At 60.7% G+C, this 57,671-nt stretch carries 42 protein-coding genes, 1 other RNA gene and 1 pseudogene (1 of these 44 only partly in view); 19 read left to right on the forward strand and 25 right to left on the reverse strand.

All coding sequences use genetic code 11. The annotated features are described in order from the left end of the window. The 7 genes from ffs to ACP7BN_RS15650 all read left to right on the forward strand — a co-directional run bounded on the left by ffs (position 1) and on the right by ACP7BN_RS15650 (position 8,259). Positions 1–97: signal recognition particle sRNA small type (ffs, locus tag ACP7BN_RS15620), an RNA gene on the forward strand. A gap of 139 nt (positions 98–236) precedes the next feature. Continuing rightward, on the forward strand, positions 237–2,204 hold the full coding sequence (locus ACP7BN_RS15625; RefSeq protein WP_426205134.1) for a hypothetical protein: 1,968 nt from the start codon (positions 237–239) through the stop codon (positions 2,202–2,204). Positions 2,205–2,390: 186 nt separating this feature from the next. Further along, positions 2,391–4,475, forward strand: coding sequence for a DNA polymerase III subunit gamma/tau (gene dnaX, locus ACP7BN_RS15630; protein WP_426205135.1), 2,085 nt, complete (start codon positions 2,391–2,393; stop codon positions 4,473–4,475). Positions 4,476–4,542: 67 nt separating this feature from the next. After that, positions 4,543–4,881: a YbaB/EbfC family nucleoid-associated protein gene (locus tag ACP7BN_RS15635; protein ID WP_426205136.1), complete on the forward strand. Its 339-nt coding sequence runs from the start codon at positions 4,543–4,545 to the stop codon at positions 4,879–4,881. Between the two features lie 302 nt (positions 4,882–5,183). Then, on the forward strand, positions 5,184–6,218 hold the full coding sequence (locus ACP7BN_RS15640) for an NADP-dependent oxidoreductase (RefSeq protein ID WP_426205137.1): 1,035 nt from the start codon (positions 5,184–5,186) through the stop codon (positions 6,216–6,218). Between the two features lie 66 nt (positions 6,219–6,284). Beyond that, on the forward strand, positions 6,285–6,887 hold the full coding sequence (gene recR / locus ACP7BN_RS15645; RefSeq protein ID WP_420648782.1) for a recombination mediator RecR: 603 nt from the start codon (positions 6,285–6,287) through the stop codon (positions 6,885–6,887). Positions 6,888–7,110: 223 nt separating this feature from the next. Further along, on the forward strand, positions 7,111–8,259 hold the full coding sequence (locus ACP7BN_RS15650; protein ID WP_426205138.1) for an acyl-CoA dehydrogenase family protein: 1,149 nt from the start codon (positions 7,111–7,113) through the stop codon (positions 8,257–8,259). 148 nt (positions 8,260–8,407) lie between these two features. Here ACP7BN_RS15650 and ACP7BN_RS15655 read toward each other — a convergent pair whose 3' ends face one another. The 8 genes from ACP7BN_RS15655 to ccoG form a co-directional block, all read right to left on the reverse strand. After that, complete coding sequence (locus tag ACP7BN_RS15655; RefSeq protein WP_426205139.1) at positions 8,408–8,956, reverse strand: adenine phosphoribosyltransferase; 549 nt, start codon at positions 8,954–8,956, stop codon at positions 8,408–8,410. Between the two features lie 78 nt (positions 8,957–9,034). Then, positions 9,035–9,769, reverse strand: a complete 735-nt coding sequence (gene fnr, locus ACP7BN_RS15660; protein WP_426205140.1) for a fumarate/nitrate reduction transcriptional regulator Fnr — start codon at positions 9,767–9,769, stop codon at positions 9,035–9,037. Between the two features lie 118 nt (positions 9,770–9,887). Next, positions 9,888–11,270 (reverse strand): oxygen-independent coproporphyrinogen III oxidase, encoded by a 1,383-nt coding sequence (hemN, locus tag ACP7BN_RS15665; protein ID WP_426205141.1) that lies wholly within the window; start codon positions 11,268–11,270, stop codon positions 9,888–9,890. An 86-nt stretch (positions 11,271–11,356) separates the two neighbouring features. After that, complete coding sequence (locus ACP7BN_RS15670) at positions 11,357–12,040, reverse strand: sulfite exporter TauE/SafE family protein (protein ID WP_039770036.1); 684 nt, start codon at positions 12,038–12,040, stop codon at positions 11,357–11,359. Next, entirely contained in the window at positions 12,033–12,245 is a 213-nt protein-coding gene (gene ccoS, locus ACP7BN_RS15675; RefSeq protein WP_426205142.1) for a cbb3-type cytochrome oxidase assembly protein CcoS, read from the reverse strand. Before ccoS ends, ACP7BN_RS15670 begins: the two co-directional genes overlap by 8 nt. A gap of 23 nt (positions 12,246–12,268) precedes the next feature. Then, the gene (locus tag ACP7BN_RS15680) at positions 12,269–14,719 is read right to left on the reverse strand and encodes a heavy metal translocating P-type ATPase (protein WP_426205143.1); all 2,451 of its coding nucleotides are present in this window, start codon (positions 14,717–14,719) and stop codon (positions 12,269–12,271) included. Between the two features lie 213 nt (positions 14,720–14,932). Beyond that, positions 14,933–15,472 carry a FixH family protein gene (locus ACP7BN_RS15685; protein ID WP_426205144.1) on the reverse strand — a complete coding sequence of 180 codons (540 nt, stop codon included), beginning with the start codon at positions 15,470–15,472 and terminating at the stop codon, positions 14,933–14,935. A gap of 11 nt (positions 15,473–15,483) precedes the next feature. After that, a complete protein-coding gene (ccoG, locus tag ACP7BN_RS15690; protein ID WP_426205145.1) occupies positions 15,484–16,899 on the reverse strand; it encodes a cytochrome c oxidase accessory protein CcoG in 1,416 nt (471 codons plus the stop codon). A 473-nt stretch (positions 16,900–17,372) separates the two neighbouring features. On the opposite strand from ccoG, the gene ACP7BN_RS15695 reads away from it, so the two are divergent. Together ACP7BN_RS15695 and ACP7BN_RS15700 are read left to right on the forward strand one after the other, a co-directional pair. Continuing rightward, complete coding sequence (locus ACP7BN_RS15695; protein ID WP_426205146.1) at positions 17,373–18,377, forward strand: metallophosphoesterase family protein; 1,005 nt, start codon at positions 17,373–17,375, stop codon at positions 18,375–18,377. A 68-nt stretch (positions 18,378–18,445) separates the two neighbouring features. Further along, positions 18,446–18,703 (forward strand): hypothetical protein, encoded by a 258-nt coding sequence (locus ACP7BN_RS15700; protein ID WP_426205147.1) that lies wholly within the window; start codon positions 18,446–18,448, stop codon positions 18,701–18,703. 76 nt (positions 18,704–18,779) lie between these two features. Here ACP7BN_RS15700 and ccoP (ACP7BN_RS15705) read toward each other — a convergent pair whose 3' ends face one another. The 8 genes from ccoP (ACP7BN_RS15705) to ccoN (ACP7BN_RS15740) all read right to left on the reverse strand — a co-directional run bounded on the left by ccoP (ACP7BN_RS15705) (position 18,780) and on the right by ccoN (ACP7BN_RS15740) (position 25,681). Continuing rightward, positions 18,780–19,763 carry a cytochrome-c oxidase, cbb3-type subunit III gene (gene ccoP, locus ACP7BN_RS15705; RefSeq protein ID WP_420648772.1) on the reverse strand — a complete coding sequence of 328 codons (984 nt, stop codon included), beginning with the start codon at positions 19,761–19,763 and terminating at the stop codon, positions 18,780–18,782. Then, a complete protein-coding gene (locus ACP7BN_RS15710) occupies positions 19,760–19,945 on the reverse strand; it encodes a CcoQ/FixQ family Cbb3-type cytochrome c oxidase assembly chaperone (protein ID WP_003175465.1) in 186 nt (61 codons plus the stop codon). Before ACP7BN_RS15710 ends, ccoP (ACP7BN_RS15705) begins: the two co-directional genes overlap by 4 nt. A 5-nt stretch (positions 19,946–19,950) precedes the next feature. Beyond that, complete coding sequence (ccoO, locus tag ACP7BN_RS15715; protein ID WP_150594629.1) at positions 19,951–20,559, reverse strand: cytochrome-c oxidase, cbb3-type subunit II; 609 nt, start codon at positions 20,557–20,559, stop codon at positions 19,951–19,953. Beyond that, positions 20,559–22,001, reverse strand: coding sequence for a cytochrome-c oxidase, cbb3-type subunit I (gene ccoN / locus ACP7BN_RS15720; protein WP_420648771.1), 1,443 nt, complete (start codon positions 21,999–22,001; stop codon positions 20,559–20,561). Before ccoN (ACP7BN_RS15720) ends, ccoO (ACP7BN_RS15715) begins: the two co-directional genes overlap by 1 nt. A 480-nt stretch (positions 22,002–22,481) precedes the next feature. After that, positions 22,482–23,435 carry a cytochrome-c oxidase, cbb3-type subunit III gene (gene ccoP / locus ACP7BN_RS15725; RefSeq protein WP_426205148.1) on the reverse strand — a complete coding sequence of 318 codons (954 nt, stop codon included), beginning with the start codon at positions 23,433–23,435 and terminating at the stop codon, positions 22,482–22,484. Next, positions 23,432–23,632: a cbb3-type cytochrome oxidase subunit 3 gene (locus ACP7BN_RS15730; RefSeq protein ID WP_420648833.1), complete on the reverse strand. Its 201-nt coding sequence runs from the start codon at positions 23,630–23,632 to the stop codon at positions 23,432–23,434. The genes ccoP (ACP7BN_RS15725) and ACP7BN_RS15730 overlap by 4 nt, the downstream gene beginning before the upstream one ends. 5 nt (positions 23,633–23,637) lie before the next feature. Further along, a complete protein-coding gene (gene ccoO, locus ACP7BN_RS15735; protein WP_426205149.1) occupies positions 23,638–24,246 on the reverse strand; it encodes a cytochrome-c oxidase, cbb3-type subunit II in 609 nt (202 codons plus the stop codon). A 10-nt stretch (positions 24,247–24,256) separates the two neighbouring features. Continuing rightward, a complete protein-coding gene (gene ccoN, locus ACP7BN_RS15740; RefSeq protein WP_426205150.1) occupies positions 24,257–25,681 on the reverse strand; it encodes a cytochrome-c oxidase, cbb3-type subunit I in 1,425 nt (474 codons plus the stop codon). 94 nt (positions 25,682–25,775) lie between these two features. On the opposite strand from ccoN (ACP7BN_RS15740), the gene ACP7BN_RS15745 reads away from it, so the two are divergent. The 3 genes and pseudogenes from ACP7BN_RS15745 to ACP7BN_RS15755 all read left to right on the forward strand — a co-directional run. Then, positions 25,776–26,468 (forward strand): alpha/beta family hydrolase, encoded by a 693-nt coding sequence (locus ACP7BN_RS15745; RefSeq protein ID WP_426205151.1) that lies wholly within the window; start codon positions 25,776–25,778, stop codon positions 26,466–26,468. A 1,245-nt stretch (positions 26,469–27,713) separates the two neighbouring features. Next, positions 27,714–28,094: a DUF6124 family protein gene (locus tag ACP7BN_RS15750; protein WP_426205152.1), complete on the forward strand. Its 381-nt coding sequence runs from the start codon at positions 27,714–27,716 to the stop codon at positions 28,092–28,094. Positions 28,095–28,114: 20 nt separating this feature from the next. Beyond that, positions 28,115–28,357: pseudogene (locus ACP7BN_RS15755) on the forward strand (DUF6124 family protein); the annotation flags it as partial. A gap of 51 nt (positions 28,358–28,408) precedes the next feature. On the opposite strand, the gene ACP7BN_RS15760 reads toward ACP7BN_RS15755, so the two are convergent. The 5 genes from ACP7BN_RS15760 to inhA form a co-directional block, all read right to left on the reverse strand. Then, positions 28,409–28,828 carry a type II toxin-antitoxin system YafO family toxin gene (locus tag ACP7BN_RS15760; protein ID WP_426205153.1) on the reverse strand — a complete coding sequence of 140 codons (420 nt, stop codon included), beginning with the start codon at positions 28,826–28,828 and terminating at the stop codon, positions 28,409–28,411. A gap of 6 nt (positions 28,829–28,834) precedes the next feature. Then, positions 28,835–29,179 carry a hypothetical protein gene (locus ACP7BN_RS15765; protein WP_426205154.1) on the reverse strand — a complete coding sequence of 115 codons (345 nt, stop codon included), beginning with the start codon at positions 29,177–29,179 and terminating at the stop codon, positions 28,835–28,837. Positions 29,180–29,193: 14 nt separating this feature from the next. Continuing rightward, positions 29,194–30,759 (reverse strand): methyl-accepting chemotaxis protein, encoded by a 1,566-nt coding sequence (locus tag ACP7BN_RS15770; RefSeq protein WP_420648765.1) that lies wholly within the window; start codon positions 30,757–30,759, stop codon positions 29,194–29,196. 102 nt (positions 30,760–30,861) lie between these two features. After that, positions 30,862–31,653 carry a CPBP family glutamic-type intramembrane protease gene (locus ACP7BN_RS15775; protein ID WP_426205155.1) on the reverse strand — a complete coding sequence of 264 codons (792 nt, stop codon included), beginning with the start codon at positions 31,651–31,653 and terminating at the stop codon, positions 30,862–30,864. Between the two features lie 263 nt (positions 31,654–31,916). Next, positions 31,917–32,603, reverse strand: a complete 687-nt coding sequence (inhA, locus tag ACP7BN_RS15780; protein WP_426205156.1) for an isonitrile hydratase — start codon at positions 32,601–32,603, stop codon at positions 31,917–31,919. A gap of 88 nt (positions 32,604–32,691) precedes the next feature. Between inhA and ACP7BN_RS15785 the strand changes: the two genes are divergently transcribed. Then, a complete protein-coding gene (locus ACP7BN_RS15785) occupies positions 32,692–33,675 on the forward strand; it encodes a GlxA family transcriptional regulator (RefSeq protein ID WP_426205157.1) in 984 nt (327 codons plus the stop codon). A gap of 33 nt (positions 33,676–33,708) precedes the next feature. On the opposite strand, the gene ACP7BN_RS15790 is transcribed toward ACP7BN_RS15785, so the two are convergent. The 4 genes from ACP7BN_RS15790 to ACP7BN_RS15805 form a co-directional block, all read right to left on the reverse strand. Continuing rightward, positions 33,709–34,521 (reverse strand): hypothetical protein, encoded by an 813-nt coding sequence (locus ACP7BN_RS15790; RefSeq protein WP_426205158.1) that lies wholly within the window; start codon positions 34,519–34,521, stop codon positions 33,709–33,711. Between the two features lie 45 nt (positions 34,522–34,566). Beyond that, on the reverse strand, positions 34,567–34,956 hold the full coding sequence (locus ACP7BN_RS15795; RefSeq protein WP_426205159.1) for a hypothetical protein: 390 nt from the start codon (positions 34,954–34,956) through the stop codon (positions 34,567–34,569). Between the two features lie 391 nt (positions 34,957–35,347). After that, positions 35,348–37,174, reverse strand: coding sequence for a glycoside hydrolase family 15 protein (locus tag ACP7BN_RS15800; RefSeq protein WP_426205160.1), 1,827 nt, complete (start codon positions 37,172–37,174; stop codon positions 35,348–35,350). Continuing rightward, positions 37,167–37,967, reverse strand: a complete 801-nt coding sequence (locus ACP7BN_RS15805) for a glucose 1-dehydrogenase (protein WP_426205161.1) — start codon at positions 37,965–37,967, stop codon at positions 37,167–37,169. The genes ACP7BN_RS15800 and ACP7BN_RS15805 overlap by 8 nt, the downstream gene beginning before the upstream one ends. Before the next feature lie 160 nt (positions 37,968–38,127). On the opposite strand from ACP7BN_RS15805, the gene ACP7BN_RS15810 reads away from it, so the two are divergent. From ACP7BN_RS15810 to ACP7BN_RS15835, 6 genes are all read left to right on the forward strand, one after another. Then, on the forward strand, positions 38,128–39,300 hold the full coding sequence (locus ACP7BN_RS15810) for an MFS transporter (protein WP_426205162.1): 1,173 nt from the start codon (positions 38,128–38,130) through the stop codon (positions 39,298–39,300). A 72-nt stretch (positions 39,301–39,372) separates the two neighbouring features. After that, the gene (locus ACP7BN_RS15815) at positions 39,373–40,113 is read left to right on the forward strand and encodes a thioesterase II family protein (RefSeq protein ID WP_426205163.1); all 741 of its coding nucleotides are present in this window, start codon (positions 39,373–39,375) and stop codon (positions 40,111–40,113) included. A 39-nt stretch (positions 40,114–40,152) separates the two neighbouring features. Further along, complete coding sequence (locus ACP7BN_RS15820) at positions 40,153–41,136, forward strand: TauD/TfdA family dioxygenase (RefSeq protein ID WP_426205164.1); 984 nt, start codon at positions 40,153–40,155, stop codon at positions 41,134–41,136. 189 nt (positions 41,137–41,325) lie between these two features. Further along, positions 41,326–44,727 carry an amino acid adenylation domain-containing protein gene (locus ACP7BN_RS15825; RefSeq protein ID WP_426205165.1) on the forward strand — a complete coding sequence of 1,134 codons (3,402 nt, stop codon included), beginning with the start codon at positions 41,326–41,328 and terminating at the stop codon, positions 44,725–44,727. Further along, positions 44,724–52,562 (forward strand): amino acid adenylation domain-containing protein, encoded by a 7,839-nt coding sequence (locus ACP7BN_RS15830; RefSeq protein ID WP_426205166.1) that lies wholly within the window; start codon positions 44,724–44,726, stop codon positions 52,560–52,562. The genes ACP7BN_RS15825 and ACP7BN_RS15830 overlap by 4 nt, the downstream gene beginning before the upstream one ends. A 13-nt stretch (positions 52,563–52,575) precedes the next feature. Next, positions 52,576–57,671, forward strand: partial view of a non-ribosomal peptide synthase/polyketide synthase gene (locus ACP7BN_RS15835; protein ID WP_426205167.1) — the beginning only. The gene runs 7,231 nt beyond the window's last position; only the first 5,096 of its 12,327 coding nucleotides appear in the window; its start codon is at positions 52,576–52,578; its stop codon lies beyond the right edge, outside the window.

Here is a 57,671-nt window from a genome sequence, read left to right on the forward strand (position 1 = left end):
CATCGGTCCCCCCGCAACGATTACCCGTGAACCTGGTCAGATCCGGAAGGAAGCAGCCACAGCGGGAACATTGTGTGCCGGGGTGTGGCTGGTGGGGTCGCCACCTTAACGAAAAATCGCACCAAACCTGAACTGCATGGGTTTCGCCCACTGCGGTTTTTTTGTGTCTGCGATTTCTCACTCGATACGAAATGCCCTATGGTAGCCGGCCTGTCCTCCCGCGGCTGCGAGGTTGTATGCACCCGGAACATCTCGAATTATCCAATCCCGTTTTTTTGCCCGTCACCGACGAAGTCTGCGCGAGCCTGCTGCTGCCCGATGGCGCAGCTGCGCTCGACGCCCTGACAGACCCGGAGCTGGCGGCGGTGTTGGTCATTCAGAATCTGGAGCAAGCGACGGAGGCCGACCAGAACGCCGCTGCGGCTGAAAAGGTTCTGGCGAAGCTTATTGGTTGGGCGGTCGATACCCGGCGTTCAACCGGTGCAGGATTGTTGGCCGAGGCGCGTCGGCTGTTCGATCAGCGCAAACTGTACTTCGGCCTGCAGGCGATCAAAGGTTTGAACCTGCGTTTTCTGCTGGCCGATGAGGTGGCGGCGCGCGATTATCTGTTGCCCGATGGCAAGTGGGATGTCGGGTACAAGTTTCGCCATCATATCGGCAACAATCCATTCAGCCAGCAGATGGTCACGCCCAAACATCGCGAGCGCTGGTTGAGCGCTGCGCAAGACAAACTGGTCAGAACCTTTCGCGCCAATCTCGATGAAGACCTGCACGTTCAGGGTTACGCGGGCATCGGCAAGAGTCATCTGCTGGTCGCGTTGCTCGAGCACTTGCGCCCCGAGCGCACGTTGTTGCTGGCGCACACCGATGCAAAACTGGACAACCTGCGCAAACGCATGAAGGGCGTGATCGAGAAGAAGGCCGGCCGGACTTTTCAGCAATTTGCTCATTCGCTATTGCTTGGCCGCCGCCCGCAGTTCGCCAATACCCCGGCGCGGGTTGCGAGCAAGCAAGCTGTGGCACAGGAACTGAACATCTTCGGGTTTCGTCACCACGACGGGCAGGCAACTCTGGATGTCTGTCTGCAAGTGATCGAGCGCTATTGCCGCTCGCGCGAACACAGTTTCTCGACCAACCATCTGCCGTATTTCACTCAGGCATTGTCCCGTTCGGACGCCAGCGTGCTGCTCGAATATTCCAGTCGCCTGTGGGGTTACCTTGAGCTGAATCCGGCATGGGGCAGCCAGACTGGATTCGACGCGTTGTTGCTGTTGAAACGCGCAAACCTGGCCGATTGTCTGGTGCCGCCGCGCTACACGCATGTGCTGATCGACGAAAGCCAGGACATTCCCGCGCCGCTGCTGCAGATCATCGAGCGCGGCCGTCAGGTGCTGATCACCCTCGGCGATGAATACCAGCAGGCCAGCGGCGTGGCGGTCAAACGCAAGCGTGAAGTTCGCCAGAGCGATATCAGCTTCTCCGTACGTTCCGGCCGCGCTGTCGAGCGCCTGGTCAATCCGCTGATCTCGCGCCATTCGCAGAAGAGCAAGATTCCCTTCGAAGGCGCGCGTGATGCCGACGTCGCTATCGAGGAATACCCGACGGGTTTCGTTCCGCCCGAGGGCTGTGTGGTGCTGACGGCGTCGCGCTGGGACACGATGAAGTGGGTTATCGAGCTACACAAAACCAACTGTGCGTTCAGTTTTCCGGACAAAACGGCGCAGGAAGATTTCAAGCAGTTCATGGGTTCGGCCATCGCCATGTTCAAGCCGGACTTCTATAGCACTGAATACAGCGAAAAAGGCTTGCACCCGTATTTCAGCGACATGCCCGACTGGCAAGCCGTATGCGACGCCAATCATTTTGATGAGTCGTTTCACTGGGTCAGGGAGGAGCTGGAAAAAGGCTTCAAAGTTGCCGATCTGACGCTGCTTAACCGGATGCTCGGCAACCCGGCTAATCCCTGCGTACTGATGCTGGCTGAGGACGCGGGCGGAATGGAGTTCGATCAGGCGCTGCTGACTCCCGAGTTGCTCACCACTGTGATGTTCAAGGACGCCTACGAGTTCGATCAGCGTATCTGCGCGGTGTACATCGCCATCTCCCGCGCCAAGCGCAAGCTGTACGTTCCGATCGATGTGGTGGAGTGGGTTGACTATCACCAAAGCCGAGAACCGAAATTCCGCGAATCGCATGGGCACTGACTGGCCGCTTTCGCGCTCATGCCTCCACAGCCCCACTGCATAAACGCTTCGGTCATTCACGCTCCCGAGCCGATAACAGCCCCCGCTGAAGCAGCTTAGCCAGATTAGACGACTACACCGGATGCAATTTTGCCCTTGCTCCGCTAGCATTAGCCGCTTCTGCTTCCCTTGCCGCGACGGTTTTCGATGAGTTATCAGGTTCTTGCACGTAAATGGCGTCCGCGCTCGTTCCGCGAAATGGTCGGCCAGACCCATGTGCTCAAGGCTCTGATCAATGCCTTGGACAGCCAGCGCCTGCACCACGCCTACCTTTTCACCGGTACGCGCGGAGTCGGCAAGACTACGATTGCGCGGATCATCGCCAAATGTCTGAACTGTGAGACGGGTATCACTTCCACTCCGTGTGGCGAGTGTTCGGTGTGCCGCGAGATCGATGAAGGGCGCTTCGTCGACCTGATCGAGATCGACGCCGCCAGCCGCACCAAGGTCGAAGACACCCGCGAGCTGCTCGACAACGTGCAGTACGCGCCGAGCCGTGGGCGCTTCAAGGTCTACCTGATCGACGAAGTGCACATGCTCTCCAGCCATTCCTTCAATGCGCTGCTGAAAACCCTCGAAGAGCCGCCGCCGTACGTCAAGTTCATCCTCGCGACCACCGACCCGCAGAAACTTCCGGCAACGATTCTTTCGCGCTGCCTGCAGTTCTCCCTGAAGAACATGACCCCGGAGCGCGTGGTCGAGCATTTGACCCACGTACTAGGCGCGGAAAACGTGCCGTTCGAAGACGACGCGCTGTGGTTGCTCGGTCGCGCGGCTGACGGTTCGATGCGTGACGCCATGAGCCTGACCGATCAGGCCATTGCCTTCGGTGAAGGCAAGGTGTTGGCGGCGGATGTGCGGGCGATGCTTGGCACGCTTGATCACGGACAGGTCTTCGACGTCCTGCATCGGCTGATCGAAGGCGACGCCAAAGGTTTGCTCGAAGCCGTGCGCCATCTGGCTGAGCAGGGTCCGGACTGGAATGGCGTGCTCTCGGAAATTCTCAACGTGTTGCACCGTGTGGCCATCGCTCAAGCGCTGCCGGACGGTGTCGACAATGGCCATGGCGACCGCGACCGAGTGCTGGCACTGGCTCAGGCGCTGCCGGCCGAAGACGTGCAGTTCTATTACCAGATGGGCCTGATCGGTCGCCGCGACTTGCCGCTGGCGCCAGACCCGCGCGGCGGTTTCGAAATGGTCCTGCTGCGCATGCTGGCGTTCCGGCCGGCAGACACGGCGGACGCCCCGAGGCAACCGCTAAAGCCAGTGGGGATCAGCCAGGCCACAGTTGATTCCGCAAACTCAGTGGCTGCCGCGCCGAAACCTGCGCCGGTGGTCGCTGCTGTTGTGGAGCCGACGCCTGCGCCGGTAGTTGCTCCAGCGCCGGCCCCTGAGCCAGTATCGGCGGTCATCGCCAAACCAGAGCCGGAACCGACGCCCGAGCCAGAACCCGAGCCAGTCGCCGTCGAAGCCGCTGTCGACCTGCCATGGAACGACCCGATCGAGCCTGCGCCGATGCAGCAGCCGGCCGTCGAGCCCGTGCTGGAAACCGCCGCCGAGCAGCCAGAACTGCCGCCGATGCCGCTGCCGATCCCTGACAGCGTGGTGCCGGACGCACCGGAGTGGGCCGCCGCGCCGATTCCCGAGCCGTCCGTGGCCGACGTCGATGCCGCGACTCCGGGCAGCGACGACGATGAGCCGCCGCTGGACGAGGATTACATCGAGCCGGACATGGATTCGGCCTACAGCTATCTCGACGAACTGGCCAGCGAACACGCTGCGGACCCTGAGCCGGAACCCGAGCCTGAACCGGCGGCGATGCCGGCCACCGGTCTGGCCCTGCAATGGCTGGAGCTGTTCCCGAAATTGCCGATCTCCGGCATGACCGGCAGCATCGCCGCCAACTGCACGCTGATCGCGGTCGATGGCGACCACTGGTTGCTGCACCTCGATCCGGCGCACAGCGCACTGTTCAACAGCACCCAGCAGCGCCGTCTCAACGATGCGCTGAACCAGTTCCACGGGCGTACGCTGACCCTGACCATGGAGCTGATCAAGCCCGAGCAGGAAACCCCGGCCCAGGCCGCATCGCGCCGCCGCGTCAATCGCCAGCGCGAAGCTGAAGAGTCGATCCACGGCGACCCGTTCATCCAGCAGATGGTGCAGCAGTTTGGCGCGGTCGTGCGAAGCGATACTATTGAACCTGTCGACGCTCTGGTCAGTCAGGGCTAATAACTGAAGGCGCCCGGTTGCAATCGCCGGGCGCTGTTTTGATCCAAGTACTTTTGAGGTGATTCCCATGATGAAAGGTGGCATGGCCGGCCTGATGAAGCAGGCACAGCAGATGCAGGAAAAAATGGCCAAGATGCAGGAAGAACTGGCCAGCGCTGAAGTCACCGGCAAGGCTGGCGGTGACTTGGTCAGCGTGGTGATGACCGGTCGTCATGACCTGAAAAAGGTCAATATCGACCCGAGCCTGGTCCCGGGTCTGGACGAAGACGACCGCGAAGTGATCGAAGACCTGGTCGCCGCCGCCATCAACGACGCCGTGCGCAAGATCGAAGCCAACAGCCAGGAAAAAATGGGCGGCATGACCGCCGGCATGGGTCTGCCAGCGGGCATGAAACTGCCATTCTGATTCGCCTTCGGGTGGCAGATGAGCTACAAAAAATGCCAGGCATTGCGCCTGGCATTTTTTTGTCTGCCTGATCGACGAGGGGGACTGTAAGGACGCCATCGCTGGCAAGTCGAATCGTCGCACCGCAGCTCCCACAGGATTCGGAGCTGTTCACATACTTTGTGATCAATACAATTCACTGTGGGAGCTGGCTTGCCAGCGATGAAGTCAACTCGGTGTAACTGAGAAACATCGAACCTGATACCCGCACAAAGGTCTGCTCCCTATACCCCCAGAATTGTTCACTTGAAGGAGACGCTGACATGTCCGACCCTCTGACCCTCAACCAGCGCATCGTGCTGGCCTCACGCCCGGTGGGCGCGCCGACCCCGGAAAACTTCCGTCTCGAACGCGAGGCGTTACCAGATCTCGAAGACGGCCAGGTCCTGCTGAAAACCCAATACCTGTCTCTTGATCCCTACATGCGCGGGCGCATGAGTGACGCACCGTCCTACGCCGCGCCGGTAGAAATCGGCGAAGTTATGACCGGTGGGGCTGTCAGCCGCGTCGAGCGCTCGCGTCATCCGAAATTCCACGAAGGTGATCTGGTGGTCGGCGCCACCGGTTGGCAGAGCCACAGCATCAGCGACGGGCGCAACATCATTCCGATACCATCCGGGCTGCCTAGTCCGTCGATGGCCCTCGGTGTGCTGGGCATGCCGGGCATGACCGCGTACATGGGCCTGATGGACATCGGTCAGCCGAAAGAAGGCGAGACACTGGTGGTGGCCGCAGCTTCTGGGGCAGTGGGTTCGGTCGTCGGCCAGGTCGCCAAGATCAAAGGCCTGCGCGCAGTCGGCGTGGCCGGGGGTGCCGAGAAGTGCAAATACGTGGTGGAGGAGTTGGGTTTCGACGCGTGTATCGATCACAAAGCGCCTGACTTTGCCGAACAACTGGCCAAAGCTTGCCCCGATGGCATCGACATCTACTACGAAAACGTCGGCGGCCATGTGTTCGACGCGGTGGTGCCGCTGCTCAATCCAAAGGCGCGGATTCCATTGTGCGGTCTGATCGCCGGCTATAACGCTTCCCAAGCGCCGACAGGTCCGGATCGTCTGCCGATGTTGCAGCGCACTCTGCTGACCAAGCGTGTGCGGATTCAGGGCTTTATCGTGTTCGACGACTACGGTGATCGTCAGCCGGAATTCATCAGCGCGATGGTGCCGTATGTACGCGATGGCAAGGTCAAATTCCGCGAAGACGTGGTCGATGGCCTGGAGCAGGCACCTGAAGCCTTTATCGGGCTGCTGGAGGGGCGCAACTTCGGCAAACTGGTGGTGCGGGTCGCCCTGGATTGAGAATTTGACGCTGGCCGGAGGCGCGGGTATAAACCGCGTCTCGTTGTTTTGTCGGACTTTTTACCCATGAGCTTCAGCCCTTTGATTCGCCAACTGATCGACGCCCTGCGAATTCTGCCGGGTGTGGGTCAGAAAACTGCCCAGCGCATGGCGTTGCAGTTGCTCGAACGCGACCGCAGCGGCGGCACGCGCCTGTCTCAAGCGCTGGGTCAGGCCATGGAAGGGGTCGGACACTGCCGCCAATGCCGTACGCTGACCGAAGACGACCTCTGCCCGCAATGCGCCGACACCCGCCGTGACGACACGCTGCTGTGCGTGGTGGAAGGGCCGATGGATGTCTACGCGGTCGAGCAGACCGGGTTCCGTGGTCGCTACTTTGTACTCAAGGGGCACTTGTCGCCGCTGGATGGCCTTGGCCCGGAGGCGATCGGCATTCCGCAGTTGCTGGCGCGGATCGAAGAGGCGGGGACTTTCACCGAAGTCATTCTCGCGACCAACCCGACTGTGGAAGGTGAGGCGACGGCGCATTACATCGCGCAGTTGTTGCAGCACAAAGGCCTGATCGCTTCGCGTATCGCTCATGGCGTGCCGTTGGGTGGCGAGCTGGAGTTGGTGGATGGCGGGACCCTGGCGCATTCGTTTGCCGGGCGGAAACCGATATCCCTCTGAATACTTGGGTGTCTGGTCGGACGCTATCGCTGGCAAGCCAGCTCCCACAGTGGGATGTGTCGATTACAAATATGTGCACAACACAGAAGCCTGTGGGAGCTGCGGTGCGACGATTCGACTTGCCAGCGATGAAGGCACCTCGGTCTATCTGGCCCACACATTCCAGTTGAAAACCAAGCAAGCGCTCGGTTAACGTCGGCGAACCCCTCAGTGGAGTTCGCCGATGCCTGCCTTCCAGGAATACTTCGATCCCAGCCACCAAATGGTCCGCGACAGCGTCAGACGTTTCGTCGAGCGCGAGATCCTGCCTGACATTGACGCGTGGGAAGAATCCGAAAGCTTCCCCCGCGAGCTGTACCTGAAGGCCGGCGCCGCCGGCATTCTCGGCATCGGCTATCCCGAAGCACTCGGTGGCAGCCACGAAGGCGACCTGTTCGCCAAAGTCGCCGCCAGCGAAGAGCTGATGCGCTGCGGCTCCGGCGGATTGGTCGCGGGCCTGGGTTCTCTGGATATCGGCCTGCCACCCATCGTCAAATGGGCGCGCCCGGAAGTGCGTGATCGCGTAGTGCCGCAAGTGCTCAGCGGCGCGAAGATCAGCGCGTTAGCTGTTACCGAGCCAAGCGGCGGCTCCGACGTCGCCAACCTGCAAACCCGCGCCGTGCGTGACGGCGATTACTACCGGGTCAGCGGTAGCAAAACCTTCATCACCAGCGGTATCCGCGCCGATTACTACACCGTCGCGGTGCGCACCGGCGCGCCGGGTTTCGGCGGCATCAGTCTGTTGCTGATCGAGAAGGGCACCCCGGGTTTCACCGTCGGCCGGCAACTGAAGAAAATGGGCTGGTGGGCGTCGGACACGGCTGAATTGTTCTTCGACGATTGCCGTGTGCCTGTAGGAAATCTGATCGGCGCAGAAAACATGGGATTCGCCTGCATCATGGGCAACTTTCAGAGCGAGCGTCTGGCACTGGCGCTGATGGCTAACATGACTTCACAACTCGCGCTGGAGGAAAGCCTGAAGTGGGCGCGCGAGCGTGAGGCTTTCGGTAAACCGATTGGCAAGTTTCAGGTGATCAAACATCGCCTCGCCGAAATGGCTACGGCGCTGGAGGTGTCGCGGGAGTTCACTTACCGGCAGGCGGCGAAGATGGCGGCGGGCAAGAGTGTGATCAAGGAGATATCCATGGCCAAGAATTTCGCTACGGACACCTCGGATCGCATCACCACGGAGGCGGTGCAGATTCTTGGGGGCATGGGTTACATGCGCGAGAGTCTGGTGGAGCGGTTGTATCGGGATAACCGCTTGCTGTCGATTGGCGGCGGAACGCGGGAAGTGATGAACGAAATCATCAGCAAGCAGATGGGGCTGTGATCTGAGTTATTGCTACTGGCCCCATCGCTGGCAAGCCAGCTCCCACAGGTTTTTGGGGTGTACACGTTATTTGTGAACGACCGGGATAACTGTGGGAGCGGGCTTGCCCCGGGCGGCGATCCGACGATGGCGTCAGTACAGACGCCGCTTATTTATCAGACAGCGCAAACTGGGTCAGGCAAAAGGTCGGAATGCCCATGTCCTGCAAACGCTGCGAACCACCCAGCTCCGGCAGATCAATGATCGCCGCCGCTTCGTGAACGCGGGCGCCCATGCGGCGGATCAGGTTCGCTGCAGCAATCAGGGTACCGCCAGTCGCGATCAAATCATCAAACATCACCACCGTATCGCCTTCACACAGGCTGTCAGCGTGCACTTCAAGGAAGGCTTCGCCGTACTCGGTCGCGTAACCCTCGGCCAGCACGTCAGCCGGCAGCTTGCCTTGCTTGCGGAACAGCACCAGCGGCTTGTTCAACTGATAGGCCAGCACCGAGCCGATCAGAAAACCACGCGCATCCATCGCGCCGATGTGGGTGAAATCGGCTTCCACATAGCGGTGGGCGAAGCTGTCCATCACCAGGCGCAGGGCCGTCGGCGACTGAAACAGCGGGGTGATGTCGCGGAAGATCACGCCCGGTTTCGGGAAGTCGATCACGGGGCGAATCAGGGATTTGATGTCGAAGGAGTCGAAGACCATCGTCGAGTTGTCCTGGCAGGGCTGCAAACGACGCAGTATACCCGCGGCTGAAACGATTCGCTCGGCCGCGGGTCGAGATCAGACTTCGAGCGAGCCGCCGGCCAGTGCGCACAGCTGGATCGGGTCGAGGATATGAATTTCCTTGCCCTCGGCAGCAATCAGCGCGTTCTGCTGGAAACGCGTGAACACCCGGGACACGGTTTCCACCGCCAACCCCAGATAATTGCCGATTTCATTGCGCGACATGCTCAAGCGGAACTGGTTGGCCGAAAAGCCGCGAGCGCGGAAACGTGCCGACAAATTCACCAGGAAAGTCGCGATGCGCTCGTCGGCAGTTTTCTTCGACAGCAGCAGCATCATCTGCTGATCGTCGCGGATTTCACGGCTCATCACGCGCATCAGCTGACGACGCAGCTGCGGCAGTTGCAGGGCCAGTTCGTCGAGACGTTCGAAGGGGATTTCGCAAACCGAGGTGGTTTCCAGTGCCTGGGCGGAGACCGGGTGTTTCTCGGTGTCCATGCCCGAGAGGCCGACCAGTTCGCTCGGCAGGTGGAAGCCAGTCAATTGTTCTTCGCCGGCATCGCTCAGGCTGAAGGTCTTGAGGGCGCCGGAGCGCACTGCAAAAACGGAATCGAACGTGTCGCCCTGGCGGAACAGAAACTCACCTTTTTTCAACGGGCGACCGCGTTTAACGATTTCGTCCAGCGCATCCATGTCTTCCAGATTCAGAGAAAGTGGCAGGCAGAGAGGGGCCAGGCTGCAATCCTTGCAGTGTGCCTGGTTGTGAGCGCGCTGTTTAACTGGCTCAGACATTTCTTCAATCCTTGTGGGAAAACACACATAAGACGTAAGGGTAACCCACGAGAGGACATCCAGGCCAGCTTGTGGCGAGATTGCCCCACAGGCATAAAGCCGCAGGGCAACGCCAAAGTCAGATCACCCGGGAAAAACGCTGACGGTTCTGCTGTTCCAGATAGGCGTCGAAGACCATGCACACCGAACGCACCAGCAAGCGTCCGGCCGGTAGTACATTGATCCGATCACGATCAAGTTCGATCAGGCCATCCCTGGCCATGTCTTGCAGTTGCGGCCAGAGTGCGCCGAAGTAGCCTTGAAAATCGACGTTGAAGGTGCGCTCGATTTCGGCGAAATCCAGGCTGAAATTGCAGATCAATTGCTGAATCACAGCGCGGCGCAAGCGATCATCGGCGTTGCACACCAGGCCACGGCTGGTCGCCAGTTGCGCGGAGGCCAGGGTGTTCTGGTATTCATTCAGGTCACTGCTGTTCTGGCAGTACAGATCACCGATCTGGCTGATCGCCGACACGCCAAGACCAATCAAATCGCAGTGCCCATGTGTCGTGTAGCCCTGGAAATTGCGCTGTAGCGTCGATTCTTCCTGAGCGACCGCCAGTTCATCGTCGGGCAGGGCAAAGTGATCCATGCCGATGTAACGGTAGCCGGCGGCGGTCAATTGCTCGATGGTGCGCTGGAGCATTTCGAGTTTCTGTGCGGGCGCCGGCAGTTCGTTGCCATTGATCCGCCGCTGCGGCATGAAGCGCTCCGGCAGGTGCGCGTAGTTGAACACCGAGAGCCGGTCCGGTTGCAGGCTGATGACTTCGTCGACGGTACGGGCGAAGTTGTCCGGGGTCTGCTTCGGCAAGCCGTAGATCAGGTCGATGTTGATCGAGCGAAATTGCAGGGTGCGTGCCGCATCAATTACCGCACGGGTTTCTTCCAGACTTTGCAGGCGATTGACCGCGCGCTGCACCGCCGGGTCGAGGTCTTGCAGCCCGATGCTCACGCGATTGAAGCCCAGTTCCCGCAGCAGGCCCATGGTCGACCAGTCGGCTTCACGTGGGTCGATTTCGATGCCGTAGTCGCCGGAATCATCGTCGAGCAGATTGAAATGCTTGCGCAGATGCGCCATCAACTGGCGTAGCTCATCGTGGCTGAGAAAGGTCGGAGTGCCGCCGCCGAAGTGCAGTTGCTCGACTTTCTGGGTCGGGTCGAGGTGGCAGGCGATCAACTGGATTTCCTGCTCGAGCCGTTGCAGATAGGGCAGGGCGCGCCCGCGATCTTTGGTGATGACCTTGTTGCAGGCGCAGTAGTAGCAAATGTTCGCGCAGAACGGCACATGCACGTACAGCGACAACGGGCGCTGCGCCTTGCGGCTGTCGCGCAGGGCGTGGAACAGGTCGAAGGTGCCGACCTGACTGTTGAATTGAACGGCCGTGGGATAAGAGGTATAGCGCGGCCCCGCCAGGTCGTAGCGGCGGATCAAATCGGTGTCCCAACGAATGGCGTCGAGCATGCGGGCGTTCCCCGGATAGGCTGGCAGTGTTGGCGAGTCTATCGGGGTGAGGCGATGGGGCTCTTGATTTGCATCAACCGCAGATCTTAATGGCCCATCAGCCAATGCTGATGCGGGCCGGGCAATGTCCAGATGCCGAACAGGATGACCAGCAAGCCGCCGGCCATGCGCACGCTGCGTTTGCGCAACAACGCGGTGACGCGCTCGGCGGCGAGGCCGGTCGCGAGCAACACCGGCCAGGTGCCGAGGCCGAACGCGAGCATCAACAACGCACTGTCCAGCGCATTGCCCTGACTCGCCGACCACAGCAAGGTGCTGTAAACCAGTCCGCACGGCAGCCAGCCCCACAGCGCGCCAAGGAGCAAGGCGCGAGGCAGGCTCGACACCGGCAACAGGCGATTGGCGACCGGTTGGATGTAGCGCCACAAACCGCGGCCGAGGCTTTCGATGCGGGTCAGTCCGCTCCACCAGCCGGCCAGATACAAACCCATGGCGATCAGCAGCAGCCCGGCCAGCACGCGCATGAACAACGCCGCAGGACTGTTGGCCACCGCCCATCCGGCCAGGCCGATCAACAGACCAGCCGTGGCGTAACTGAGGATGCGCCCGAGGTTGTAGGCCAGCAGCAAGCGAAAGCGCCGACTGCGTTGTTCCTTGGGAATTGCCAGCGTCAGCGCGCCCATCAAACCGCCGCACATGCCCAGGCAATGACCGCCGCCGAGCAAGCCGAGGATCAGCGCCGACACCAGCAGTGGCGCCAATTCAAGCATGGGGTGGGGCCTTGTCTTCAGGTTTGGTCGCTTTGGCTTCATCGACCGCTGCGGTGTGATTCGGGTCCTGATCGTCGAACAAAATGCTGTGGGCCGGACCGTCGAGGTCGTCGTACTGACCGCTGTCCACTGCCCAGAAAAATATGTACACAGCGATGGCCACGATCAGCAGCGCGGCCGGGATCATCACGTAAAGAGCTGGCATCTGCTACTCCAGGCCCGCGCGGCTCAGGCCGGCAGCGGGCGATTTTCCGACGTGGCGTGAATGCCCGGCGCGCTCGGCAGACGAGTCAGACGCAGGGCATTGAGCACCACGGTCAACGAACTGATCGACATGCCGACCGCGGCCCACACCGGGGTGATCCAGCCGAGGGCCGCGAATGGCAACATGAGGCCATTGTACAGCGCGGCCCACAGCAGGTTTTCGATGATTACCCGACGCGTGCGCCGCGCGAGGGTGAAGGCTTGTACCAGCGCGTCGAGGCGATTCGACAGCAGCACCGCGTCAGCACTGGTCTTGGCCAGATCGGTGGCCGAACCCATCGCCACGCTGATGTCGGCTGCCGCCAGAACCGGCACGTCGTTGACCCCGTCGCCAAGCATCAACACCTTGCGCCCTTCCTTGTGCAGCTGTTGCAGCACTTGCAGCTTGTCGTCGGGGCGCAGACCGCCGTGGGCCTCGTCGATACCCAGTTCGGCGGCGACACTGGCGACCATCGGCGAACTGTCGCCCGACAGCAGCAGCGTCCGCCAGCCGCGCGCCTTGCACGCGGCGAGCAACGCCGGAGCATCGGCACGCAAGCGATCATCGAGAACCAACCACGCCAGCGGCCCGTGGCTGTCACCGAGCAGCAGCCATTGGCCGGCTTCGTCGGGCATGGCCGGCACTTTGGCTGCGCTGAGTGCGCAGACAAATTCAGCCTGGCCGATGCGTAAACGCTGTTCGCCGACCAGACCTTCCAGCCCCAGTCCCGGTGAACTGTGTACTTCTTCGGCGGCCAGCGGCGCTCGGCCAAAGGCGCGGGCAATCGGGTGTTCCGAGCGGTTTTCCAGCGCGGCAGCGAGGCTCAGGCATTGATCGCTGTCGAGCGCGCCGAGCGGGCGGATCGAACGCAGCACCAATCGCCCTTCGGTGAGGGTGCCGGTCTTGTCGAAAATCACCGTGTCGATCTGGTTCAGGCCTTCCAGCACATGCCCGCGCGTCAGCAACAGACCGAGTTTGTGCAGGGTGCCGGTGGCGGCGGTTAGCGCGGTCGGCGTTGCCAGCGACAGTGCGCAAGGGCAGGTCGCGACGAGCATGGCCAGAACGATCCAGAACGCCCGCGACGAATCCAGCTCCCACCACAGCAGGCCGATGGCGGCGGCGGCGATCAACGACAGCAGCAGAAACCATTGCGCGGCGCGGTCGGCGATTTCTGCCAGACGTGGCTTTTCGGCCTGGGCGCGGTCGAGCAAACGGACGATGGCCGACAGTCGCGTGTCCTGGCCCAGCGCCTGCACTTCGACCGTCAGTGCGCCTTCGACGTTGAGCGTGCCGGCGGTGACCGCATCGCCCGGCCTGCGCGGTTGCGGCAGGTATTCGCCGGTCAGCAGCGATTCGTCGACGCTCGACTGGCCGTCGAGGATCTTGCCGTCTGCCGGCAGAATCGAACCCGGCTGCACCAGCACGTGATCGTTGAGGCGCAGTTCGCTGAGCAGGATGCGCTCGCTCTGGCCGGACTCATCGAGACGCAGGCACGAGGCCGGCAACAGATTGACCAACTGCGCGGTGGCGGCAGCGGTGCGCTCACGGGCGCGGCGTTCCAGATAGCGTCCGGCGAGCAGGAACAGCGCGAACATGCCCACCGCGTCAAAATACAGCTCGCCGACACCCGTGATCGAGGTCCAGATCCCGGCGATGTAGGCGCCGCCAATCGCCAGCGACACCGAAACGTCCATGGTCAGATGGCGGGTGCGCAAATCACGCATCGCGCCTTTGAAGAACGGCGCACAGCTGTAGAACACGATCGGCGTGGTCAGAAACAGCGCGACCCAGCGCAGGATCGTGTGCAGCTCGGGGCTGAGGTCGATGTTGAATTCCGGCCAGGTGGCCATGGTCGCCATCATCGCCTGGAACCACAGCAAACCGGCGACACCGAGTTGACGCAGGGCGAGGCGGTTTTCGCTGGCCAGTTGTTCGCTGGCGCGGTCGGCCTGATACGGGTGCGCGGCGTAACCGATGTGGCGCAGTTCGCCGAGGATCTGGCTCAGCGGCAATTGCGCGTCGGCCCAGCGCACGTGCAGGCGATGGTTGGACAGGTTCAATCGCGCCTCGGCCACTGCCGGCAGGGTGCGCAGGTGCTTTTCGATCAACCAGCCGCACGCGGCGCAACTGATGCCTTCCATCAGGAGGGTGGTTTCGGCCAGTTCGCCTTCATGCCGCACGAAAGGTTTTTGCACATCGGCGCGATCGTACAGCGCCAGCTCGTCGACCAGTTGCACCGGCAGCGCTTGGGGGTTCGCCGACGCTTCGCTGCGATGCAGGTAATAGCTTTCGAGCCCGCCGGCGACGATGGCTTCGGCCACGGCCTGACAGCCCGGACAGCAGAACTCACGCGACTCCCCTAGCACGACAGCGGTGAAGCGGCTGCCGGACGGAACGGGCAGGGCGCAGTGGTAGCAGGGGAGTGGGGTGGTCATGGCATCGTCGACGGGGTAAGCCCGGGTATTTGAGTGGTCCGCTTGCCCTCACCCCAGCCCTCTCCCGGGGGGAGAGGGAGCCGAATGGTGGTGGCCGGATTAACAGGTTCAGTCAGCGCTAGCGTTACTGGCATACATGGCCAGTACAAGCTCCCGAGATCAGTCCCCTCTCCCTCTGGGAGAGGGCTAGGGTGAGGGGCTTTTGACGTTGACTCACTTCTTCAAATCTTCCGCGCCCTGGAGGGGTTCGTCTCCGAGCAGCAGATCCTTGTCATGGCTGACCTGTTCTTCTTCGAACATCCGCCAAATATGCTCATCCTGCGTACCGAGCAATTCGACAAACCGCCGACCTTCAACCTTGTCACCCAACTGGCCAATATAGCGGCCCGCTTCGGATTCACTGCGCGCCAGAACAATCTTGCGATCCTTCTCCGGTTGCGTCGGCGAGATCAGATTCAGCTCCAGCGTCTTCGGCTGGCTGTCACCGCTCAAGCGCAAATCGACTTCGCCAGTGACGCCATCCAGATGCACGCTCGCACGCATCTTCAGCGTCTGCGCCAGCAACTCGCGATCCAGCGAACGGTTGATGCCCTTGCCCGCCTCGTAGTAGTTGTCGTTGACCAGATTGTCCGGGTTGTTCACCGCGATGGTCACCATGGACAGGGTCAGGGTCACCGAGCAGGCGAGAATCGCAATGATGATCCATGGCCAAAGGTGCTTGTACCAAGGACTTGCGGCGTTTGCTGCGGGCATGTTCAGTTCTCTCAACGAATTTGTGGGCCGATGAATCGGCTCTTGGCTTCAACGTGGACGCTGGCGTCATCGGCATCCTTGAGGATGAATTTCACCTCGTTGGTGCTCGACGGCAGTTGCTCAGGCGCGCTCGACAGCTCGACCGGCATGCTGAAAATATCCCCGGCGGCGACCTTGATCTCGCGTTTGCCTTGCAGACGCAGATCCGGCAGACCGCTGGCTTCGAGCAGGTAGGTATGGTCGCGCTGGTCCTTGTTCATGATCTTCAGGCTGTAGACGTTTTCGATCCGGCCTTCGGCGTTTTCGCGGTACAGCACGCGGTCCTTGCTGACGTCGAAACCCACCAGCGAGCGCATGAAGAAAGCCGCCGCCAACAGGCTGATCATCGCCAGCAGCACCACGGCATAACCAATCAGGCGCGGACGCAGTTTATGGGTTTTCTGCCCGGACAGATTGTGCTCGGTGGTATAGCTGATCAACCCACGCGGGTAGTCCATTTTGTCCATGATGCTGTCGCAGGCGTCGATGCAGGCGGCGCAACCGATGCACTCGATTTGCAGGCCGTCGCGGATGTCGATGCCGGTCGGGCAGACTTGCACGCACATCGTGCAGTCGATGCAGTCGCCCAAACCCTGCGCCTTGTAATCGACGCCTTTCTTGCGCGGGCCACGGGTTTCGCCGCGACGTGGATCGTAGGAAACGATCAGCGTGTCCTTGTCGAACATCACGCTCTGGAAGCGCGCATACGGACACATGTAGATGCACACCTGCTCGCGCAACCAACCGGCGTTGCCGTAAGTCGCGAGGGTGAAAAAACCGACCCAGAAATACGACCAGCCATCGGCCTGGCCGGTGAAGAACTCGAACACCAGTTCACGGATTGGCGAGAAATAGCCGACGAAGGTCATGCCGGTGACAAAGCCGATCAGCAACCACAACGAGTGTTTGGCCAGCTTGCGCAGGAGTTTGTTGCCGCTCATGGGCGCTTTGTCGAGCTTGATGCGCTGGTTGCGGTCGCCTTCGGTGACCTTCTCGCACCACATGAAAATCCATGTCCAGACGCTTTGCGGACAGGTGTAACCGCACCAGACCCGCCCGGCATACACGGTGATGAAGAACAGACCGAACGCGGCGACGATCAAAATCCCCGACAGCAGGATGAAATCCTGCGGCCAGAAGGTTGCACCGAAGATAAAGAACTTGCGCTCCGGCAGGTTCCACCACACCGCCTGATGCCCGCCCCAGTTCAGCCACACCGTGCCGAAATACAGCAGGAACAGTCCGGCACCGCCCAACATCCGCAGGTTGCGGAACAGACCGGTGAAAGCGCGGGTGTAGATTTTTTCTCGAGAGGCGTAAAGATCGACGCTGTTGTTCGCGTTTTTGCTCGGTGGTGTGACGTCGTGTACCGGAATCTGATTGCTCATCATTGCATCCCACGGCAGTGGAAAAATGCCTCGGTCGATACGTGCCAACCGGGGTCAGAAAGGGCTGTTGCGGTGGCGCAATGATACGCCTGTCATACCGACGAACGGGTGCGACCTTTGGTCGCGTTGGGCAAAATCAATTGATGGTGTAATGACTTGAATCAATTGACTTGTGAGAGATCGCCCTTTTTTTGGCTCGGCCAATAACTGAGTCTAGGCGATTCGTCGCCATTGCGCTGTCTGGTCATCTGCATGGCCGAAACCCGGTTCCTGGCTGTCTGGTTGCCAGTGGTCAAACTTCGAGAAGTCTGGTTGAAACAAGGAACTTTGGTTTCTGTTGTTTGTATGTTTGAAACAAGTTTATTTAATTGCTCCTGTAGTCTGCTTTGAAAGATGCCGTTTGATCGAATATGTTTGCGTCTGGCGATATTCGTGCGCCAGTTCTTATTCAGATTAAATGGAGTTTCAAGGTTATGTATTTCAATGGAGTGGTAAAGTTTCTGCTGGGTGTCTGTTTATTCGTTTTTGTTACTTTGGCTCATGCCGTTGAGGCCATGCCACGGCATATGGTGTTCGCGTCCGATACGCAATACCCCTGGACTGACAAGACTGACAGCGACGCGCCGGAATCCGATGCGGATTTCGAAAAGCGTGCCAAATGGCTGGTGGACAGCCAGTTGCGCAGTATCGCCGAGTTTCGAAATGCCCACGGGGGGCAGGCGGCAATCCCGTTGATGATCAACGGTGACATTACTGCTTTTGGCCACGGTTGGCAGCGCTCGTATATGAAGTCGGCCCTGGAAAAATACTTCAAGGGTGATTACCTGTATGGCCTGGGTAATCACGATTACGAAAATAACGTGGATGACTGTTTCAGTAATAGTTGTGCGGCGGGCAGTATTGTCGAGTTCAACAACCATCATAAGGAGAAGGTGAATAATTTCGACCTGAAAGTCACCGGCGGTTTTCTGGATATCCTTTATTCAGGCAGTCTGGCTTACTCGAAGAGTGTCGGAGAAGTTCATCTGGTGCAACTCAACAACGAGCCTACCTATGCCACGAAGATTGCTCATGCACTGAATCCGACAACCTTCAATATCACCAGCGCACTGGACTGGCTGGAAAACGATTTGTGGGTGGCGAGGACTCAGGGCTACGCCATCATCCTGAACATGCACAAATGGGATGACTGGCAGGGAGACAGGCAACAGCAACAGCGCTTTCTGAACATGATCGAGAAGTATGAAGTCACCGCCATCTTTGCAGGTCATTACCATACGAGAGGTGGGGCCAAGCGCTGGATGGGTAAGGTGCCGATGTTTCTCAGCGGCGCAACGTCCCAGCAGACTTACCTGACGGCCAGCTTCTCAGATGACCGCAAGCAGCTGCACGTCAACCTCATCGAGAACAATGAATGGCAAAAACCGCATTTCGTGCACACGGTCCCGGTGAAGTCCATCTGGGCCAGTCGCCCTTGAGTAACCTCCAGGGCACCGCTTTCATTGGTTTATCCGGAACACCGGACTTTTTTCAAGGATGAAAATGTATGAACGAAAGCACTCTCAAGGCACTCGGCGTTACTCAGAAAGAAATTGATGCACTGAACGTCATTCTCAATATCGCGGTTCCGGGAGCTTCCGTGGCCGTCGCGCAGCTGCAAGCGGCTCTGGCAGCGCTTGAGTCTGCCGAAGCTGCAGAGGAGACGAAGGGGCCGTCCACACAGAAGAACAACCCGCCGGACGACTCTGGCAAGAAGCGCAAACCTTCCGGCCTGGACAGTCTCGGTGGAGGCAATATTCTATGAATCAGTAGAGTGGGAAAACAAAACGGCCCCGCCAATTCACATTGGCGGGGCCGTTTTTTTGCAGCAAGCGTTGGCGTTACTGCGCCTCGGCTTCCGGCGCTTTTTCACCGTGGGACAGGCTGTAAACGTAAGCCGCCAGCAGGTGCACCTTGTCGTTGCCTTGCAGCTGTTCCTGCGCAGGCATCTGGCCCTGACGGCCGTAACGGATGGTCTGCTGCAGTTGCGCGAAGCTCGAACCGTAGATAAACGCGCCCGGATGCGTCAGGTCAGGCGCGCCCATTGCCGGCGTACCTTTACCGGCTGGACCGTGGCAGGCCACGCAGTTGCCGGCGAACAGTTTCTGGCCGTTGGCGACATCGGCTTTGGTGCCTTCCGGCAGCTTGCGCCCATCGAGGTTGGTGACCACGTACGCAGCCACGTCGGCTACGCCTTGCTCGCCAATCACTTCGGCCCAGGCCGGCATCACCGCGTGACGACCGCCCATGATGGTGGTCTTGATGGTTTCCGCTTCGCCGCCCCAGCGCCAGTCGGCGTCGGTCAGGTTCGGGAAACCGTAGGCGCCCTTGGCGTCGGAACCGTGGCACACCGAGCAGTTGGAGGCGAACAGACGGCCCCCCATCTTCAAAGCTTGCGGATCCTTGGCCACTTCTTCAATCGGCATCGCCGCGAACTTGGCGAAGATCGGACCGAACTTGGCGTCCGAACGAGCCATTTCCTTTTCCCACTCGTGCACACCGGTCCAGCCGGTCTGGCCGTTGGCGAACGCGGTCTGTTTCTCGGTATCGAGATAGTTGTAACCCGGCAGCAGACCTTTCCAGTTGCCCAGGCCCGGGTACAGCACCAGATAACCCAGGGCGAAAACGATGGTGCCGACGAACAGCATGAACCACCATTTCGGCAGTGGGTTGTCGTACTCCTCGATCCCGTCGAACGAGTGGCCAACCGTCTCGTCCGTCTGCTCGCTGCGCTGGCCCTTGCGGGTCGACAGCAGCAGCCAGGTCAGGGCGAAAATCGTACCCAGACTGAGGACTGTGACGTACAGACTCCAGAACGTAGTCATTCTTTGTTACTCCTAGAAGCTTGCTCGACGTGCTTGATGGCTTCGGGATCATCCGCGAAAGGCAACAAGGTAGCGTCTTCAAACTCCGACTTGCGCTTGGGGCTGAACACCCACAACGCCAGACCGATGAAGGCCACCATCACAACAACGGTGCCCAGGCCACGAATCATCCCGATATCCATTTAGATCACCGTTTGCTTTTGATGATGGTGCCCAGGCCTTGCAGATAGGCCACCAGCGCGTCCATTTCGGTTTTGCCCTTCACGGCATCCTGTGCACCGGCGATGTCTTCATCGGTGTACGGAACGCCGAGCGTACGCAAGACCTCCATTTTCTTGGCGGTTTCCTTGCCGTCGAGCTTGTTTTCCACGAGGAACGGGTACGCCGGCATTTTCGACTCAGGCACTACGTTGCGCGGGTTGTACAAGTGCGCACGCTGCCAGTCATCGGAGTAACGACCGCCAACACGGGCCAGATCCGGGCCGGTACGCTTGGAACCCCACAGGAACGGGTGATCCCACACGCTTTCACCGGCAACCGAGTAGTGGCCGTAGCGTTCGGTTTCGGCACGGAACGGACGGATCATCTGCGAGTGGCAGCCGACACAGCCGTTGGCGATGTAAACATCGCGGCCTTCCAGTTCAAGGGCGGTGCGCGGCTTCATGCCTTCGACCGGCTTGTTGGTGACGTCCTGGAAAAACAGCGGAACGATTTGCGTCAAGCCACCGATGCTGACGGCGATGACCATGAAGAAGGCCAGCAGGCCAATGTTCTTCTCGACTGCTTCATGCTTCATCAGTGAGCTCCAACTACAGCAATCTTGGCGGCGGCTTCGGCTTCCACCGGATCCGAGGCGCGTACGGTGCGGTACACGTTGTAAGCCATCAGCAGCATGCCGCTGGCGAAGAACGCCCCGCCCAAAGCACGGACGATGAAGCCCGGATGGCTGGCTTGCAGCGCTTCGACGAACGAGTAGGTGAGGGTGCCGTCATCGTTGATTGCACGCCACATCAGGCCTTGGGTAATGCCGTTGACCCACATCGAGGCGATGTACAGCACGGTACCGATGGTCGCGAGCCAGAAGTGCGCGTTGATCAGACCGACGCTGTGCATCTGCGCCCGGCCGAACAGTTTCGGGATCATGTGGTAGATCGCGCCGATCGAGATCATCGCAACCCAACCCAAAGCGCCGGCGTGTACGTGGCCGATGGTCCAGTCGGTGTAGTGCGAGAGCGAGTTGACGGTCTTGATCGCCATCATCGGCCCTTCGAAGGTCGACATGCCGTAGAACGCCAGCGACACCACGAGGAAGCGCAGGATCGGGTCGGTGCGCAATTTATGCCACGCGCCCGACAGGGTCATCATGCCGTTGATCATGCCGCCCCAGCTCGGCGCCAGCAGGATGATCGACATGGCCATGCCCAGCGATTGTGCCCAATCCGGCAGTGCGGTGTAGTGCAGGTGATGCGGGCCGGCCCAGATGTACAGGGTGATCAGTGCCCAGAAGTGCACGATCGACAGGCGATAGGAGTAGATCGGACGTTCGGCCTGTTTCGGCACGAAGTAGTACATCATCCCGAGGAAGCCGGTGGTCAGGAAGAACCCCACGGCGTTGTGGCCGTACCACCACTGGATCATCGCGTCGGTCGCGCCGGAGTAGGCCGAGTACGACTTGAACAGATTCACCGGCAGGGACGCGTGGTTGACGATGTGCAGCATCGCGGTCACGACGATGAACGCGCCGTAGAACCAGTTACCCACATAGATGTGCTTGGTTTTGCGTTTGGTGATGGTGCCGAAGAACACCAGACCGTAGGTGACCCAGACAATGGCCAGCAAAATGGCGATCGGCCATTCCAGTTCCGCGTATTCCTTGGTGGTGGTGTAACCCAGCGGCAAGGTAATGATCGCGCCGACGATAACCGCTTGCCAGCCCCAGAAGGTGAAGGCCGCGAGGCTGTCGGAAATCAGTCGCGTCTGGCAGGTTCGCTGCACGACATAGTAGGAAGTGGCAAACAGTGCACAGCCACCGAAGGCAAAAATCACCAGGTTTGTGTGCAACGGGCGCAGGCGTCCAAAGCTCGTCCATGGCAAACCGAAGTTCAACTCCGGCCAGACCAGTTGCGAGGCGATGAAGACACCGAGCCCCATGCCAAGGATCCCCCAGACCACCGTCATGATGGCGAACTGGCGGACTACCTTATAGTTATAAGCAGTCGGACTGATTGCTGTGCTCATTCTAAGGTTCCACGGTTTGGGTATTTTATTAGGATTAAAATCGGTCGCAAGTATGCAGAGAGCAGGGGGGCATTGCAACGCGCCATGACCTGGGTCAATGCTTTCCAGCGCTGATTCTGCGGCCTTTCCATACGCCGCGTAAGGTCAAAATTGGCCTCGGACAAAATGTCGCAGCGAACGAAAAAAGCGAAGGGTTCAGGTCACTTGTAACTACGTGTGTTGAAAAGCCCGGATCGGGCGACCGATGGCAGTTGGCACGACAGCCGGTATCTACCTGCCTTTGCGGCCAGTTGCTCATATGATTGGTCGAACACATCGCGCAAGCTTGACCCGGAACCAGCACGCGCCAGTTCGCCTCGAGCAAGCTTAGACCCGAATCCGGGGATTCGAAAGGCGGGGTTTAGAGGGGGTGCGACAATGGGTCGCAAAGAGGCAGGGAACTGCCGCATCCAAAAGAATGCGGCAGTCGGATGCTACGCTTCAGTCTTTATTGGTTTCAACTTGCAGATTATCTGTATTCAATCCATGTGACAGGCTGTACACATAAGCGGCGAGCAATTGTACTTTATCGTTGCCCAGCAACTCGTTCTGCGCTGGCATGTGGCCCTGACGACCGTGCCGAATGGTCTGCTCGAGTTGCGTCAGGCTGGTGCCATAAATGAATCCCGCCGGATGCGTCAGGTTCGGCGCGCCCATCGCTGCAGTGCCCTGACCGTTAGCGCCGTGACAGGCGACACACATGGTGCTGAACGCTTGCTGACCGGCTTGCAGATCCGCCTTGTTGTCCGCTGCCAGCGGCAGACCGGCCAGTTCGTGACGTACAAACGCGGCAACGTTCTTCACACCGGCTTCGCCGAGTGCTTCACCCCAGGCCGGCATCGCCGCCATCCGCCCACCCATGATGGTGGTCTTGATGGTGTCGGCGTCGCCGCCCCAGCGCCAGTCGCTGTCGGCAAGGTTAGGGAAGCCGAACGCGCCTTTGGCGTCGGAACCGTGGCACACCGAACAGTTGGACGCGAACAACCGGCCACCCATCTTCAGCGCCTGCGGATCCTTGGCCACTTCTTCCAGCGGCATCGCGGCGAACTTGGCGAAGATCGGCCCGAACTTGGCGTCAGCCTTGTTCATTTCCTTTTCCCACTCGTGAACGCCGGTCCAGCCGTCCTCGTAGCCGGGCAGGATGCCTTTCCAGTTGCCCAGGCCCGGATACAGAATCAGATAACCGACGGAAAACACCAGCGTGCCGGCGAACAGCATGAACCACCACTGCGGCAGCGGGTTGTCATACTCCTCGATGCCGTCGAAGCTGTGGCCCATGGTCTGGTCGACGCTGCCCTTGGTCTCGCCCCGACGGGTGCCGACCAGCAGCCAGGTCAGGCCGATCAGGCTGCCGATGGTCAGTACGCAGATCCACGTACTCCAGAAGGTGGTCATGACCGGGTACTCCTTGTTTCTTCAGATGCTGGATTTGGGGCGAGTTGTGGTTCGTCGGCGAAGGGCAGCAGGCGCGCTTCGGCGAATTCCGGATTGCGCTTGCCGTTGAACACCCACAAAGTCAGGCCGACGAAGGCCACGAACACCACGACCGTGCCTAAACCACGAATCAGTCCTGCGCTCATTTCAAAGACCATCGTGATCACCTCTTGCTCTTGATCGCAGTGCCGAGCACTTGCAGATAGGAGACAAGGGCGTCCATTTCGGTCTTGCCCTTGAGGCTGGCGACCGCGCCGCTGATGTCGTCATCGGTGTACGGCACGCCGAGGGTGCGCATGACTTTGAGCTTGGTTTCGGTGTGGCTGTTGTCGACCGGCTGCGTGACCAGCCATGGGTAGGCCGGCATCTTCGATTCCGGTACGACGTTGCGCGGGTTGTACAAGTGCGCGCGGTGCCAGTCATCCGAGTAGCGTGCGCCGACCCTTGCCAGATCCGGCCCGGTGCGCTTGGAACCCCAGAGGAACGGGTGATCCCAGACGCTTTCGCCCGCCACCGAGTAGTGCCCGTAACGCTCGGTTTCGGCGCGAAACGGCCGGATCATCTGCGAGTGGCACTGTACGCAGCCTTCGCGGATGTAGATGTCGCGACCTTCCAGTTGCAGCGCGGTGTAGGGCTTCATGCCTTCCACCGGTTTATTGGTTACGTCCTGGAAGAACAGCGGGACAATCTGCGTCAGGCCACCGATGCTCACGGCAAACACCATCAGCAGCATCAACAGGCCGACGTTCTTTTCAATCGTTTCGTGTTTCATGGCGGACTCCTCAGGCCATCTGCGCGGCAGCGGCGACGTCAGCAGGCTGCGAGGCCCGCACGGTGCGCCAGGTGTTGTAAGCCATCAGGAACATGCCGCTGAGGAAGATCGCACCGCCTACCAAGCGCACGACGAAGCCTGGGTGGCTGGCCACCAGGGTTTCGACGAAGGAGTAGGTCAGCGTGCCGTCCTCATTGACTGCGCGCCACATCAGGCCCTGGGCGATGCCGTTGACCCACATCGACGCGATGTAGAGCACGGTGCCGATGGTCGCGAGCCAGAAGTGCGCGTTGATCAGGCCGATGCTGTGCATCTGCTCACGGCCGAAGATTTTCGGGATCATGTGGTACAGCGCGCCGATGGAAATCATCGCCACCCAGCCGAGTGCGCCGGCGTGCACGTGGCCGATGGTCCAGTCGGTGTAGTGGGAGAGGGCGTTGACGGTCTTGATGGCCATCATCGGACCTTCGAAGGTCGACATGCCATAGAACGCCAGCGACACCACGAGGAAGCGCAGGATCGGGTCGCTGCGCAACTTATGCCAGGCGCCCGAGAGCGTCATCATGCCGTTGATCATCCCGCCCCAGCTCGGTGCCAGCAGCACCAGCGACATCACCATGCCCAGCGACTGCGCCCAGTCCGGCAGCGCGGTGTAGTGCAAGTGGTGCGGGCCGGCCCAGATGTACAGGGTGATCAGTGCCCAGAAGTGCACGATCGACAAACGATAGGAATACACCGGACGCTCGGCCTGTTTCGGTACGAAGTAGTACATCATCCCGAGGAAACCGGCGGTGAGGAAAAAGCCTACGGCGTTGTGCCCGTACCACCACTGCACCATCGCATCGGTGGCGCCGGAGTACAGCGAGTAGGACTTGGTGAAGCTGACCGGGATTTCCAGGTTATTGACGATATGCAGAATCGCCACGGTGATGATGAACGCACCGAAGAACCAGTTGCCGACATAAATGTGCTTGGTCTTGCGCTGCATGATCGTGCCGAAGAACACGACCGCGTAGGCAACCCAGACAATGGTGATCAGGATGTCGATCGGCCATTCCAGCTCGGCGTATTCCTTGGAACTGGTGTAACCCAGTGGCAGGCTGATCGCTGCCAACAGAATCACCAACTGCCAGCCCCAGAACGTGAACGCGGCGATTTTCGGCGCAAACAGTTGGGTCTGGCAGGTGCGTTGTACCGAGTAGAACGAACTGGCGAACAACGCGCAGCCGCCAAACGCGAAGATCACCGCGTTGGTGTGCAATGGGCGCAGGCGGCCGAAACTGGTCCACGGCAGATCGAAATTAAGCTCGGGCCAGACCAATTGAGCCGCGAGAAAAACCCCGAGCCCCATGCCGACGATGCCCCACACCACCGTCATAATGGCGAATTGGCGGACCACCTTGTAGTTGTAGGCGGTACTGATAGAAGTGTTCATGGTTCCCCATCCACGGTTCAGCCGAAGTGAGCGCGCGCAAAAACGCCGCGAATCCTTCGTCTGGAGTTATAGGCAGACTAAAAGCGAGGCAAGCATGGACAAACAGCACAAGGCCAGTATTGACGGGGATCAATGGGCGCAGTGTGTACGTGATCATGGGTGGCTTTGGGATGCCGCCAGTGGTGAGGCTTCGGCGACTTTGATCCTCGCGCATGGGGCGGGTGCGCCGATGGACAGTGAGTGGATGACGGATATGGCTGGGCGCCTTGCCGGGCTTGGTATCAACGTGTTGCGGTTTGAGTTTCCTTATATGGCGCAGCGGCGGGTTGATGGGGTCAAGCGACCGCCCAATCCTGCTGCGAAATTGCTTGAGTGCTGGCGTGAGGTGTTTGGCTTGGTGCGACTTCATGTCGCTGGGGTTTTGGCGGTTGGCGGGAAGTCGATGGGGGGGCGGATGGCCAGTCTTTTGGCTGATGATTTAGGGGCTGATGCGCTGGTTTGTCTGGGGTATCCGTTTTATGCGGTTGGGAAGCCGGAGAAGCCTCGGGTTGAGAATCTGGCTTCTTTGCGGACTCGGACGTTGATTGTTCAGGGGGAGCGGGATGCGCTGGGGAATCGTGAGGCGGTTGAAGGTTATTCGTTATCGCCGGAAATTGAAGTGTTTTGTCTGGTGGCCGGGGATCATGATTTGAAGCCGCTCAAGGTTTCTGGTTTTACGCATGAGCAGCATTTGGCTAGCGCCGCGCAGAAAGTTGCTGAGTTCCTCAAGGGGTCACCAAGATTTTGAACCGCACGGAGATCTGCTCCCTTTCCCCTCGCCCCCTTGGGGGAGAGGGCTGGGGTGAGGGGGTAGATCTTGAACGCGACACATTTTTCGATCTGTGTGCATATCCGTTGCTGCGGTTATGGCTGCTTAGGGTTTCGCCCTGACGGCGACTCACTTTTTTGACAAACGCCTCAAAAAAGTAAGCAAAAAAAGGCTTGCCCCAACGTTCGGCCCGCTCGCTGGGGCTCGGGGTTCCTTCGCTCCGGGGTTCATCCGGGGGCATCGCCTCCGGTTTGCTGCGCTGCACCTCCTCTCGATGTGTTTGGCTGCGCCAAACGGTCGCTGCGCTCCCACCCCGAATGAACCCCTCCACTCAGCCTTCCGACGTCGCCCGTGGATCAAGATCAAAAGCGGTACTCGAGCTAACGCTCATCGTGTTGAGTGGTGAGAAGTGGATGCGAGCTGCTTTCGTTTTCTGTGGGAGCCAGCCTACGAGCCGACCAATCTCTTGCAGACTGCATGTAATACCTGTGGGAGCTGGCTTGCCAGCGATGGCGGCCTGATAGCCGACCAGTTTCCCCAGCAAATGAACACAATCAACCTGTGCGGATTTGGTGACTGCGGTAAAGCCGCTATCTGTGTTCCTTCAGGGCCAGCCCTCACCCTAGCCCTCTCCCAGAGGGAGAGGGGACTGACCGAGGTGATCTTGAAAGTTACGCCGACGTGAAATACCGAGTCGAACTCAGATTTTGAAAGGCATGAAGATCGGCTCCCTTTCCCCCTCGCCCCCTTGGGGGAGAGGGCTGGGGTGAGGGGGATGGATTTCACATACAAACACAACTTTCGACTGTTAGAAATTGAAAGCCAACCAACCGTCACCCCTCCATTGCCGCAAGCAATAAACACAACTCGCCTAGTGCGTTTAACTTACACGAACCGTTACTCCATAAAGGCTACAACACCTTGCGCCGTTGCCTACGCGTACGCCAGAATCCGCCGGCTTACGCGGCTATAGGGCGGGCTGTATCGTTTCCCTGTCACTGAAAAACAGTGATCGGGTTTGGTAGCCCGCCTCAAATTGTCGTTGTAGCGACACCCTAGATGCCGTCTCTTTTTTGGGTATGGCTTTGTATGGTGGGCATGCGTGGGGCTCCTTTGTGAGCGCCGGGTTTCCCGATTTGACCGGTCTACCAACCCGCGCATGGCCGCCACCCGCCGTTTGGTAGCGAGGGTGATGGCTCCTATTTTCAGATTGGAGCTCTATCTATGTTCAAAGCGACGCCAAACCCACCGCACACCGATCCAATCCCCTACGACCCCGAGCTCGAAGCCGAAAACATAAAAACGGCCACAGAACGAGCAATCAACCTCTACCTCGATCCTGCCACCCACAAGACATCCAAACCTTCGCGCAAGCCCGGCCGAATCTTCTTGGTCAATCCCACGGTGGACGATGAAACCCTTCTCGTCGAAGCATGCGAAACGCTGTCGTCCGCCACGGACATGGCCCGCGACATCGCCAGTACGATCGATCCTTCACAGCGCAAAGCAATGTTGGTGCTGCAGCAGGTCATCATGCTCAGTGAGCTGCTGGCCAATCGGGTGCTGGATAACCAGCGCATCCCGCAAGCCGGGAGTATCAACTGATGCTCACGACAGCGCCCACTGCCAGAATCATGGCCACGCCCTACACGCCCAGCGTGATGTTCATGGTCAACCCGCAAGCTGACACTGAGTCGTTACTGGTCAATGCCTGCGAGTCGTTGGCCTCAGCCACGGTCATGCTCGGTGATTTTGCCGGGTTGCTGGAGGGGCCTAACCGCAACACGCTGTTGGGGATCGCGCAGGTAGTGATGTTGGGGGAGTTGGCTGTGAACCAAGTGCTGGATAACGTTGTGCCTAGGGAATAAACGATACAAAAAAACCGGAAGCTTTTGGCTTCCGGTTTTTTTTAATGTGGATCAAAGGTCATCGAAATCCGGATAGAGGATTTTACCCACGATCCATGGCTCAACAATCTCGCAATGCACCGTACGCAGATATGAACCCCACTCACTCCGGTTATGGGCATCCGGGCCAGTGATCGTCAGCAAAAGGTATTCATCCCTAAAAGCGTCATAGGCGTAGATAAGCCAAAAGTCGTTGTCAGGATCGTCAACCAGAGCGGTGCGGTAATACTGGCGATCTATTTTTGCCCACCGTGCCTGAATCGTCTGAGTGCTGGCCAAGTGGATGTGGTGCATATCGCCTAGGTCGAGTCGTTCGTCTCGCCCGAAAATAGCAGGAAGTTCACCGCACACTTTGTAGTTATAAAAATGTGCGGCGAAGTTTTTCCATTTATTGATTTGTTCAAAAAGCGCAGAGATTTTGACGGCGGGCATCTATGGCTACTTTGTAATTGGTAGCCTGCCAGTGATCACATATTTATCGAACGCTTTCTGCCCATCACGCGCGGCTTGCCGGACATCAAGAAAGGTCAGTTCATCGCGAACGACCTTTTTAACCGGTTTGTCGATCTTTCTGGTGGTGGCCATCGGAGCCTCCAAAGGAGATGTATTCATGCTGACCAGCTTAAGGGATTGAGTTTCTACCGGCAAACGATAGAGCCCATCCGCAAAGTGCACCAGTCGGCGGATTCTGGCGTGGTTGTAGGGCATGGCGCACCGATTTGTAGTCACGCAGAAATCCCCAACAAAAAACCCGGACAGCTCACGCCATCCGGGTTTTTTCATTCCCGCCAAACCAATCAGCGGTTAAACCGCTCCACCAACGAATACTGCGTATTAGCCGTCTTCGTCAGCTCCTCACTCAGCAGCGCCGAGTTTTGCGCCTGTTCCGAGGTCTGGTCCGCCAGTTGCGAGATGTTGCTGATGTTGCGGCTGATCTCTTCAGCTACAGCACTTTGCTCTTCAGTCGCGGCGGCGATCTGGGTGGTCATGTCGGTGATGTTGGCCACCGCTTCGCTGATGCCTACCAGTGCCTGGTCCGCTTCCAGAACCCGTGCCACGCCTTCTTCGGCCTGGCGGTGCCCGGCTTCCATGGTCTGTACGGCGCTTGAAGCGGTCTGCTGCAGCTTGGCGATCAGGGCGTGGATCTGCCCGGTCGATTCGCTGGTGCGTTGTGCCAGTTGGCGAACTTCGTCAGCTACCACCGCAAAACCACGGCCCATTTCACCGGCGCGAGCCGCTTCGATGGCGGCGTTGAGGGCCAGCAGGTTGGTCTGGTCGGCGATGCCTTTGATCACGTCGACCACGCCGCCGATTTCGTCGCTGTCCTTGGCCAGTTGGGTCACGGTCAGGCCGGTTTCTCCAACCACGACCGACAGGCGCTGAATGGCTTCGCGGGTTTCGCCGGCGATGTCACGACCGCGACCGGTCAGGCGATTGGCTTCCTGAGTGGCGTCGGCGGTGCGCTGCACGTGGCTGGCGACTTCCTGCGTGGTCGCGGCCATCTGGTTGACGGCGGTGGCGACCTGTTCGGTTTCCACGCGTTGACGTTCCAGACCGGTCGAGCTGCTGTGCGCCAGTCGGTCGGACTGCTTGGCCTGATCGGTCAGGTGTTCGGCGGTGTCCTGCAGACGGGTCAGGCAGGTTTTCAGGCGTGCTTCCTGGCTGAGGATCGCCATCTCCAGACGTGCCTGAGAGCCACGGCTGTCGGTGTACATCTGCGCGATCAGCGGGTCGGACGTGGTCTGTTCAGCCAGACGCAACAGGCGCTTGAGGCCACGCTGCTGCCATTGCAGGCCCAACAGGCCGAGCGGCACCGACAGGCCGGCGGCGAGGGCAAAGCCCCACTGCGAGTTGAGCGTGGCGCCGATCATGAAGCTCAGTTGGCTGACCAGAATGAACGGCAGCCAGTCCTGAACCACCGGCAGCCATTTGTCGCTCGAAGGAATCGCCGACTTGCCCTGGTTGATGCGTTGGTAGAGCGCTTCGGCACGGCGGATCTGTTCGGCAGTGGGTTTAACCCGCACCGACTCGTAACCGACCACCTGATTGCCTTCGAACACCGGTGTTACATAGGCGTTAACCCAGTAATGGTCACCGGTCTTGCAGCGATTCTTGACAATGCCCATCCATGGCAAGCCTTGTTTCAATGTGCCCCACATGTGCGAAAACACCGCAGCCGGGACGTCTGGGTGACGAACCAGGTTGTGCGGCGCACGGATCAGTTCCTCACGCGAAAACCCGCTGATCTCGACGAAAGCGTCGTTGCAGTAGGTGATCACGCCCTTGGCGTCGGTCGTGGAGATCAACCGTTGCTGAGCCGGGAAAGTCCGTTCGCGTTGTGTAATAGGCTGGTTGTTACGCATGGTTTTTCAATCCGCAAGGCTTTGAAAGGTTGTCGGCGGCCTCGGGAAATTATTGAATTTTTCTTTCAGTAATAAGTACCGCGTCGCAAAACGCGGCTTGCTTCAGCCGGCCAGCATCGGATAGGTGAACAGTCCGAAATGCAGCAGGTTCAGGCCGAAGTGGGTGAGTATCGCCGCACCGAGTCCGCCGAAACGGTAGGCCAGACCATAGCCGACACCCGCCAGCGTCGCCAGCAACACCCAGGTCCAGCCTGCGCCGATATGCGCCAGACCGAATAACAGGGACGCCAGCAGCAGCGCAAGATTTTCGCCATAAGGCAGGTGCTTGAAACGTCGGCTGAGGCCGCCTTGTATATAGCCGCGAAACAGCGCTTCCTCGACCAGTGTCACCAGCAGCAGATTGTTCAGCAGCCACAGCCACGCCTGATCCGGCCACTTCGGCGCCCAAGCGATTACGCCCAGTAACAGTGCACCGCCCAAGGCAAGGATGGCGCTCAAGGCCAGGCCCATTGCCGTTGCATACACCGTCATGCGCAAAGACCGCCGCGCGACGATCCACGGGCAGACCAGCAACAGCCAAAAGCCCAGCAGCGGTTTGTCCTGATTGAGGTGCATCGAAAAGCGCACAGCGTTATCGGTGAGACGCTGTGGTTCGATCACTCGGCCATTGTAGAAACCGGGTAACCAATGCATGGCCAACGCCACCGCCAGCACGATGAACAGGCCATGGCCGAGATATCGCGCGAACGGTACGGTTTGTTGACGCACGGCGTACCCGGCGAACAACAGAAGCGCTATGGAGATCAGCGCGAGCCAGCCAAGTTGGCCGAAACTCAATGCCAGTGCGTAGCCGAGGCTGAGCAGCGCGAGTGAGAGCCATGGCAGGGTGGTCATGAAGAATCCTTGTACACATTTTTGGTGGACAGGCTTTCTACACGGCTGAGGACGAGGGGACAAGCAAAGGTGAACCGGAAAACCGGGACAACATACAAACCTATGGCCAGCACAATTACCTGTGGGAGCTGCGGTGCGACGATTCGACTTGCCAGCGATGGCGGCTGCACAGCCAACATCTTTATCGACTGATCCACCGCTATCGCTGGCAAGTCGAATCGTCGCACCGCAGCTCCCACAGGGTTTCGTGTTTGGCTATGGGTTCAGTGCAAATTCAATCTTGCCGCAGCCCGCGCGGTAATTTCCGTACGCAACTTCAACGAAGGCGCCGCACGCTTGCGCGCCTCATCGACAACCGCACTCGGCGCAGTCTCCGGGCTACCGGCCGCAAACGGCGGCGCCGGCGCATATTCCAGTTGCAGTTGCACCAGTTGCGCCGTGTCGGCACCGACCAGTTCCTGCGCCAGCACCAGCGCAAAATCAATCCCTGCGGTAATCCCGCCACCGGTAAACAGATTGCCGTCTCGCACCACCCGATCCTTCACCGCGATGGCGCCCAAGGTCGGCAGCAGATCGTGATAAGCCCAGTGCGTAGTCGCACGTTTGCCTTGCAGCAAACCCGCCGCGCCAAGCACCAGCGAACCGGTGCACACCGACGTCACATAACGCGCCTGCGCCGCTTGCCTCCGGATAAACGCCAATGTCTGCTCATCCTCCATCAACGGCCCGACACCGCCACCGCCGGGGATGCAGATCACATCCAGATCCGGACAATCCTCGAACGTGGTGGTCGGTTTCAACACCAGACCGGTGCTGGCAGTGACCGGCACCAGGTCTTTCCAGATCAGATGCACCTGCACGTCCGGCAACGAGGCCAGCACGTCATATGGGCCGGTCAGGTCGAGTTGTTGCACCTGCGGAAACAACAGAAAGCCGATCTGCAACGTCATGGTGTTTTTCTCAAGAGTGGGGTGGACGGCTTCACTCTAGGCGCGTAGCGTCTGGCGTATACGCCAATCACCCCACGAATTACGCCAAATGCCTAAAGCCATCCACGTACTCGCGTTTGCCAACGTTCAGCTGCTCGACGTCACCGGGCCGTTGCAGGTGTTCGCCACCGCCAATGACATCGCCCGCCAGCAGGGTTCGCCTGCGCCTTATGCGCCGACGGTGATCGCCAGCGGCGGCGGGGCGGTGATGTCTTCGGCGGGGCTGGCGCTGTTGGCCGAACCGTTGCCGCTGGAGTCCAGCGACACCCTGATCATCTCCGGTGGTTGGGGCGTGTATGCCGCCGCCGAAGATGCGCAGTTAGTGAATTGGGTGCGCGATCACGCGGGAAAATGTCGGCGCGTCTCGTCGGTCTGCACCGGGGCATTTCTACTCGCGGCCAGCGGCTGGCTCGATGGTCGGCGCGTCGTCACCCACTGGACGCGTTGCGAACAACTGGCCAAGCAGCATCCGCAATTGCACGTCGAACCCAACCCGATCTTCATCAACGACGGCCCGGTCTGGACTTCGGCAGGCGTCACCGCCGGCATCGACCTCGCGTTGGCCATGGTCGAAGACGACCTCGGCCGCGACATGGCCCTCGACGTCGCCCGCCAACTGGTGGTGTTCCTCAAACGCCCGGGCGGGCAATCGCAATTCAGCGTGATGCTGTCGCTGCAAAAACAAGGCAATCGCTTCGACGCACTGCACGCCTGGATCGCCGAAAACCTCACCCGCGACCTCGGCATCCCGACCCTCGCCGAACAGGCCGGCATGAGCGAACGCAGTTTCGTACGCCACTACCGCGCCGACACCGGCCAAACCCCGGCGCGTGCCATCGAACTGATCCGCGTCGAAACTGCACGGCGGTTGCTCAGCGATACCGGGTTGCCGGTCAAGCGAGTCGCGGTGAATTGTGGTTTCGGCAGCGAAGAAACCTTGCGCCGCAGTTTTCTCAGGGCGATTGGCGTGACGCCGCAGGCGTATCGGGAGCGGTTTTCGGTTAGTTCTGCATCAGGTCCAGCAGTGTTTTGAGTGTTTTTATCAACCCTTCTGCCGAAGTTGGGTTTAGTCAATGAAAAAATTAGAATCTGGTTCTGAGTTGATAAGGCTGACCTTCGAGTTTTCAAGGTATTGCTTCATCCATTCAAGCTTTGGTCTGACTTTGTGGTCCCAAGGGTAGTTAGGAATTTGTCTGTTCATTTTTTCCAATAAGCGGGTTTTCAGATCTTGATGGGAGATACTCCTTTTCCCCCATGGAATTTCCCCTTCCATCTCGAGAATATAGAGTGGGTTAAGAATGAAGTCATCGCCGTCTTTAATTGAGATAGAGGGAATGTGGCTCCTCTTAGGTAAAAAGTTGTAATAAGGGTTGGTTTCTCCAAAAACCTCAGAGTAAATTTTGGTCTCATGTTCCAGCAGTGCTGCACCGATCGCTGGATCTATTAAAATTCGAGGGGTCACAGCTTTTTTTGATTCGAGTTCGTAAGCCCGGTCGACCGCGGGGCCAAAAAAACTCATGTCATCAAAAAAAACATCGCCGAAAGTAATTCCACCTCTGACAATATAGCCAGCGTTGAGGAGCTCTAGAGCGATGTCGGAACTATTGAATAATGCCACTTGCAAAAGTTTGTTGACGTCTTTTCGATCGTCTGTGATGTCGGGTTTGTATTTGTAAAATATGAATGTGCAATCCGAGAAGCTGTACAGTTTTCTCGTGTAAGCAACATGATCTTTTAGATTTTGACGATCTTGGTTGTCCAGGATTGAGTTGTGAAAAAGCGTGTGAATTTTATGCTTTTCTTCAAAGCCGATGGTGTCTTTTGAACCTAGGATGTCAATGAAAATCGCAACCGTTTGTTCGTACTGAAGTGCACTCATTTAATTAATCCTGAAGTGAATCGCTATTCTTGAATTTTATTTTGCTTAAGTCTCAACTTCCGCCACTTGATTCAAATACTTGCTGCGATCCGGCGTAAACGTCACCACCATCTTGGTCCGCGAGCACGTCAGCGCGCGCTCCACGCTCAGATCAATATCGAGATCTTCCCCACGCAATCCCTGCCACTGCGCCAGATATTTCAGCGAGCCATATTTTTCGTTTTTCTTCAGGCTGCGGCTGGCTCCGCCTTTCCAGCCGAGGACTGGCAGTTCATTGGCGAGGCAGCGTTGGGCGAGGTCGGGGAAGCGGGTGGCGCGTTGGCGGCCGATTTCCCAGCATTTGATCAGGCCTTTGTCGGCGGCTTCCCATAGCTGGGTGCGGCTGAGGCCGGTGCGCAGGGGCGCGGCGATTTCACGGTGGATGCGCTGGGTCATTCTGGTTCCTTGAATCGGGTTTTATTGGACAGCTCCGCTGTGCCCGTTGCGGTGGATGGTAGGGGGGGATGTAACAGCTGGCAACAAGGTATTTCCGGGTGTGAGTGCGAGTTGCGCAGAGGATAGTTAACCGGTTGTTGAGTAGAAGTAGTCCGTCGCCGGGCGCAATCTGTGGCGAGGGAGCTTGCTCCCGCTCGGCTGCGCAGCAGTCGCAAAGCCAGACAATGCGGTGCTTCTGGAGAAATGGAGGCGCTGGTTTGGGGGGGCGCTTCGCGCCCCAGCGGGAGCAAGCTCCCTCGCCACAAGGGGGTTGGGGCACCGCTTTCTTTGTAAGTTTTAGTCCTACATTTTCAGAAGTGCATGGGAAATCTCCGACAGCCTCTGACGAGTTTTACGGCTGCCAGACGTTCTTTTCCCCACTCAGCTTGCGATCGAGGAAGCTTGCCGCGCTGATCAGCGCCAGATGTGTCAGGGCTTGCGGCGTGTTGCCCAGATGTCGCCCGCGACTGTCGAATTCCTCGGCATACAGCCCCAGCGGGTTGGCGTAGCGCAGCAGTTGTTCGAACTCAAGGTGCGCTTTCTCCACCTGTCCGGCGCGGGCCAGGCACTCGACGTACCAGAATGAACACGCAGCAAACGCGCCTTCAGTGCCGGCCAAACCGTCGATGCCGGCTTCTTCGTTGCGATAGCGGTAAACCATGCCGTCACGCACCAGCGTTTTTTCGATGGCCGCCAGCGTCGCCAGCCAGCGCGGATCCTTGGCGCTGACGAAACGCACCAGCGGCATCAACAGCATCGAACCATCGAGGGCGGTGCCGCCCTTGTACTGGACAAAATGTCCGCGTTGTTCGTCCCAGAAGTTGTCCCAAATGTCGCTGTAGATCGCCTGACGTGTCGCGTCCCAACGTTCAAATGGTGCCGGCAGCGAGCGTTTCGAGGCGAGGCGAATCGCCCGGTCCAGCGCCACCCAGCACATCAGCCGCGAATGCAGAAAGTGATGTTGCTCACCGCGCATTTCCCAAATGCCTACATCTTTGGTGTTCCAGGTCTCACAGACTTGGTCGACCACTTCGCCGACATGTTTCCAGCCCTCGTGGGAAATCGCATCGCCGTACTTGTTGACCAGATACACCGCGTCCATCAGTTCGCCGAAGATATCCAGCTGGATCTGGTCGTACGCGCCATTACCGATACGCACCGGTTTCGCACCGCCATGCCCGGAGAAATGCGTGAGTTCGGTTTCCGGTAATTCCTGACGGCCGTCGATGGCGTAGAGGATATTCAGCTTCATAGGCTTGCCGCAGCAATCGCTGACCCGCCCCCGCAGCCAGCGCATGTAGTCATTGGCTTCGCCGACAAAACCCAAACGCAGGAATGCGTACACGGTGAATGAAGCATCGCGAATCCACGTGTAGCGGTAATCCCAGTTGCGTTCGCCGCCGAGCGTTTCCGGCAGGCCGAAGGTCGCGGCGGCGAGGATCGCGCCGTGTTTGCGCGAGGTCAGCAGCTTCAGGGCCAATGCCGAGCGGTTGACCATTTCGCGCCAGCGTCCGCGATAGATCGATTGACCAATCCAGTCCCGCCAGAACTTCAGCGTGCGCTCGATACACAATTCGGCCGCACCTTCGGCGAAGCGCGGATCGTCACTGGCGCCGAGCATGAACGCGGCAGTCTGATCTTGCGTGAGGGTGAATTGCGCGACCGCCGCTTGTGCGTCAACGCGTATTGGCTGGTCCGAGGCCAGGCGCAGGGTCGGCTGGTCAGTAGCGCTGAACGTCACATCGCGTTCGTCCATCTGCGCCTGAGTATTTGCGCGGGCATAGTCATGCCGCACCGCGCAGCGCATATGGAAAGTCGCCTCGCCACTGACCACGCGCACTCGGCGCATCAGCAGCGGCAGGGCGTCTTCGCTGTCGCCGATCGGCAGTAGATCGGTGATTTCCACCACCGCCTGCTCACTCAACCAACGGGTTAGCAAAACGTTGGTGTCGGGCAGGTAAATCTGTTCGCGGCGTGCGTCGGGCAAGTCCGGGGCGAGTTGAAAAATCCCTGCGTCGGGGCTGTCCAGCAGCGAGCAGAAGATCGACGGGCTGTCGAATTCCGGCCAGCAGAAAAAGTCCACGCTACCCTTGTCGTTGACCAGCGCTGCGCTGCGCATGTCGCCGATGATGCCGTGGGCATCAATCGGGCTTTGTCGTTCGGATTGATGCTCAGCCATTGCCACGGAACTCCGGATAGAGGCTCATGCCGCCGTCGATGAACAGCGTGGTGCCGACGATGTAATCGGAGGCATCGCTGGCGAGAAACACCACGGCGTTGGCCACGTCTTCGACATCGCCGATGCGGCCATAGGGAATCAATTTCAGCAGTGCCTCGGCAGCATCGCCCTCGGTCGCTTCCTTGTTGATAGCCGTGCGGATCGCCCCCGGCGCAATGCCGTTGATGCGGATGCGCTGATGGCTGACTTCCTGCGCCAGGGTCTGCATCAACTGGTCAACGCCACCCTTGGATGCCGCGTAATTAACATGCCCGGCCCACGGAATGCGTTGGTGCACCGAGCTCATGTGGATGATCTTGCCGGCCGCACGCGACACGCCTGCGCGCACGCCCTGACGGTTGAAGATGCGCAGCGCGGCGCGGGCGCAGAGGAACTGACCGGTGAGGTTGACGCCGATCACCTGGTTCCAGTCGTCGAGGCTCATATCGACCGCGGCGGCGTCCTTTTGCATACCGGAATTGGCGATCAGGATGTCCAGTGTGCCGAAGGCGTCGAGGGTTTGCTGGAACAGCCGTTCGACCTGGTCTTCCTTGGATACATCGGCGCCAATCGCCAGCGCCTGACCGCCAGCGGCGATGATCTGCCGCGCGAGTTCCTGCGCCGGTTCAGCCTGACGGTTGTAGTTGATGACCACGGCAGCGCCAGCGGCGGCCAGTGCTTTGGCGGCGCCGTGGCCGATGCCGGAACTGGCGCCGGTGATGAGTGCCACCTGACCGGCGAGGGAAATGTGCATGCGAGAGGCGCCTGGATTGAGGACTTATTTAGCTGACCGATTGCTTGCTGTGAGAGTTCAGCTCGAAGATTAAAAGACCTTCACACTCCACCAACAATTCCACGCTTCCCGGCCCGCCAACCTTTATGGCAACTTGGCGGCCCTTGATGAGGCAGCAACCATGGCAAACCCGTATCGCGAATTGTTCAATGCCCCCGGCGCCCGCGCTTTTGTGCTGGCCGGAATGATCGCGCGCATGCCGATTTCCATGACCGGGATCGGCCTGATCACCATGCTCGCGCAGTTGCATGGCGGCTATGGATTGGCGGGTGCCGTGGCGGCGACGTTCGCTTTGTCCACCGCGTTTTGCGCGCCGCAGGTGTCGCGGCTGGTCGACCGTTACGGTCAGGGGCGCGTGCTGCCGGTGTCGGCGTTGATCGGTGGCGGGGCGCTGCTGCTGTTGCTGCTGTGCACGCGTTTGCAGGCGCCGACCTGGACCCTGTTTATCTGCGCGGCGCTGGCCGGGTGCATGCCGAGCATGTCGGCGATGGTCCGCGCGCGCTGGACCGAAATCTATCGCGGCCAGCCGCAATTGCAGACTGCCTATGCGCTGGAATCGGTGCTCGACGAAGTCTGCTTTATCGTCGGCCCGCCGCTGTCGGTCGGCTTGTGTGTGGTGGCGTTTCCCGAGGCCGGGCCGTTGGCGGCACTGGTGATGCTGGCGATTGGCGTCACAGCGTTTGTCGCTCAGCGCAGCAGCGAGCCGCCGGTGCATCCACACGAGTTGCAGCATCAGGGTTCGATCATTCGTTCGACGGATGTGCAATGGCTGTTGCTGTTGATGATCGCCATGGGCGTGATTGTTGGCGTGGTGGATGTGGTCAGCGTTGCGTTTGCCCAGCACCAAGGGCAACCGGCAGCGGCGAGCATTGTGTTGTCGGTTTACGCTATCGGCTCGTGCATGGCCGGGATCGCGTTTGGTGCGATGCGTTCGAAATTGCCGCTGCCGCGTCTGTTTCTATACGGCGGGGTGGCGACGGCGGTAACGACGTTGCCGCTATTGTTGGCCACCAACATCCTGGGGTTGTCACTGGCAGTGTTCATCTCCGGGCTGTTCTTCTCGCCGACCTTGATCGTGGCCATGGCGTTGATCGAACGCATCGTGCCACCGGCCAAACTCACCGAGGGCCTGACCTGGCTCGTGACCGGTTTGAGCATCGGCGTGGCCGTCGGCGCGGCGGGTTCCGGCTGGCTGGTGGATGCGTTCGGTGCGCGCAGCGGATTCTGGCTGGCGATTGGCGCGGGCGCGGTGGTGCTTGGCTCTGCGGTGCAGAGCTTTCGCCACTTGAAGTGATCTGTCCGCAGACTAATTCCGCTCATACCTCATACGTTCTCTTTTACAGATAACTCCATTGAGGTAAACGCGGTGACAAAGCTGACACTGCTGTGCCTGCCCTATTCGGGCGCCAGCGCCATGGTCTACAGCCGCTGGCGGCGTCATCTGCCGTCGTGGTTGCACTTGCAACCGGTGGAATTGCCGGGGCGCGGCGCGCGCTATGACGAACCCCTGCAGATCGACATGCGGGCCCTGGCCCGGCAATTGGCAAAAGAGCATAAACCTTCGTTGCAGGCGCCCTACGCACTGTTCGGGCATAGCCTGGGCGCGCTGCTCGCCTGTGAACTGGCGCACGCCTTTCGCGATCTCGGCGCGCCGGAGCCGGTGGCGCTGTTCGCTTCCGGCACGGCTGCCCCGAGCATGCGCAGCGACTATGACCGAGGTTTTTCCGAGGCCCGCAGCGACGAGGAATTGATCGAACAGCTACGCACCTTTCAGGGCACCAGCGAAGAAGTGCTGGCTAACCAGGAACTGATGAGTCTGACGCTGCCGGTGCTGCGCGCCGATTTCATGATGTGCGGGCGCTTCAGCCCGGTGCAGCGGCCGTTGCTCAACTGCCCGGTACATGTACTGGGCGGCAAGGAAGATCGCGCGACCACCGAACAACTGATCGGCTGGAGCAAAGAGACTCTCGGCAGTTTCTCGGTGGACATGATGACCGGCGGCCACTTCTTCATTCATGAACATGAAGCCCGGGTGATCAAGACCATCAAGAGCCAACTGGAAGTCCATCACCGGCGCCATGCGCAGTCGGCGACGCCGGCGTATTAACGCGCGGTGCACCTATCGAGTGTTTTGAGGAGGCCAGTCATGCCTGTTGCTGAGCGATTTTCTGTCCGCCCGTTGTTGCCGCAACGGGGTCGTTTGCCACTGTTGGTGGAGGCGCGCGAGCCGGACACCGAGCTGCTGGCGGTGTTCGATGAGTTGAAGGAACTGGTCGATGAGCATCTGCTGCGCGACGGTGGCGTGTTGTTTCGCGGTTTCCGCCTGGATGGCGCCGAAGCGTTCCGCCAGTTTGCCGCCAGCTTCGGTCATCCGCTGTTGAACTACGAGTTTGGTTCCACCCCGCGTACCAACGTCACCCAAGGCGTTTACACCTCCACCGAATACCCGGCGCACCAGAGTATTCCGCTGCACAACGAGCAGGCCTACTCGCGGGACTGGCCGATGAAGATCTGGTTCTACAGCATGATCGCCGCGAAGTCGGGCGGCGAGACGCCGATTGCCGACAGTCGCGAAGTGTATCGCCGGATCCCGCAAGCGATCCGCGAGCGCTTCGTCAACAAAGGTCTGATGTACGTGCGCAACTTCGGCAACGGGCTGGATGTGGCCTGGGAAGATGTGTTCAACACCGAGGATCAGGCGGAGGTCGAGGCCTATTGTCAGGCGCACGGCATTGTCTGCGAGTGGAAGGATGACGGTGAGCTGCGCACCCGCCAGACCTGTCAGGCCGTGGCCCGGCACCCGGTCACCGGGGACATGGTCTGGTTCAACCAGGCGCACCTGTTCCACATCTCCAATTTGCAGGCAGAAGTGCGCGAAAGCCTGCTGGACATCGTCGACGAAGAGGACCTGCCGCGTAACGTGTATTACGGCGATGGCTCGCCAATCGAGGATGAGGTGCTCGCGCAGATTCGCGCGGTGCTCGACGACTGCGCGATCAGTTTCCCGTGGCAGGTGGGCGATGTGCTGATGCTCGACAATATGTTGTCGGCGCATGCCCGTGCACCGTTCGAAGGGCCGCGCAAAGTCATCGTCGCGATGGCCGAAGGGCACTCGCAAGACGTGCGTTGAGCCGCCGCCTCGATTGTGAGCGGGGTTTTACCGAAGCCGGTCGTGTACCGGCTTCGGCGTTTGTGCGGCGCACCTGACGGCCGTCTGCCGGGTATTGCCTGGCACCGCTAAATCATCGGGTTTGTCATTCGTTCTTGTTGATACGGCCGGGTCTCCCGGTCACGCCGCCGATCAGCAAGGACTCAATGCATGAATGCCGCAGACGCACAGAAACTCGCCCGTCGCTTTATCGAATTGCCGCAGGACAAACGCCGTTTGTTTCTCGCCGGCATGGCCCGTGAAGGGATCAATTTTGCGCAACTGCCCATGACTGCCTGCGTCGGGTCCGCCGAGCGTGACGGCTTGTCGTATGCGCAGCAGCGGATGTGGTTTCTCTGGCAAATGGACCCGCAAAGCGCGGCCTACAATCTGCCGATGGCCGTGCGCCTGAATGGCCCGTTGCAGCCCGAGGCGCTGGAGCAGGCGTTCAGCCTGCTGGCGGCGCGGCACGAGTGCCTGCGCACGACATTCGGTGAGGACGGCGAGCGCGCCTTTCAGCGCGTAGCCGAACCTGCGCCACTGCAACTGAGCGTGACCGATCTGCGCGCTGTGCCCGAAGATCAGCGCTGGCCGCTCGCGCAACAGCACATGATGGCCGAGGCCACGCAAGCCTTCGATCTGCAACACGGCCCGTTGCTCAGCCTGCGGTTGTTGCGGCTGGCGGATCAGGAACATGTGCTGCTGCTGACGTTGCACCACATCATTGCCGACGGCTGGTCGATGAACATTCTCATCGATGAATTCATGCGCACCTACGATGCGCTGGTCGCGGGGCGCCAGGCGCAATTGCCGGAGCTGAGCGTGCATTATCGTGATTACGCGCTGTGGCAGCGCAGTTGGCTGGAAGCCGGCGAGCGTGATCGCCAGCTCGATTACTGGCGCAGCCAGTTGGGCGAAGAGCATCCGGTGCTTGAGCTGCCCACGGATCGCGCCTATCCGGCGCAGGCCAGCCACCGTGGCGCGCGTCTGGAAACAGTGATCGACGCCAATCTGCGTCAGGCGCTAAAAAGCCTCGCGCAGCGTTCGGGCGTGACCCTGTTCGTGGTGCTGCTGGCCGCGTTCAAGACCTTGCTGCATCGCTACAGTGGCCAGACCGACATTCGCGTCGGCGGCCTGATCGCCAACCGCACCCGCAGTGAAACCGAAGGCTTGATCGGCTTTTTCGTCAACACGCAAATCCTGCGCAGTGAAGTCACGGCGCAAACACCTTTCACCGAGCTGTTGCACAGCCTGCGCCAGTCCGCGCTGGGCGCTCAGGCCCATCAGGATCTACCCTTCGACGCCTTGATCGAAGCACTGCAACCGGCCCGCAGCCAGAGCCATAATCCGCTGTTCCAGGTGATGTTCAATCATCAGCCGCTGGTTACCGACCTGCAGCAGGCGCAGCTCGAATCAGGGTTGCAGGTCGGCTATCTGACCGAGCAACAACTGGCCGGCAGTGGCCGCCAGCACGCAGCCACCAGCGACCTGATGCTCGACACCCGCGAGGAAGGCGAGCAGCTGTTCGCCGCGTTCACCTACGCCACCGATATTTTCGACGAATCAACCATTGCCGCATTGGCCGGGCACTGGCGCAACGTGCTGGCGTCAGTGTGCCGTGATCCGCAACAGCTGATCGGCGAGGTGTCGATGCTGGACGCCGCCGAGCGTGACGGGTTGATCCACAACACTGCGCCGGCGCCGCGACTGGCCAGCGTGCAGGCATTGTTTGAAGCACAGGTGGCACGCACCCCCGAGGCCTCGGCGGTGGTCCTCGCGAGCGAACCGTCACCGGCGCTGGCTTATGCCGAGCTGAACCGCCGCAGCAATCGTCTGGCCCATCAACTGCGCGCCCACGGTGTCGGTCCGGACGTGCTGGTCGGCGTGGCGCTGGGGCGCTCGCTGGAACTGGCTGTGGCGTTGCTCGCCGTGCTCAAGGCCGGCGGCGCTTATGTGCCGCTGGACCCGCAAACCCCGAGCGAGCGCCTGCGTCATGTGCTCGATGACAGCGGCCTGAAGCTGCTGCTGACCGACAGTCGAACCCTTGCCGATCTGCCGACGCTCGAAGGGGTACAGACGCTCTGCCTGGATCGCCTGCCCGAGAGCGCGGCCACGGACAATCTGCCAGACCTGGTCGAGCCGCAGAACCTCGCGTATGTGATCTACACCTCCGGCTCGACCGGGCGCCCCAAAGGCGTGGCGGTCAGTCACGGCGCGCTGAGCGAATTCATCGCCCGCGCCATCGACTACAGCGATCTGCGTGAAGGTGATCGGGTGTTGCAGTTCGCCACCAGCAGTTTCGACGGTTTCGTCGAGCAGTTCTTCCCGCCGCTGTGCCACGGTGCCTGCGTGGTGCTGCGCGACGCGCGGCTGTGGGACAGCGCGACGCTGCATCAGGTGATCATCGATCAGCGCATCACTCTGGCGGACTTGCCGGCCGCGTACTGGTATTGGCTGGTGCAGGAATACGCCGCCAACCCACCGGCCGGTTTCGGCGCCTTGCGTCAGATTCATGTCGGCGGTGAGGCGATGGCGGTCGACGGTCTGCGGCTCTGGCAACTGGCCGGCCTCGGTCATGTGCGCCTGCTCAATACCTATGGGCCAACCGAGGCGACGGTCGTGTCGACGATTCACGATTGTTCGGCACTGACCGCGCAAGCGGTGTCGTGGCGCGGTATTCCGATCGGCCATGGTCTGGATGCGCGCCGTCTGTATGTGCTGGACGATCACTTGAACCTGCTGCCGCAAGGCGCGGTGGGCGAGCTGTACATCGGTGGGCCGGGCCTGGCGCGCGGTTATCACCGGCAACCGCAGCTCAGCGCCGAACGTTTCATAGCCGACCCGTTCGCCAACGGTGAGCGTCTGTACCGCACCGGTGACCGGGCGCGGCTGCGCGCCGATGGTGCGGTGGAGTACATCGGGCGGGTGGATCATCAGGTGAAAATTCGCGGTTTCCGCATTGAGTTGGGTGAGATCGAAGCGCGCCTTCAGCAGTGCCCCGGCGTCCGCGAAGCCGTGGTGCTGGCCTTGCCGCTCAACGGCAGCGTGCAATTGGTGGGGTATCTGGTGGCCGAGCCAGCGATCCTCGCCAGCGGTACCAGCCAGGCTGCGTTCCGCCAGCAAGTCAGGACGGCGCTGCAAGCCAGTCTGCCGGACTACATGGTGCCGGGGCATTTGCTGCTGTTGGCGCAATTACCCCTGACGCCGAGCGGCAAGCTCGATCGCAAGGCCTTGCCAGCGCCGGATGCAGCGCAATTGCAGGTTGATTACCGCGCCCCGCAATCGGCAGTCGAGCAATGCGTGGCGCAGATCTGGATGGATGTGTTGCAGGTCGAGCGAGTCGGTCTGGACGACCACTTTTTCGAGCTGGGCGGGCACTCGCTGCTTGCGGCTCAGGTGATCGGCCGGATCAAGGTGCAACTGGGCGTGGTGTTGCCGCTGCGCAATCTGTTTGAAAAACCGCTGCTCGGCGATCTGGCCGAGGCGGTGGCGCAGTTGGCTGAACATGCAACGGATGACGACTGGTCCGATATGGATCTGTTCATGAATGCTTTGGAAGGAGAAGAAGTATGAACGGCACTATGGCGGAGCGCATCGCTAAGAGATTCGTCGGCTTGCCGCTTGAACAGCGTCGGCTGTTTCTGGCCAGACTGCGCGCAGAGGGCAAGGATTTCAGCCTGCTGCCTTTGCCGGTCAGTCGTCACGATTGCGCGCAGATCCCGTTGTCGTTCGCTCAGCAGCGGCTGCTGTTTCTCTGGCAGCTCGAGCCGCAAAGCGCGGCGTACAACATGGCTGCCGGCCTGCGCTTGAAAGGGCGGCTGGATGAGTCGGCGCTGAGCCGCTCGTTCGATCATCTGGTGGCGCGTCATGAAGTGCTGCGCACAGTGTTCCAAACCGACGGCGATCAGCCGCATCAGGTGCTGCTTGAGCAGCAGAGCGTACCGCTGGCGCGGATCGATTTATCGGATGTTGCTGCCGAGGATCGCGAAGCGGTGTTGGCGCAACAGGTGCAGGCAGTCACGGCGCAGCCGTTCGATCTGCGCCACGGTCCGTTGCTGCGTGCCAGCCTGTTTTGCCTGGCCGACGACGAATTCGTGCTGGTGGTGAGCATGCATCACATCGTCTCCGACGGCTGGTCGATGGACGTGATGGTCAAGGAATTCGTGCAGTGCTATCAGGCTTTCAGTCTTGAGCGCGAGCCGCAACTCCCCGCGCTGGCCTTGCAATACGCCGACTACGCCATCTGGCAACGACGCTGGCTGGAGGCCGGCGAGGGTGAGCGTCAACTCGATTACTGGCGTCAGCAACTGGGCGAGGAACACCCGCTGCTGGAAGTCGCGCCGGACTTTGCCCGACCCCTGACGCAAAGCTTCGAAGGCCAGACGCTGAGCTTCGACTTCGGTGCCGAACTGTCGCGCCAGCTCCACGGGTTCGCCCGCGCGCAGGGCATCAGCCTGTTCATGCTGGTGCTGGCCGGGTTCTCGCTGTTCCTGTCGCGTCAGGCCGGGCAGCGTGATATTCGTGTCGGCGTGCCCAACGCCAACCGTGGGCGCGCCGAGGTCGAGGGGCTGATCGGCTTCTTCGTCAACACGCAAGTGCTGCGCTGCGAGGTGGATGAGCGCGGCAGCTTCGAGGATTTGCTGGCCAAAGTGCGTGAAGCCGCGTTTGGCGCCCAGGCGCATCAGGAGCTGCCGTTCGAGCAACTGGTGGACGAGTTGGTGGCCGAGCGCACGCTGGGGCACAACCCGTTGTTTCAGGCCAAGTTCAACCAGAACGTCGGCATGCAGAAGCAGCGTGCGATGGCGCTGCCGGGCCTGAGCGTGGCGGAATATCCGCTGGGCAAAGACGGCACGCATTTCGATCTGGCACTCGACATCACCGACGACGGCGCGCTGATTCACGGGCAGATGACTTACGCCAGCGACCTCTACCGGCACTCGACCGTCGAGGGCTTTGTTCCGGCCTTGCTCGAATTGCTGGGTGAGCTGCTGAAAGCGCCGCAGGCTCCGTTGCACAGCGTAGCCACCGTTGTGCCGAGCGCACTGGCCGCACCTTGCGCGCCGGCATTGTCGGTATTGCAGCACTGGGCGCGTGAAGTCGCGCGGCAACCGGATGCATTGGCAGCCCGCGACCTCAGCGCGAGTGTGAGTTTTCAGGCGCTGGATCAGGCGGCCAATCGCCTCGCACAGCATTTGCGGGCGCTGGGTGTAAGCGACGGTCAGCCGGTGGCGGTGCTGATGGAGCGCTCGCTGGACTGGCTGACGTGCGTACTCGGGATCTTCAAGGCCGGTGCGGTGTATATGCCGCTGGACGTCAAGGCACCGACCGCGCGTTTGCAGCAGATGGTGACCAGCGCCAAGGCTGGCGTATTGCTCTGCGCCGCGGGCGATGCGCGAGTTGAGCAACTGGCGGTCGCCGGTTGTCAGGGCGTGGTGTTCGATGCGCAGCAATGGCATCAGCAGCCGTCATCTGCGCCTGACTTGAGCGTGTCGGCACAGTCGCCGGCCTATGTGATTCATACCTCCGGTTCCACCGGCCAACCGAAGGGTGTGCTGGTCAGCCATGGTGCGCTCGGCAGCTATGTGCGCGGGGTGCTCGAGCGTCTCGAACCGGCAGCCGACGCCAGCATGGCGCTGGTCTCGACCATCGCGGCGGATCTGGGCTTCACCGTGCTGTTCGGGGCGTTGTGCTCCGGTCGATTGCTGCACGTGTTGCCGGAGGAACTGGGTTTTGATCCGGACCGTTTTGCCGAGTACATGGCCGAGCATCGGGTGGGCATGCTGAAAATTGTTCCGGGACATCTGGCGGCGTTGTTGCAGGCGTCGCGGCCAGCCGATGTGTTGCCCGGGCAGGTACTGATCGTCGGCGGCGAGGCCTGTCCGCCAGCGTTGGTGGCGCGGGTGCAGCAACTGAAACCGGGTTGCGGGATCATCAACCATTACGGCCCGAGCGAAACCACGGTCGGCGTGCTGGCGCATGACGTTGGCGGGTTGCCGGCGGATGCCCGCAGTGTGCCAGTCGGCACGCCATTGACGGGCGCGCATGTGTATGTGCTCGACGACGTGCTGAACAGCGTGGCCGATCAGGTCGCGGGAGAGTTGTACATCGGCGGCGCCAGCGTCGCGCTGGGTTATCTGGGCCAGCCGGGCCTGACCGCCGAGCGCTTCGTGCCGGACCCTTACGGTAGCGCCGGTGCGCGGGTCTATCGCAGCGGTGACCGGGTGCGGCGCAATCGCCAGCAGGCGCTGGAATTCATCGGCCGCGCCGACGATCAGGTCAAGGTTCGCGGATATCGCGTGGAGCCGGCGGAAGTCGCGCGGGTGTTGCTCGGGCTGGAGGGCGTCAGCGAAGCGGCAGTGCTCGCGCTGCCATTGGATGATGATCCGGCGCGTCTGCAACTGCTGGCGTGGATCGTGCCGGCGCCGGGTGTGGCGCTCAAGGCCGAAAGCCTGCGCGAGCAACTGAAAGCCTGTCTGCCGGATTACATGGTGCCGGCGCAGCTCGTCCTGCTCGAACAACTGCCGCTGACCGCCAACGGTAAACTGGACAAGCGCGCCTTGCCGGTGCCGGGTGTGGTGACCCAGCGTTTCGTGGCGCCGGTCGGCGAGGTCGAGGTAAAACTCGCAGCGATCTGGGCCGACGTGCTCAAGCTTGAGCGCGTGGGCAGCACGGATAACTTCTTCGAGCTCGGCGGCGATTCGATTCTGAGCCTGCAAATCATCGCCCGGGCCAAGCGCCAGGGCATCAAGCTCAGCCCCAAGCAATTGTTCGAGAAACAGACCGTCGGCCAATTGGCTGCAGTCGCCAAGTTGATCGAGGCCAAACCGTCGGCGGCTGCTGTGGCGCAGAAAGTCAGCGGTAATCTGCCGCTGCTGCCGATTCAGGCACGCTTTTTTGAAACGCCGATTGCGCAGCGTCAGCACTGGAACCAGTCGGTCCTGTTGCAGCCGCAGAGCGTGCTGGATGCCGGGCATTTGCACGCGGCGCTGTTGGCCGTGATCGAACACCACGACGCGTTGTCCCTGAACTTCCAGCTATCCGGTGCGAGCTGGCAGGCTGCGTTTGAGAGTCAGCGTGACCCCGAGCTGCTGTGGGTACGCGAGCTTCAGGACAGCGCCCAACTGAGCGCGCTGGCCAACGAAGCCCAGCGCAGTCTTGATCTGCAACACGGCCGGCTAATGCGCGCGGTGCTGGCGACGCTGCCGGACGGCGAACAGCGCTTGCTGCTGGTCATTCATCATCTGGTGGTCGACGGCGTGTCTTGGCGCATCCTGCTGGAAGACTTGCAACTGGCTTACCGCACGCTCGCAGCGGGCAGGGCGCTTGCCTTGCCGGGCAAAAGCAGTTCGCTGCAGAGCTGGGCCGAACACCTGCACCGCTACGGGCAGAGTGATGTGCCGGGTGGCAAACGTGAGTATTGGCTGCAGACCCTGAGCGCGGACCACGCCGAGTTGCCGCGTGATTTCGCCGTGGACCTGCAAGCCCGCGCGCACGCCGCCCGCGTCAGTTCGCGCTTGAGTCAGGCCTGCACGCACAAGTTGCTCAAAGTCGCCCCGGCCGCTTACCGCACCCAGATCAACGACCTGTTGCTGACAGCGCTGGCGCGGGTGTTGTGCGACTGGAGCCAGCAGCCTTCGGTGCTGATCCAGCTCGAAGGGCATGGCCGTGAAGACCTGTTCGACGACGTCGATCTGAGCCGCACGGTGGGCTGGTTCAGCAGCTTGTTCCCGGTGCGTCTGACGCCGGCGGCCGCGCCTGGCGCCTCGCTGTGCGCGATCAAGGAGCAACTGCGCGCCGTGCCGGGCAAAGGCATTGGTTACGGCGTGCTGCGCTACCTGACCGGCGCCGAAGAGTTGCGCGCATTGGCGCCGCCACGGGTGACCTTCAACTATCTGGGGCAGTTCGACGGTGCATTCAGCGCGGCCGACGGTGCGTTGTTCGTGCCGGCCGCCGAGAGCGCCGGGGATACTCAGGATGTTGCGGCGCCGCTGGGTAACTGGTTGAGCATTGACGGTCAGGTGTACGGCGGCGAGCTGGAATTGACCTGGACGTTCGGCGCGGGCATGTACCGCGCCGACACGGTGCAGGCGCTGGCCGATGCTTATCGTGTCGAACTGGAACGTCTGATCGAGCATTGCTGCGACAGTGGCGAAGCGGCTGTCACGCCGTCCGATTTCAATCTGGTGAGCCTGACTCAGGCGCAGCTTTCGGCACTGCCGATAGCGGCACGCGACATCACTGACGTGTACCCGTTGTCGCCGATGCAGCAAGGCATCTTGTTCCACAGCCTCAACGACCCCGACAGCCCGGCGTACACCAATCAATTGCGCGTCGATGTGCAGCATTTGCAGCCTGAGCGCTTCCGTCAGGCCTGGCAGCAGACGCTCGAAGCCCATGACATTTTGCGCACCGCGTTTGTCTGGCCGAGCGATGCGGCGGCGCCGGTGCAAGTGGTGCGCAACACCGTGCAGATGCCGTGGAGTGTCCACGACTGGCGCGGCCGCAGCGATCTCGATACGGCGCTGACACAGCTGGCCAATGACGATCTGGCCAACGGCTTCGACTTGACCGGCGCGCCGCTGTTGCGGGTGTCGCTGGTGCGTAGCGATGACGTCGGTTATCACCTGATCTACACCTGTCACCACATTCTTATGGATGGCTGGAGTACTTCGCAGTTGTTCGGCGAAGTTCTGCAACGCTATGCCGGTATCACGCCGGCCACCGCTCAGGGACGTTATCGCGATTACATTGAATGGCTCGGTCAGCGCGATCAGGCAGCCAGTCGGCAGTTCTGGACCCAGGCACTGAGTGATCTCGAAGAACCGACGCGCCTGGCCAGTGCCTTGCCGATGCAGGCCGGCGGCGCAAGCGGTTATGCCGATCACCAGCACGTGTTCAGCGCAGCGCTGACGTCTGAGTTGAACCGCTTCGCCCGCGAGCAGAAAGTCACGCTCAACACATTGGTGCAAGCAGCGTGGCTGGTGCTGTTGCAGCGTTACACCGGTCAGGACTGCGTGGCGTTCGGCGCGACCGTCGCCGGCCGGCCGACCGATTTGCCTGGCGTGGAGCAGCAGATCGGCCTGTTCATCAACACCTTGCCGGTGGTCGCGGCGCCGTCCGCCGAGCTTGCGGTCGAGCACTGGTTGCAGCAGGTGCAGGGTCTCAATCTGGCACTGCGCGAGCACGAGCACACGCCGCTGTACGATATTCAGCGTTGGGGCGGGCTGGGTGCGGGCGCGTTGTTCGACAGCATTCTGGTGTTCGAAAACTACCCGATGGCCGAAGCGCTGGAGCAAGGGCCGGCCACCGGTCTGGTGTTCTCGGATATTCGCCGTCAGGAGCAGACCAACTACCCGCTGACGCTGGTGGCGGTCACCGGTCGCGAGCTGAGCCTTGGGGTCAGTTACGATCAAAGCTGTTTCGACGCACCGACCATCGTTGGCCTGAGTCAGCAGCTTGTAGGTCTGCTGGCCCAGTTCCTCGACGATGCCACGCAACCGTTGGGTGCGCTGCAACTGTTGGCAGAGCCGCAGCGCCAGCAAGCGATCAACTGGGGCCAGGCGCCGGTCAGCGCGGCGGATTCGCGCACCGTGCTGGAACACATCGCGGCGCAGGTGCAGCAGCAGGCGGACGCTACGGCCATCGTTTTCGGCGAACAGCAGATCGACTACCGCAGCCTCGATCTGCAAGCCAATCGACTGGCGCACAAGCTGCAAGCGCTGGGTGTCGGCCCGGAAGTGCGGGTCGGCGTGTGCATGCGTCGCACGCCGGACATGCTGGTCGGCCTGCTGGCGATCCTCAAGGCCGGCGGTGCCTACGTGCCACTCGACCCGGATTATCCACAGGAGCGTTTGCTGCACATGCTTGAGGACAGCCGCGCCGCCGTGCTGCTGACCGAGCCTGCCGCGCAGGCGATGTTGCCGTCGGGGCTGAAGGCTCAAGTGCTGTTGGTCGAGGAGGGCGCGCAGTGGCTGGCCGGGTATCCGTCGACAGCGCCGGTGGCAAGTATCAGCGGGCAGAATCTGGCGTATGTGATTTACACCTCGGGTTCCACCGGCAAGCCCAAGGGCGTAGCGATCAGCCACGCCAACCTCTCGGCGCTGATTCAGTGGTCAGCTGGCCAGTACCGCGCCGAGCAACTGCGCGGCGTTCTGGCTTCGACCTCGATCTGCTTCGACCTGTCGGTCTGGGAGATCTTCGTCACGCTGGCTTGCGGTGGCTGCATGGTGCTGGCGGACAACGCCCTTGCGCTGGCCGATCTGCCGGCGCGCGAGCGCGTCACGCTGATCAATACGGTGCCGTCGGCGATTGCCGCGTTGCAACGGGCCGGGCAGATCCCGACTTCGGTGGCCACGATCAACCTTGCCGGTGAACCGTTGAAGCAGAGTCTGGTGGACACGCTGTACGCGACGACCTCGGTGCAGCAAGTCTACGACCTGTACGGCCCATCGGAAGACACCACGTATTCGACCTTTACCCTGCGTACCGCGCAGGGTCAGGCGAACATTGGCCGACCGCTGGACAACACCGTGGCTTACCTGCTCGACAGTCAGTTGCAAGTGCTGCCAGCCGGTGCCGCCGCTGAACTTTACCTGGGCGGTGCCGGCGTGACGCGCGGCTATCTGCTGCAAGCCGCGTTGACTGCCGAGCGCTTTGTACCCAATCCGTACGCCAGCAACGGTGAACGGCTATACCGCAGCGGCGATCTGGTGCGCCAGAGCCGTGACGGCAATATCGAGTACATCGGGCGGGCCGATCATCAGGTGAAGATCCGTGGTTTCCGCATCGAGCTCAGCGAAATCGAAGCGCGGTTGCTGGAGCAGGACGAGGTTCGCGAAGCGGTGGTTCTGGCGCAGGATGGCGCGGCAGGCAAACACCTGCATGGCTACGTCGTGGCGGCGCAGCCGGTGAGTGATCGCGTGTTATTGGCCGAACGCCTGCGTGTAGCGTTGGCCAGCCGATTGCCGGCGCACATGGTGCCGGGCCATCTGCATCTGATCGAGGCGGTGCCGCTGACTCCGAACGGCAAGCTTGATCGCAAGGCGCTGATGGCCTTGGGCGAGAGTCCAGCAACGCAGCAGTACGAGGCGCCGCAGACCGACTTGCAGTGGGAGGTGGCGACGGTCTGGCAGGAAGTGCTCGAGGTCGAGCGCGTGGGGCTGGCGGACAACTTCTTCCAGCTCGGCGGGCACTCGTTGCTGGCCACGCTGGTGGTCACGCGGATCAAGGAGCGTATGGGCGACAAGGTGCCGCTCAAGGAACTGTTCGAAGCCGACACCCTGCAAGCGTTTTGCAAACGGATCGAAGCCTTGCGCGTCGAAATGTCGCCCGTTCAGGATGAATTGGCTAAATCCCTGGAGGCCCTCAAACGTCTATCCCTCGATGATCTGGAAAAACTGATTTCTTGAGAGGGAAAAACGCGTGCAAGAGTTAATCGAGTCGGTAGGACAACTTTCGGCTAAGCAAAGAAAGGCTCTGGCGGTTCTGCTCAAGCAGAAAGGCGTCAACCTCTTTGACATTGCCCCGGTTTTCAAGCGCACGGCTGAAGAGCCGTTGCTGCTGTCCTACGCCCAGCAGCGCCAGTGGTTCCTCTGGCAATGGGCGCCGCACAGCGCGGCCTACAACATTCCGACGGCCCTGCGTTTGCAGGGCCCGCTGGACGTGAATGCGCTGGAGCGCAGTATCGAAGCGCTGATCGCCCGTCACGAAACCTTGCGCACGGTGTTTTCTCAAGAAACCGAGCAACCTCTGCAAACGATCCTGCCCGCAGGATCGTTTGCCCTCGATATCCATCAACTCAGCCCTCAGCTGGCGAATGATGCGGATGCCTCGATCCAGGCGTTCGTGCAGACCCAGAGCCAGCAAAATTTCGATCTGCAGCACGGCCCGCTGCTGCGCGCGGCACTGCTGCAGGTCAACGCCAATGATCATGTGCTGGTCCTGACCCTGCACCACATCGTCTCTGACGGTTGGTCGCTGCAGGTGATGATCGAAGAACTGGTGCAGCTCTACGCCGGTTTCAGCCTTGGCCACGACGCCGGTCTGCCGGCGCTGCCGATTCAATATGCCGACTATGCGCTGTGGCAGCGCCAGTGGATGGAGGCCGGCGAACAAGCGCGGCAACTGGCCTATTGGCAGGACAAACTCGGCGGTGAACAGCCAGTGCTGGAACTGCCGCTCGATCGTCCGCGCGGCGTCGAGCAGAGCTTCGCCGGTGCCAGCCATAATCTGATTCTCGATGCGCAACTGAGCAACGCTTTGAAGGCGTTTGCTCGTCAGCAAAACGTCACCCTGTTCGTGTTGCTGCTGGCATCGTTCCAGGCCCTGCTGCACCGTTACAGCGGTCAGTCGGACATCCGCGTCGGTGTTCCGGTGGCCAACCGTGGCCGGGTGGAAATCGAGCGCTTGATCGGCTTCTTCGTCAACACGCAGGTGCTCAAGGCTGATGTCGACGGCCAGACGCCGTTTGTCGATCTGCTGCGTCAGGTCAAGCAGGCCGCGCAAGAGGCTCAGGCGCATCAGGACTTGCCTTTCGAGCAACTGGTCGAAGCACTTGAGCCAGGCCGCAGCCTGAGTCACAGCCCGTTGTTCCAGGTCATGTTCAATCATCAGGCGGAGCGTCGCAGCAGTGTCGAGACGCGCCTGAACGGGCTGAGCATCGAGCCGCTGGAATGGCAAAGCCAGACTGCGCAGTTCGATCTGACCCTCAACACCACCGAACAGGCGCACGGCATCGAAGCCGTGCTCAAGTACGCCACCGATCTGTTTGACGCGTCGACCATCGAGCGCCTGGCGCGGCACTGGGTCGCGTTGTTGCAGGCGATTGTCGAGCAGCCGACAGCGCGCATCGGCCAGTTGCCGATCATCAATGACGCAGGTCAGCAACAGCTGCTGCGCCAGTGGAATCCGACGCGGGTCGAGCACCCCGTCGAGCAGTGCCTGCAACAGGTCATCGAAGCCCAGGCTGAACGCCATCCCGAAGCGACTGCGGTGACATTCGCCGGCCAGTGCTTGAGCTACGCCGAGCTGAATCGGCGGGCCAACCAGTGGGCACATATGTTGATCGCGCGCGGCGTCGGCCCGGATGTGCGGGTCGGCGTGGCCGTCGAACGCTCACTGGAAATGATCATCGCGATTGTTGCGGTGCTCAAAGCGGGTGGCGCGTACGTGCCGCTGGATCCGGGTTATCCCGATGACCGTTTGCGCTACATGATCGAAGACAGCGGCATCGAGTTGCTGTTGACCCAAGGGCATCTGTTGGCGCAACTGCCGGTGCCACCGGGCCTGGCCTGTGTCGATCTGAGCCAGCCAGCGGAGCAGGGCAGTAACGCCAACCCGGTCTGCCTGACCACGCCTGACAACCTCGCCTACGTGATTTACACATCGGGTTCGACCGGCAAACCCAAAGGTGCGCTGCTGCCGCACAGCAACGTTATCCGACTGTTCAGCGCGACCGAACATTGGTTCGGTTTCGGGCCGCAGGACAGCTGGACGCTGTTCCATTCCTACGCTTTCGATTTCTCGGTGTGGGAGATTTTTGGCGCGCTGCTGTACGGCGGCAAACTGGTCGTCGTGCCCCACGACGTCAGCCGCAACCCGGACGATTTCTACAATTTGCTGTGCGATGAAAACGTCACGGTCCTGAATCAGACGCCTTCCGCGTTCAAGCCTTTGATGCAAGTGGCCAGCGAATCGTCGCGCGCCAACGCGCTGCGTTATGTAGTGTTCGGTGGCGAAGCGCTGGAAGTGCAAAACCTGCGTCCGTGGTTCGAGCGTTTCGGCGACCGTGCTCCGACGCTGGTGAACATGTACGGCATCACTGAAACCACGGTGCACGTGACATATCGTCCGCTGTCCATGGCTGACCTTGAGCAAAGTCATAGCAGCCCGATCGGTGAGCCGATTGTCGACCTGTCGTGGTACTTGCTCGACAGCACGCTGAATCTGGTGCCGCAGGGCTGCATCGGCGAGTTGTACATAGCCGGCGCCGGCCTCGCCCGGGGCTATCTGAATCAAGCCGGCTTGAGCGCTACGCGCTTCGTTCCCGATCCGTTCAACGCGCGGCCTGGCGAGCGTCTGTACCGCACCGGCGACCTGGCGCGGCTGCGTGGCGACGGGGTGATCGAGTACATCGGCCGGATCGACCATCAAGTGAAGATCCGCGGTTTCCGTATCGAACTGGGGGAAATCGAGGCGCAACTGCTCAAGCACCCGGATGTACGTGAAGCCGTGGTGCTGGCGGTCGACGGTATCAGCGGTCAGCAACTGGCAACCTGGATCGTCGCGAGCGAGGTGCTGGAAGCCGAAGGGCAGGGCGCACTGCGTGATTCGATCAAGGCGCATTTGCGCGAAACTCTGCCGGATTACATGGTTCCGGTCAGTTGGGCATTCCTTGAGCGCCTGCCACTGACGGCCAACGGAAAACTGGACCGCAAACAACTGCCGCATCCGGAAATCGCGCAGGTGCAGGAAGTCTATGCGGCACCGCGCAACCAGCTGGAACAGCGTCTGGCGGCGCTCTGGCAGGACGTGTTGAAGGTCGAGCGGGTCGGCCTCAATGACAACTTCTTCGAGCTGGGCGGTGACTCGATCATTTCGATTCAAGTGGTCAGCCGTGCCCGTCAGGCAGGCATCCGCATTACTCCCAAAGACATCTTCCAGCATCAGACCGTGCAGCGCCTGGCCACGGTTGCGCAACAGAGCGACGTGGTGCTGGCAACTCAGGGCGAGGTGTTCGGCGACGCCGTGCTGACCCCGATCCAGCAGTATTTTTTCCACAGCGATATCCCCGCGCGTCATCACTGGAACCAGTCGATTCTGCTGACCCCGGCCACACCGCTGGCGGCGGAACCGCTGGAGCAGGCGCTGCAATATCTGCTAAGTCACCATGACGCTTTGCGCCTGCGCTATCGCGAAACCGCGGGTGGCTGGCAACAGGCGCATGCCGCGCTGGAGCACAGCCAGACGCTGTTGCGCAGCGTTACTCTGCAAGACAGCACCGAGTTGCCGGCGCTGTGTCAGGAACTGCAACGCAGCCTCGATCTGGCCAACGGCCCGCTGATCCGCGCCGTGCTGGTCGACTTGCCGGATGCCAGCCAGCGTCTGTTGCTGGTGATCCATCACCTGGTGGTCGACGGTGTGTCGTGGCGCATCGTGCTCGAAGATCTGCAACGCGTTTATCAACAACTGACCAGCGGCCAGCCACCGCGCCTGCCGGCCAAGACCACCGCGTTCAAGGATTGGGGCGCGCGTTTGCAAGCGCATGCGCGCAGCGCGCAGTTGGAGTCCGAACTCGATTACTGGCACGGGCAGTTGCTCGGCGCTGAGGTCGAACTGCCGGTCGACAACCCGCAAGGCCAGTTGAGCAATCGCTTCGAACGCAGCGTCGATACGCGTCTGGATGCCGAACGCACCCGCCAACTGCTGCAACAGGCGCCGGCGGTGTATCGCACCCAGGTCAACGATCTGTTGCTGACCGCGCTGGCGCGGGTGTTGTGTGAGTGGACCGCGTCTGACAGCGCTCTGGTGCAACTCGAAGGTCACGGGCGCGAGGATCTGTTCGATGAGCTCGACCTGAGCCGCACCGTGGGTTGGTTTACCAGCATGTTTCCGGTACGCCTGACGCCTGCCGCCGGTTTCGAAGCCTCGATCAAGGGTATCAAGGAGCAATTGCGGGCGATCCCGAACAAGGGCATCGGCTACGGCTTGCTGCGCTATCTGGGCAGCAGCGAGGCACAAGCGGCGTTGCGTGGTGCCGCGCAGCCGAAGGTGACGTTCAACTACCTCGGCCAGTTCGACAATAATTTCGATGCCGATGCCTTGTGGGTGCCGGCCACCGAAGACAAGGGCGCCGGTCAGGATGAACGGGCACCGATGGCCAACTGGCTGACGATTGATGGCCGGGTTTATCAAGGGCAATTGAGCCTGACCTGGACCTACAGCTCCGATGTTTTTGAAGACGCGACGATCCAGGCGCTGGCGCGTGCCTATGAAGTGGCGCTGGCCGAATTGGTCGAGCATTGTCTGAACCATCCGAGCGGCGGCCTGACGCCGTCCGACGTGCCGCTGGCCGGGTTGTCGCAAACCCATCTGGACAATTTGCCAGTGGCCGCTCAACGGATCGAGGACATCTATCCGCTGGCGCCGATGCAGCAGGGCATTCTGTTCCACAGTCTGTACGACGCCGATGCCAGCGCGTATGTCTATCAAATGCTGTTGGACATCGAAGGCCTCGACGTTGCGCGCTTCCAGCAAGCCTGGCAACGCGTGGTGGATCGCCACGAAGTGTTGCGCGCCGGTTTCATCTGGGGCCGCGATGGCCTCGACGCGCCGCTGCAAGTGATCCATCGCCAGTTGCCGCTGGAAATGCCCGAAGTGGATCTGCGTGGCGAGCCGGATCTGGCTGCGGCCATGGAGGCGCGTGCCCAAGCCGATCTGGCGCGCGGCTTCGACCTGCAGAATCCACCGTTGCTGCGTCTGTGCCTGCTGCGCACGGCGGATGAGCGCCATCGGCTGAT

Source organism: Pseudomonas sp. TWP3-1 (assembly GCF_049896625.1).
Taxonomy (GTDB): Bacteria; Pseudomonadota; Gammaproteobacteria; order Pseudomonadales; family Pseudomonadaceae; genus Aquipseudomonas.

Coding starts and splice junctions, on each gene's coding strand:
- ACP7BN_RS15825 (WP_426205165.1), top strand. CDS start 41,326: ATGAATGCCGCAGACGCACAGAAACTCGCCCGTCGCTTTATCGAATTG.
- ccoG (WP_426205145.1), bottom strand. CDS start 16,899: ATGAGCAATCAGATTCCGGTACACGACGTCACACCACCGAGCAAAAAC.
- ACP7BN_RS15680 (WP_426205143.1), bottom strand. CDS start 14,719: ATGACCACCCCACTCCCCTGCTACCACTGCGCCCTGCCCGTTCCGTCC.
- ACP7BN_RS15695 (WP_426205146.1), top strand. CDS start 17,373: ATGTATTTCAATGGAGTGGTAAAGTTTCTGCTGGGTGTCTGTTTATTC.
- ccoN (WP_420648771.1), bottom strand. CDS start 22,001: ATGAGCACAGCAATCAGTCCGACTGCTTATAACTATAAGGTAGTCCGC.
- ccoS (WP_426205142.1), bottom strand. CDS start 12,245: ATGCCAGCTCTTTACGTGATGATCCCGGCCGCGCTGCTGATCGTGGCC.
- ACP7BN_RS15830 (WP_426205166.1), top strand. CDS start 44,724: ATGAACGGCACTATGGCGGAGCGCATCGCTAAGAGATTCGTCGGCTTG.
- ACP7BN_RS15760 (WP_426205153.1), bottom strand. CDS start 28,828: ATGCCCGCCGTCAAAATCTCTGCGCTTTTTGAACAAATCAATAAATGG.
- ccoO (WP_426205149.1), bottom strand. CDS start 24,246: ATGAAACACGAAACGATTGAAAAGAACGTCGGCCTGTTGATGCTGCTG.
- ACP7BN_RS15655 (WP_426205139.1), bottom strand. CDS start 8,956: ATGGTCTTCGACTCCTTCGACATCAAATCCCTGATTCGCCCCGTGATC.
- ACP7BN_RS15820 (WP_426205164.1), top strand. CDS start 40,153: ATGCCTGTTGCTGAGCGATTTTCTGTCCGCCCGTTGTTGCCGCAACGG.
- ACP7BN_RS15765 (WP_426205154.1), bottom strand. CDS start 29,179: ATGAAAAAACCCGGATGGCGTGAGCTGTCCGGGTTTTTTGTTGGGGAT.
- ACP7BN_RS15700 (WP_426205147.1), top strand. CDS start 18,446: ATGAACGAAAGCACTCTCAAGGCACTCGGCGTTACTCAGAAAGAAATT.
- ccoP (WP_420648772.1), bottom strand. CDS start 19,763: ATGACTACGTTCTGGAGTCTGTACGTCACAGTCCTCAGTCTGGGTACG.
- ACP7BN_RS15685 (WP_426205144.1), bottom strand. CDS start 15,472: ATGCCCGCAGCAAACGCCGCAAGTCCTTGGTACAAGCACCTTTGGCCA.
- ACP7BN_RS15775 (WP_426205155.1), bottom strand. CDS start 31,653: ATGACCACCCTGCCATGGCTCTCACTCGCGCTGCTCAGCCTCGGCTAC.
- dnaX (WP_426205135.1), top strand. CDS start 2,391: ATGAGTTATCAGGTTCTTGCACGTAAATGGCGTCCGCGCTCGTTCCGC.
- ACP7BN_RS15805 (WP_426205161.1), bottom strand. CDS start 37,967: ATGCACATTTCCCTCGCCGGTCAGGTGGCACTCATCACCGGCGCCAGT.
- ACP7BN_RS15650 (WP_426205138.1), top strand. CDS start 7,111: ATGCCTGCCTTCCAGGAATACTTCGATCCCAGCCACCAAATGGTCCGC.
- ACP7BN_RS15795 (WP_426205159.1), bottom strand. CDS start 34,956: ATGACCCAGCGCATCCACCGTGAAATCGCCGCGCCCCTGCGCACCGGC.
- ACP7BN_RS15745 (WP_426205151.1), top strand. CDS start 25,776: ATGGACAAACAGCACAAGGCCAGTATTGACGGGGATCAATGGGCGCAG.
- ACP7BN_RS15785 (WP_426205157.1), top strand. CDS start 32,692: ATGCCTAAAGCCATCCACGTACTCGCGTTTGCCAACGTTCAGCTGCTC.
- ccoN (WP_426205150.1), bottom strand. CDS start 25,681: ATGAACACTTCTATCAGTACCGCCTACAACTACAAGGTGGTCCGCCAA.
- hemN (WP_426205141.1), bottom strand. CDS start 11,270: ATGCTCGACGCCATTCGTTGGGACACCGATTTGATCCGCCGCTACGAC.
- inhA (WP_426205156.1), bottom strand. CDS start 32,603: ATGACGTTGCAGATCGGCTTTCTGTTGTTTCCGCAGGTGCAACAACTC.
- ACP7BN_RS15710 (WP_003175465.1), bottom strand. CDS start 19,945: ATGGATATCGGGATGATTCGTGGCCTGGGCACCGTTGTTGTGATGGTG.
- ccoP (WP_426205148.1), bottom strand. CDS start 23,435: ATGACCACCTTCTGGAGTACGTGGATCTGCGTACTGACCATCGGCAGC.
- fnr (WP_426205140.1), bottom strand. CDS start 9,769: ATGTCTGAGCCAGTTAAACAGCGCGCTCACAACCAGGCACACTGCAAG.
- ACP7BN_RS15750 (WP_426205152.1), top strand. CDS start 27,714: ATGTTCAAAGCGACGCCAAACCCACCGCACACCGATCCAATCCCCTAC.
- ccoO (WP_150594629.1), bottom strand. CDS start 20,559: ATGAAGCATGAAGCAGTCGAGAAGAACATTGGCCTGCTGGCCTTCTTC.
- ACP7BN_RS15810 (WP_426205162.1), top strand. CDS start 38,128: ATGGCAAACCCGTATCGCGAATTGTTCAATGCCCCCGGCGCCCGCGCT.
- ACP7BN_RS15770 (WP_420648765.1), bottom strand. CDS start 30,759: ATGCGTAACAACCAGCCTATTACACAACGCGAACGGACTTTCCCGGCT.
- recR (WP_420648782.1), top strand. CDS start 6,285: ATGAGCTTCAGCCCTTTGATTCGCCAACTGATCGACGCCCTGCGAATT.
- ACP7BN_RS15640 (WP_426205137.1), top strand. CDS start 5,184: ATGTCCGACCCTCTGACCCTCAACCAGCGCATCGTGCTGGCCTCACGC.
- ACP7BN_RS15625 (WP_426205134.1), top strand. CDS start 237: ATGCACCCGGAACATCTCGAATTATCCAATCCCGTTTTTTTGCCCGTC.
- ACP7BN_RS15635 (WP_426205136.1), top strand. CDS start 4,543: ATGATGAAAGGTGGCATGGCCGGCCTGATGAAGCAGGCACAGCAGATG.
- ACP7BN_RS15730 (WP_420648833.1), bottom strand. CDS start 23,632: ATGGTCTTTGAAATGAGCGCAGGACTGATTCGTGGTTTAGGCACGGTC.
- ACP7BN_RS15790 (WP_426205158.1), bottom strand. CDS start 34,521: ATGAGTGCACTTCAGTACGAACAAACGGTTGCGATTTTCATTGACATC.
- ACP7BN_RS15800 (WP_426205160.1), bottom strand. CDS start 37,174: ATGGCTGAGCATCAATCCGAACGACAAAGCCCGATTGATGCCCACGGC.
- ACP7BN_RS15670 (WP_039770036.1), bottom strand. CDS start 12,040: ATGCTTGAATTGGCGCCACTGCTGGTGTCGGCGCTGATCCTCGGCTTG.